Annotated in this window: 42 protein-coding genes (2 of these 42 only partly in view); 14 read left to right on the top strand and 28 right to left on the bottom strand. The window is 63.8% G+C overall.

The features are described from left to right. Window positions 1–1,119 carry the 5' portion of an NCS1 family nucleobase:cation symporter-1 gene (locus SB822_RS05800; protein WP_007586348.1) on the bottom strand. It extends 351 nt beyond the left edge of the window, so only the first 1,119 of its 1,470 coding nucleotides appear in the window; the start codon lies at window positions 1,117–1,119; its stop codon lies off the left edge, out of view. A 478-nt stretch (window positions 1,120–1,597) separates the two neighbouring features. Between SB822_RS05800 and SB822_RS05795 the strand changes: the two genes are divergently transcribed. Next, the gene (locus SB822_RS05795; protein WP_007586346.1) at window positions 1,598–2,071 is read left to right on the top strand and encodes an Lrp/AsnC family transcriptional regulator; all 474 of its coding nucleotides are present in this window, start codon (window positions 1,598–1,600) and stop codon (window positions 2,069–2,071) included. Between the two features lie 12 nt (window positions 2,072–2,083). On the opposite strand, the gene SB822_RS05790 is transcribed toward SB822_RS05795, so the two are convergent. From SB822_RS05790 to SB822_RS05765, 6 genes are all read right to left on the bottom strand, one after another. After that, complete coding sequence (locus SB822_RS05790; protein WP_007586344.1) at window positions 2,084–3,034, bottom strand: GNAT family N-acetyltransferase; 951 nt, start codon at window positions 3,032–3,034, stop codon at window positions 2,084–2,086. Between the two features lie 42 nt (window positions 3,035–3,076). Next, on the bottom strand, window positions 3,077–5,266 hold the full coding sequence (locus SB822_RS05785; RefSeq protein WP_410854267.1) for a TonB-dependent siderophore receptor: 2,190 nt from the start codon (window positions 5,264–5,266) through the stop codon (window positions 3,077–3,079). A 48-nt stretch (window positions 5,267–5,314) separates the two neighbouring features. Continuing rightward, a complete protein-coding gene (locus SB822_RS05780; RefSeq protein ID WP_079487494.1) occupies window positions 5,315–6,700 on the bottom strand; it encodes a lysine N(6)-hydroxylase/L-ornithine N(5)-oxygenase family protein in 1,386 nt (461 codons plus the stop codon). Window positions 6,701–6,764: 64 nt separating this feature from the next. Beyond that, window positions 6,765–7,763: a GNAT family N-acetyltransferase gene (locus SB822_RS05775; protein WP_410854266.1), complete on the bottom strand. Its 999-nt coding sequence runs from the start codon at window positions 7,761–7,763 to the stop codon at window positions 6,765–6,767. A gap of 16 nt (window positions 7,764–7,779) precedes the next feature. After that, on the bottom strand, window positions 7,780–12,762 hold the full coding sequence (locus SB822_RS05770; RefSeq protein ID WP_410854265.1) for an amino acid adenylation domain-containing protein: 4,983 nt from the start codon (window positions 12,760–12,762) through the stop codon (window positions 7,780–7,782). Between the two features lie 11 nt (window positions 12,763–12,773). Beyond that, a complete protein-coding gene (locus SB822_RS05765) occupies window positions 12,774–22,367 on the bottom strand; it encodes an amino acid adenylation domain-containing protein (RefSeq protein ID WP_410854264.1) in 9,594 nt (3,197 codons plus the stop codon). A 255-nt stretch (window positions 22,368–22,622) separates the two neighbouring features. Between SB822_RS05765 and SB822_RS05760 the strand changes: the two genes are divergently transcribed. After that, window positions 22,623–24,422, top strand: a complete 1,800-nt coding sequence (locus SB822_RS05760) for a cyclic peptide export ABC transporter (protein ID WP_410854263.1) — start codon at window positions 22,623–22,625, stop codon at window positions 24,420–24,422. A gap of 847 nt (window positions 24,423–25,269) precedes the next feature. Here SB822_RS05760 and SB822_RS05755 read toward each other — a convergent pair. The 11 genes from SB822_RS05755 to SB822_RS05705 all read right to left on the bottom strand — a co-directional run bounded on the left by SB822_RS05755 (window position 25,270) and on the right by SB822_RS05705 (window position 37,398). After that, complete coding sequence (locus SB822_RS05755; protein ID WP_410854262.1) at window positions 25,270–26,301, bottom strand: ABC transporter substrate-binding protein; 1,032 nt, start codon at window positions 26,299–26,301, stop codon at window positions 25,270–25,272. Beyond that, window positions 26,298–27,095 (bottom strand): siderophore-iron reductase FhuF, encoded by a 798-nt coding sequence (gene fhuF / locus SB822_RS05750; protein WP_410854261.1) that lies wholly within the window; start codon window positions 27,093–27,095, stop codon window positions 26,298–26,300. The genes SB822_RS05755 and fhuF overlap by 4 nt, the downstream gene beginning before the upstream one ends. A 2-nt stretch (window positions 27,096–27,097) precedes the next feature. Further along, window positions 27,098–29,224 (bottom strand): Fe(3+)-hydroxamate ABC transporter permease FhuB, encoded by a 2,127-nt coding sequence (gene fhuB, locus SB822_RS05745; RefSeq protein WP_410854260.1) that lies wholly within the window; start codon window positions 29,222–29,224, stop codon window positions 27,098–27,100. Beyond that, window positions 29,221–30,063 (bottom strand): ABC transporter ATP-binding protein, encoded by an 843-nt coding sequence (locus tag SB822_RS05740; protein WP_007737690.1) that lies wholly within the window; start codon window positions 30,061–30,063, stop codon window positions 29,221–29,223. The genes fhuB and SB822_RS05740 overlap by 4 nt, the downstream gene beginning before the upstream one ends. Window positions 30,064–30,067: 4 nt before the next feature. Beyond that, a complete protein-coding gene (locus tag SB822_RS05735) occupies window positions 30,068–31,093 on the bottom strand; it encodes a TauD/TfdA family dioxygenase (RefSeq protein ID WP_410854259.1) in 1,026 nt (341 codons plus the stop codon). A 140-nt stretch (window positions 31,094–31,233) separates the two neighbouring features. Further along, on the bottom strand, window positions 31,234–31,467 hold the full coding sequence (locus tag SB822_RS05730; protein ID WP_079487502.1) for an MbtH family protein: 234 nt from the start codon (window positions 31,465–31,467) through the stop codon (window positions 31,234–31,236). A 55-nt stretch (window positions 31,468–31,522) separates the two neighbouring features. Next, complete coding sequence (locus SB822_RS05725; RefSeq protein ID WP_079500632.1) at window positions 31,523–32,242, bottom strand: RNA polymerase factor sigma-70; 720 nt, start codon at window positions 32,240–32,242, stop codon at window positions 31,523–31,525. 695 nt (window positions 32,243–32,937) lie between these two features. Further along, on the bottom strand, window positions 32,938–34,269 hold the full coding sequence (locus tag SB822_RS05720) for an MFS transporter (RefSeq protein WP_410854258.1): 1,332 nt from the start codon (window positions 34,267–34,269) through the stop codon (window positions 32,938–32,940). Window positions 34,270–34,383: 114 nt separating this feature from the next. Then, window positions 34,384–34,632 carry a DUF2783 domain-containing protein gene (locus tag SB822_RS05715; protein WP_007577998.1) on the bottom strand — a complete coding sequence of 83 codons (249 nt, stop codon included), beginning with the start codon at window positions 34,630–34,632 and terminating at the stop codon, window positions 34,384–34,386. 42 nt (window positions 34,633–34,674) lie between these two features. Beyond that, the gene (locus SB822_RS05710; protein ID WP_410854257.1) at window positions 34,675–36,396 is read right to left on the bottom strand and encodes an FAD-dependent oxidoreductase; all 1,722 of its coding nucleotides are present in this window, start codon (window positions 36,394–36,396) and stop codon (window positions 34,675–34,677) included. A gap of 42 nt (window positions 36,397–36,438) precedes the next feature. Then, a complete protein-coding gene (locus SB822_RS05705; protein WP_007577995.1) occupies window positions 36,439–37,398 on the bottom strand; it encodes an MBL fold metallo-hydrolase in 960 nt (319 codons plus the stop codon). Between the two features lie 276 nt (window positions 37,399–37,674). Here SB822_RS05705 and SB822_RS05700 point away from each other — a divergent pair, with 276 nt between their 5' ends. After that, window positions 37,675–38,478 carry an IclR family transcriptional regulator gene (locus SB822_RS05700; protein ID WP_410854256.1) on the top strand — a complete coding sequence of 268 codons (804 nt, stop codon included), beginning with the start codon at window positions 37,675–37,677 and terminating at the stop codon, window positions 38,476–38,478. A 2-nt stretch (window positions 38,479–38,480) separates the two neighbouring features. After that, window positions 38,481–39,305 (top strand): IclR family transcriptional regulator, encoded by an 825-nt coding sequence (locus SB822_RS05695; RefSeq protein ID WP_410854255.1) that lies wholly within the window; start codon window positions 38,481–38,483, stop codon window positions 39,303–39,305. A gap of 12 nt (window positions 39,306–39,317) precedes the next feature. On the opposite strand, the gene SB822_RS05690 is transcribed toward SB822_RS05695, so the two are convergent. From SB822_RS05690 to SB822_RS05680, 3 genes are all read right to left on the bottom strand, one after another. Further along, window positions 39,318–40,190, bottom strand: coding sequence for a MurR/RpiR family transcriptional regulator (locus tag SB822_RS05690; RefSeq protein ID WP_079487509.1), 873 nt, complete (start codon window positions 40,188–40,190; stop codon window positions 39,318–39,320). Between the two features lie 62 nt (window positions 40,191–40,252). Further along, the gene (locus SB822_RS05685) at window positions 40,253–41,326 is read right to left on the bottom strand and encodes an ABC transporter ATP-binding protein (protein ID WP_007737679.1); all 1,074 of its coding nucleotides are present in this window, start codon (window positions 41,324–41,326) and stop codon (window positions 40,253–40,255) included. 60 nt (window positions 41,327–41,386) lie between these two features. Beyond that, window positions 41,387–42,160 carry an SDR family oxidoreductase gene (locus SB822_RS05680; protein ID WP_094298090.1) on the bottom strand — a complete coding sequence of 258 codons (774 nt, stop codon included), beginning with the start codon at window positions 42,158–42,160 and terminating at the stop codon, window positions 41,387–41,389. A gap of 308 nt (window positions 42,161–42,468) precedes the next feature. Here SB822_RS05680 and SB822_RS05675 point away from each other — a divergent pair, with 308 nt between their 5' ends. From SB822_RS05675 to SB822_RS05650, 6 genes are all read left to right on the top strand, one after another. Continuing rightward, window positions 42,469–43,701 (top strand): ABC transporter substrate-binding protein, encoded by a 1,233-nt coding sequence (locus SB822_RS05675; protein WP_007577988.1) that lies wholly within the window; start codon window positions 42,469–42,471, stop codon window positions 43,699–43,701. Window positions 43,702–43,878: 177 nt separating this feature from the next. Continuing rightward, complete coding sequence (locus tag SB822_RS05670) at window positions 43,879–44,769, top strand: carbohydrate ABC transporter permease (RefSeq protein ID WP_035538290.1); 891 nt, start codon at window positions 43,879–43,881, stop codon at window positions 44,767–44,769. Next, window positions 44,766–45,611, top strand: a complete 846-nt coding sequence (locus SB822_RS05665; RefSeq protein WP_007577986.1) for a carbohydrate ABC transporter permease — start codon at window positions 44,766–44,768, stop codon at window positions 45,609–45,611. Before SB822_RS05670 ends, SB822_RS05665 begins: the two co-directional genes overlap by 4 nt. Before the next feature lie 204 nt (window positions 45,612–45,815). Beyond that, window positions 45,816–46,253 carry a carboxymuconolactone decarboxylase family protein gene (locus SB822_RS05660; protein ID WP_007577985.1) on the top strand — a complete coding sequence of 146 codons (438 nt, stop codon included), beginning with the start codon at window positions 45,816–45,818 and terminating at the stop codon, window positions 46,251–46,253. Between the two features lie 283 nt (window positions 46,254–46,536). Then, window positions 46,537–46,761: a hypothetical protein gene (locus SB822_RS05655; RefSeq protein ID WP_410854254.1), complete on the top strand. Its 225-nt coding sequence runs from the start codon at window positions 46,537–46,539 to the stop codon at window positions 46,759–46,761. A gap of 141 nt (window positions 46,762–46,902) precedes the next feature. Beyond that, window positions 46,903–47,613 (top strand): dienelactone hydrolase family protein, encoded by a 711-nt coding sequence (locus SB822_RS05650; protein WP_007577983.1) that lies wholly within the window; start codon window positions 46,903–46,905, stop codon window positions 47,611–47,613. A gap of 62 nt (window positions 47,614–47,675) precedes the next feature. Here SB822_RS05650 and SB822_RS05645 read toward each other — a convergent pair whose 3' ends face one another. The 3 genes from SB822_RS05645 to SB822_RS05635 form a co-directional block, all read right to left on the bottom strand. Further along, window positions 47,676–48,434, bottom strand: coding sequence for a YoaK family protein (locus tag SB822_RS05645; RefSeq protein ID WP_410854253.1), 759 nt, complete (start codon window positions 48,432–48,434; stop codon window positions 47,676–47,678). Between the two features lie 183 nt (window positions 48,435–48,617). After that, complete coding sequence (locus SB822_RS05640) at window positions 48,618–49,082, bottom strand: hypothetical protein (protein ID WP_410854252.1); 465 nt, start codon at window positions 49,080–49,082, stop codon at window positions 48,618–48,620. 190 nt (window positions 49,083–49,272) lie between these two features. Continuing rightward, window positions 49,273–50,091 carry a class I SAM-dependent methyltransferase gene (locus SB822_RS05635; protein WP_410854251.1) on the bottom strand — a complete coding sequence of 273 codons (819 nt, stop codon included), beginning with the start codon at window positions 50,089–50,091 and terminating at the stop codon, window positions 49,273–49,275. Between the two features lie 112 nt (window positions 50,092–50,203). Between SB822_RS05635 and SB822_RS05630 the strand changes: the two genes are divergently transcribed. Further along, on the top strand, window positions 50,204–50,572 hold the full coding sequence (locus SB822_RS05630) for an ArsR/SmtB family transcription factor (protein ID WP_410854250.1): 369 nt from the start codon (window positions 50,204–50,206) through the stop codon (window positions 50,570–50,572). After that, a complete protein-coding gene (locus SB822_RS05625; protein WP_410854249.1) occupies window positions 50,544–51,035 on the top strand; it encodes an SRPBCC family protein in 492 nt (163 codons plus the stop codon). Before SB822_RS05630 ends, SB822_RS05625 begins: the two co-directional genes overlap by 29 nt. A 50-nt stretch (window positions 51,036–51,085) precedes the next feature. Here the strand turns inward: SB822_RS05625 and SB822_RS05620 are convergent, their stop codons facing one another. Beyond that, window positions 51,086–52,048 (bottom strand): homocysteine S-methyltransferase family protein, encoded by a 963-nt coding sequence (locus SB822_RS05620; RefSeq protein ID WP_410854248.1) that lies wholly within the window; start codon window positions 52,046–52,048, stop codon window positions 51,086–51,088. 211 nt (window positions 52,049–52,259) lie between these two features. Here SB822_RS05620 and SB822_RS05615 point away from each other — a divergent pair, with 211 nt between their 5' ends. Further along, the gene (locus tag SB822_RS05615; protein WP_410854247.1) at window positions 52,260–53,297 is read left to right on the top strand and encodes a GlxA family transcriptional regulator; all 1,038 of its coding nucleotides are present in this window, start codon (window positions 52,260–52,262) and stop codon (window positions 53,295–53,297) included. A 395-nt stretch (window positions 53,298–53,692) separates the two neighbouring features. On the opposite strand, the gene SB822_RS05610 is transcribed toward SB822_RS05615, so the two are convergent. Further along, window positions 53,693–55,702, bottom strand: coding sequence for a CoA transferase (locus SB822_RS05610; RefSeq protein WP_410854246.1), 2,010 nt, complete (start codon window positions 55,700–55,702; stop codon window positions 53,693–53,695). A gap of 174 nt (window positions 55,703–55,876) precedes the next feature. On the opposite strand from SB822_RS05610, the gene SB822_RS05605 reads away from it, so the two are divergent. Then, the gene (locus SB822_RS05605) at window positions 55,877–56,779 is read left to right on the top strand and encodes a LysR substrate-binding domain-containing protein (RefSeq protein ID WP_410854245.1); all 903 of its coding nucleotides are present in this window, start codon (window positions 55,877–55,879) and stop codon (window positions 56,777–56,779) included. Between the two features lie 14 nt (window positions 56,780–56,793). Here SB822_RS05605 and SB822_RS05600 read toward each other — a convergent pair whose 3' ends face one another. Together SB822_RS05600 and SB822_RS05595 are read right to left on the bottom strand one after the other, a co-directional pair. Next, a complete protein-coding gene (locus SB822_RS05600) occupies window positions 56,794–57,597 on the bottom strand; it encodes an enoyl-CoA hydratase/isomerase family protein (protein WP_410854244.1) in 804 nt (267 codons plus the stop codon). A 10-nt stretch (window positions 57,598–57,607) separates the two neighbouring features. Then, window positions 57,608–57,671, bottom strand: partial view of an SDR family oxidoreductase gene (locus tag SB822_RS05595; protein ID WP_410854243.1) — the 3' portion only. The gene runs 704 nt beyond the window's last position; the window shows 64 of its 768 coding nt (coding positions 705–768); its start codon lies beyond the right edge, outside the window; the stop codon is at window positions 57,608–57,610.

Genomic DNA, 57,671 nt, shown 5'->3' with positions numbered 1-57,671 from the left:
CGGGCACACGAGTACCGCGAGAATGGAAGCGATCAGACCGCCGCGCTTGAAATCGACATGTTTGGGGAAAAGATTCGCGATATCGTAGGCGGGCGAAACGAAATTGGCGACGATATTGATGCCCATTGTCGCCACGATAAACGTGACGCTGCCAATCACCACAGCCACCTTGTTCTGGATGTGCGCGACGATCGCCACCGGGTCCATGATCATCGATCCGAACACGGTTGCGCTACCCGACGTGACGATCACCGTGATGATCGCGAACACGATGAAATTGACGGGCAGCCCCAAAAAATTGCCGACCTTCATTTGATGTTCGCTTTTCGCAAAGCGTGAGAAATCGCCGAAATTCAACAGCAGCGCGGCGAAATAGCTGACGACGAGCAGCACGGCATTGCCCATGCCGGCGAACTGCTCCGCGCCTGTTAGCGTCTTACCGCCAAGCGTCAGATTCAAACTGCCAAGCCCGGCCTGCGAGAGTATCCACGCCATCAACACGAACATCACCACATACACGGCCGGCCCGCAAAAGTCGATGAACTTGCGGATCGTCTCCATGCCGCGTTGAAAGATCACTAACTGGAAGAACCACATGAACAGGAAGCTCACCCACCCCAAACCGTCCAGGCGCAGAAAGCTGAAGCCTTGCAATGCCGTCGATGCAGGAACGAACAAAACCAGTAGCGTCGCGACCGCTTTCGAAGCGAAGTAAGTTTGCACGCCATACCAGACGATGCCGACCACGCCGCGAATCACGGCCGCGAGGTTCGCGCCCATCACGCCCATGCTCACGCGCGCCATGACCGGGAACGGAATGCCGTGCATATAGCTCGGCTTGCCCACCCAGTTCATCAGCATGTAGACGACGAGAATGCCGACCGTCAGCGCAATCAGCACCTGCCAGCCGGAAATGCCGAGCAGAAACAGGCTCGCCGCGAAGGTATAGCCGCCGACGCTATGCACGTCGGACATCCACATCGCGAAGATGCTATAGCCCGTCCACGTGCGCCGGGCGTGCGGCACGGGCGCGAGATCGTGATTGTGCAGACGCGAATCGACCTGTTCGCCGGCATCGCCAAGACCGTGCGGCGCATCGAAAAGCGGTGACGAAGACATGGCTCCCCCCTGCTGGTTGAAGCATGGCCGTCTTCTGAAGACCGCCATGATCTGACGATGCGACGTGGCACGCAGGCACGGTCTACCACAAGCCCGATGGGAACCGCGACTCGCGATGAAGGGTCTTGTTTCTGCAATATAGATTGTTTTACTAATAAAAGCGTCTGTCGATGCTTTCAAAAAGGCGCGGAGAACAGGGGAGGAGAAAAGCGCGGAGGGGTGAATGCTTCCGTGACCGATGAACGCGTCGCACGGCGTGGGTTTCGCCGCTGACCGCCCCTGCCGGCGTCATCTTGCGAATGACGCGGCGCCCGTTGGCGGAGGGTAATCCGTCTGTCGTTGCGGGCAAGGAAGCATGTGGAAGAATATACCGGGTGACACCGTGGATAGGCTTCCTTTTTGCGGGTACTGACCACCCAACCCCGGAAGACTATTCCTGTAGAATCGGCAGAAGCCGAACATTCTTCCAGATCCAATCATGCAAGCCCGCAACCGCCCGCTGGACAACCAGGACCGCGCAATCATGCGCGCGCTGCAGAAGAACGCGCGACTGTCGAATGCGGAACTCGCGGAGATCGTCGGCATGTCGACGACTGCGTGCTGGAACCGCACGCGTCAACTCGAAACTGACGGTTATATCCGCGGCTACGTCGCGCTGCTGGATCAGCAGAAGCTCGGCTTCGCGGACGTCGTGCTGATCGAAGTGACGCTCGACCGGCACGACGACGACGCACTGGCCCGCTTCGGCGACGAGCTGGCGACGCTGCCCGAAGTGCTTGAGGCATATCTCGTGTCAGGCGAGTACGACTATCTGATCAAGGTTGCCGTCGACGGCACCGCCGGCTACGAGCGCTTCCTGCGCGAAAAGCTCTACAAGATCTCGGGCATTCGCCACAGCCGCTCGATGTTCGCGCTGCGCTGCATGAAGAACATTCCGTCGGTGCAGGTCTAGTCGCGCAACACTTCAAGGCCCGAACTGCCCGAAGTATGTCTCGCGCTCGACGATCACGAGCGCCGCACGCTTGTGCGGAAAATCGAACTCCTTCAGCGTGAACGCGCCCAACCGGTGCATCCATGCAATGTGCCGCGTGTGATCGATGCGCGGCTCGCCGACTATGCGTTGCGTGCGCGGATCGTCGAGAAACATGTAATGCAGGATGCCGTTGAACCACGCGCGCAGCTTGCCCGCACTCTGATAGTCGCTGTTGCCGACGAGCAGATGCAGGCCGCGATCGAAATCGTCGGCGTCATAGAATGGCGCGACGCGATCTTCCTTCGCCCAATAGACCTCGAAGTACGCAAACGGCTCGTCATCGAAACAACCGATCAGCGGATGCACATGCGGGTCCGCGCACTGCTCGCCCAGGTACGCCGCATGCTGTTCGCGCGTGCCCTTGAAGTCCCAGAAGTGCGCAACGCGATCCTGGTTCTGCCAATAGTGAAAGAGGTCCGTGTCACGCTCGACGTCGACCGTACGCAGCGTGAACGTCATGCCGACCGTCGGCATGAAGCGGCGATACACGGTGCCCTTCGGCTTCGGCGCGCGCACGGGATGGCGCCGGTTGTGATGAATCGTGTAGCGCATCGGCATGCCTGCCGAAGAAGGCGCCGTGAGCCACAGCGACGGCTGCTGCCAGAAGCTCGCGCGCGACGTCGTGAGCCGCAGTGTCGAGCCTTCGTGTGCCGCGGTATCCACGATGCCTTCGCGGATCGCGCGCGTGACGAACGCGTGCGTCGCGTCGTCGTCGTGTTCGAACGGCACGGTCAGCGACACCTGCTGTCGCTTCGCATCGCGGCAAAAGATCTCAGCGAGCGCGGGCAATAGCTGCACGGGTGCCGCATCGCGCGGCCACGCCGACAATGCAAAGCCGTCCGGCGTCGGAACAAGTTCCTCAAAGGCCACGCGAGCGTTCATGGTGTGTCTTCCTTTCCTCAAATGATCCAATGGTCGTGGCGCTTACCAGTCGTAACGCGCCGTCGCCAGCACCGTGCGCTGGTTGCCGTAGAAGCACGCAAACGCGCTCTGGCAACCGCTCACGTAGCGGCGGTTGAAAATGTTCGTCGCGTTCACTGCGAAGCGCCATTTGCTGATGTTGTAGTGCACGGCCGCGTCATACACGGTGTAGCCCGGCACGTGCAGCGAGTTATCCGCCGCGCCCGCGCTATAGCTCGTGTAACGCAGGCCCGCGCCGAAACCGAGGCCCGTCAGCAGCCCCGTGTGCCATGTCCAGTCGGCCCACAGTGAAGCCGTCTGGTGCGGCAAGGGAATCGCGACTGGCCACTTGTTCAGCGAATCGTCGTTGGCCTTGATGTTCTTCACATCCTGATACGCGTACGAAGCGATGATGCTCAGATCGCGCGTCACGTTGCCGACGGCGCTGAACTCGATGCCGCGTGAACGCACTTCACCCGTCTGCACGCTGAACGTTCCCGTTGGATCGTTTGGATCGGGTGTCGTGACGTTGGTCTGGTTGATCTGATAGATAGCCGCGTTCAACATCAGGTTCTTGTTGAACGGCTGCCAGCGCAAACCGAGTTCGATCTGCTTGCCCTTGGTCGGCTGGAACGGCGTGCCGTCTGCGTTCACACCAATCACGGGATTGAACGAGGTCGCGTAGCTGATATACGGCGACAAACCGTAATCGCCGAGATACACGGCGCCCACGCGATATGTGAACGCGTGATCGTTCTGCCGCTGTTCGGTGTTCGCGACGGTGTCTGTCGTCGTGTTGCGGCTCCAGTCCTGGCGGCCGCCAATCGTGAAGACGATGCGCGGCGTCAGCTTGATCTGGTCCTGCGCGTAGACGCCAAAGCTGTCGAGCTTCGTTTTCGTATCGCTATAGCCGAACGAATTCGGCCCGCTGAAGATATCCGACGTCACGGGAACGTAGACGGGGTTGAACATGTTCAAACTCGGCGCCAGCGCGAGCTGTTCGCTATCCGTCGACAACTGCCGGTTGTATTCGAAGCCGAGTAGCACCGTATGCTCGATCGAGCCGGTGTGGAATTGCGCCTGCGCCTGATTGTCGATGTCGAAGCGCGAGTAGTTCGGCTGGAACAGACCCGCGTAACGCGTCAGCGACGCTTCCGTCGGGTCGGTGGGGTCGAGGCCGCCGCCGTACACCGTCGAATTGTTCAACGACAGATGCATGTAACGCGTGTTCTGGCGGAACGTCCACGTCGGATTCAAGCGCTGCTCGAACTGATAGCCGACCGACCACTGCCGCTTGTCATAACGCGCGAAGTTGCCGTCGCCCGTATAGAGGTCGTTCGAGATCACGCCATTCGGGTTCGGCAGAATCGTGCCGGACGCGGGCAGGAAGTTATCCGACACGTCGGTGTTATCGCGCAGATAGGTCGCATACAGCGTCAACGAGGTATCGGCCGTGGGCTGCCATTTGACCGACGGCGCGAACATCAGTCGTTGATCCGCATTCGGCCCCGTCGGCATGTTGCCGTCGCGCCCCACGCCGACGAAGCGATACGTCAGCGTGCCGTCCTTGTCGATCTTGCCGCCGAGGTCGATACCGATCTGCTTGCGCGCATCCGTGCCGATCTGCAATTCGATTTCGCGGATACGCTCGGCTGTCGGCTGCTTCGTCTGAATGTCGACGAGCGAGCCTGGGTCGCCTTGTCCGTAAAGCACCGACGTCGGCCCACGCAACACCGTGATGCTTTCCACCTGATACGGATCGACGCGCCAGCTCGCGAGGTTCAGCGTATTGGGCACCTGCAGCCCATCGACGAACACACTTGGCGTGAAGCCGCGAATTGCCGTGTACCAGTCGGAGCGCGTGCTCGCGCCGTAAGACGAAAAGCCCGGCACGTAACGCAGCGCCTGATTGATCGAGGTCGCGCCCTGCTCTTCGATTTGCGCCGCCGTCACGATGTTCACCGTCTGCGGCACTTCGTCGAGCGGTGTATCCGTCTTCGTCGCCGTGGCGGTGCGATACGCGACGAAGCCTTCCGTATCGCCCGCGGCCGTGCCTTGCACCTTCACGGCGGGCAACGTCGCGGTCTTGTCTTGCGCGCTGTTCTGATTATCCGGCGCCTGTTGCGCCTGCGCGTAACCCGTTGCCGTGGCGAGAAAAGTCATGCTGGCTGCCGCAGCAATGGCACGCCGCTGCGTGCCTGTGACCCACTCCATCTGATACCTCGGAATATTGATGACGGCGCGTCGCGCCGCTTGTTGTTGTCAAAGAGCGAAAGCCACGCGGCCGCCGCTCACCCCGGTTTGCGCCCCTGTGCGCGTTTGAACTTCGAAACTGTTTTCGTTGTTGCCTGCTTCGAGCGAGCCGGCGATTTCGTCCGCGCGGCGCGCGAGGATCGACAGCAGCGTGTCGCTCAGGCCGTGGCTGTCTTCGCAGCACCCTTGCAGGTAGATGCGCGGCTGGAAATGCGCCGGCGTCGCAAGCATGTAGTCGCGCGCGACTTCGCATTGCTCGACGGGCTTGCCCAAGGCATCGGCGAGCGGGTCGAGCAACGCGTGATGCGCGTCGCGCCGATAGCCCGTCGCGAGCACGACGGCGTCGAAGCGCTCGCCACGCGCATCGCCGTCCATCCGGTCGCGCAGACGCATGTCGATTTCATTCCCTTGCGCGCCTTGCACTTCACGCACGGATTCGATCGCGCAGTTGTTCAGCAGACGATGACGCGCCGTGCCGCTCACGTTTTGCACGTATAGCAGCTCATAGATCTGCTCGATCAATGGCCGGTCCACCACTGAGTAGTTGGTGTCGCGGAACGTATCGAGCAGCGAGCGGCGCGCGTCCTTCGGCTGCGAATAGATGAGATCGGTGAACGACGGGTTGAAGATTTCATTGACGAACGGGCTGTCGTCGGCGGGTTTCAGCGCGGGCGCGCGCATCACGAGCGTCGCGTCGACATGCGGGAAGCGGCGCGTCAGATCGATGAATACTTCGGCCGCGCTCTGACCGCTGCCTACGACAGCAACGCGACGCCGTGCCTCGTCGCCCTTGCCGTCGCCGATTACATTGCCGATCGTCGTCAGATAGTTCGACGAGTGGATCACGGCGGCATCGCGCAAGGCTGCGAACGCTGCCGGAATCTGCGGCACACCGCCCATGCCGACCGACAACGCACGCGTCAGCCGATGTCGCTCCTTGCCTTGCGCATCGCGCGAATGCACACGCAAGTGCGTGACGGTGCGCGGTTCGTTCTCGTCCGTGACGGGCTCGATCTGCGTGACGGATTCGCCGTAATGCACCTGATCGTCGAATGCGCTCGCGACCCAGCGCAGATAGTCATGAAACTCGATCCGTGTCGGATAGAAGTTCTTCAGGTTGACGAAATCCTGCAGACGTCCACGCTCGAACAGATAGTTGATGAACGTGAAGCGGCTCTTCGGATCGCGCATCGTGACGAGATCCTTGAGGAAGGAAATCTGCATGCGGCTGTCGTCGAGCAGCATGCCGCGATGCCAGCCGAACTCCGGCTGCCGTTCGATGAAGCAGTGCGCGCCCGGCGCGCCGCCGTTTTCCGCGAGGCGCACGGCCAGCGCGAGATTCGACGGCCCGAAGCCGACGCCGATCAGATCGTGAATGTATTCTCGTTGACTCATGAATTGTCTCCCTTCTACCAGTGGCGACGAACGTTGTGCGTGTAACGGAAAGCGCAGCGGGACATCACAGATGACGACCGTCGAAAAACGCTTCCCGAACCAAGCGCATCAGCAACGCCCGTTTGTGCGGAAAATCAAAATGCGCGATGCTCGAAAAACCATGCTGCTTCAGGTAATCGATCATGCGAGCGTTGTCGTGACGCGGCTCGCACACGACGGCCTGGGTGCGCGGATCGTCGAGAAAGAGGTAATGGACCAGCGACGGCAGCCATGCCGCCACACACGCGGCGCCGCGCCAGCGCGTATCGCCGACAAGCATGTGCAGACCACGATCGAAATCCATCGATGCCGCGAACGGCGCAATGCGGTCCTCCTTCGCCCAGTACGCTTCGAAGTAACCGAACGGCTCGCCGTCGAACGCACCGATCAACGGATGCACATGCGGCGTCGACAGCACGCGGTCGAGGTACGCGCGATGCGCGTCGAGCGTGCCCGCCTCGCCCCAGAACGCATTGACGCGCGGCTCGTTCATCCACGCATGCAGGTGTTCGAGGTGCTGCGCGACGCAAGCCGTGTGCAACGTAAAGCGATGCCCGAACTCGGGCACATCGCGCGCATACACGACGCCGTCCACATAAGGCGCGCGCCGCGGATGCCGCGCGCCATCCGTCATCGCATAGGACAGCGCCGCGTGCGGCGTCGACGCATCGCGCGTGAGCCACAAATCAGGCTGTTGCGCCCACGCATCGCGCAGGCAAAGGTTCTGCGCGGTCAGCACGCCGCTGTGACGCAGCGCGTCGAACGCCTCGCGATGCAGCTTGTCGATATCGAGCGCGATGGACTTGCTGTCGCGACTCGCGCCGAATGCCGCGCGCAATGCCGCCAGTACCGCGCGGCGTTGCCCCAGCGGCGAAATCCCCTTGCACCATTCGACGATGCGTAGACCCTCTTCACGCGTCCAGCGCGCGTGCAGAACGATGCCTTCGGCGCGGCCATCTTCGGCCACCGTGATCGCGTCGCCTTCCAGATACGCCGCCAGCGACGGCTGCTTGAACGCGTTCATGTCACTCCGTATGAAATCAGCGTGCATCGCGCACCTCCGTAGCCGTTTCGCGTGCTTCCTGTTCGATGTTCGCGTCGAGACGCAGCGCCAGCGCATGGGCCACGCGCGATAGCGTTTGATGGACGAACACGTCGTTGATCGTGATCGCGTAGCCCGCCGCGCTCGCCGCATCGACGAAGCGCACGACGTCGAAAGACGTCGCGCCTGCTTCGAACAGGTTGTCGTCGTGATCGAGCGTGTCGCCGTCGAAGGTATTGGCCCAGATGCGTGCGAGCGCATGCATGAGTCGTGCGGCACGCGGCGAAGGATCGACGGACCCGTGATGCGCCTCCGTCTGCGCGGTGATGGACGGCTCGCCCGAAATGACAATCGCTTCTTCCGGCGCGTCAATAAAGCGCGTGACGGCGGCCAGATAATCGGCGCACAACCGAGCGACGAACTCGCCAGCCACCAGTTCGCGTCCATACGAGAACGCGCCCGTCACGCGGCCATCCGGATGCTCGACGATATCGAGTTCGAGATCGAACACGACGCGATGACGCACATCGTTGAACTCATCGATTTCGACGCCGTGCCACTGGCGCGTATCGCTTTGCGCAGGCCGCAGATAGTTGAACATCACCTGGAAGAGCGGATTGCCGTTCGCGGTGCGCGACGCGCGCACGCTGTCGACAACCTGCGCGAACGGCGCGGCGACGTGCGCATACGCGCCCAGCGCGGCTTCGCGCACGGCGGCAATCACTTCGCGCGGCGATCCCGCTTCGCGCATCGCCGTGCGCACGACGACCGCATTGATGAAGAGACCGATCACGTCGTCGGTGCCGGCATCGCGCGTCGATGCGAGTACGCCGACAGCCTGATCGAGCGCGCCCGTCTGCCGTGCAAGCGCGACGTTCAGCACCGCGTGCAACAGCATCGGCAGCGTGGCGTGCGACGACATCGCCAACGCCTTCGCGCGTTCGGCCGTCTGCGCGTCGAACGCGAACGCGATGCGTCCCGCGCTCCATTCAGGCGAAACGGGGCGCTCATCCGCAGGCTGCGGCAAACGCATCAACGGTATGTCGCGCAATGCGTCGCGCCAGTACTTCAGGTCGGCTTGCCTCGGCTTCGTGCGGGCGGCGAACGCGGGCTTCAGCGGCGACGTGCTCAACGGCTCGCCCGTTGCGGATGCCGCGTAAGCGGTCTGCACGTCGTTGAGCCACACGTCGATCGAATGACCGTCGGCAACGATGTGATGGATCACGACCGACAGCACATGATCGTCGTCGGCGAGGCGGATCAGGCGCGCGCGCCACAGCGGCGCTTTGGCGAGATCGAACGGCGCGAGCGCGTCTTCATCCGTTAGCTTCGTCGCCCGCGCAATACGTTCGTCAATCGACGCAAGCGCTCGCAGATCGACGACGGGCAACGTCACGCGACGATGCGCGTCGATCACCTGACGCGGTTCGGCAGCGCCTTTCGCCGATACCAGGCGCGCGCGCAAAGCGGGATGCTTGTGCGCTGCGTGATCGAATGCGTTTTCTAGCGCGGTCACATCCACGGCGCCACGCAGGCGCAGAGCGATGGGAATGTTGTACGCCGCGCTTTCCGGCTGCGCGCGCCACAGAAACCACAGCGCGCGTTGCGCATCGCTCAACGCGAGGTCGGTCGCGTCTTTCGATTCCGGCTCGTGACGCTCGTTCTCGCGCGCCCCGACGCGCGGCGATTCGGCCACGCGTTGCGCATATGCAGCGAGCGTCGGCGCTTCGAACAGCGTGCGAACGGGCACGTCGTGCGCGAGCCGTTCGCTGACGCGCGTTGCCACGCTCACGGCCGCCAGCGAATGGCCGCCCAGTTCAAAGAAATGATCGGCGCGGCCCACGCGCTCGACGCGCAGCACTTCGCACCAGATCGCCGCGAGCGCCGTTTCGATGCCCGCTGCGGGCGCATCGAACTCACGCTCGACGCGTACCGGTTCCGGCAACGCCGCGCGGTCGATCTTGCGGTTTGCGTTGCGCGGCAGCGCATCGAGCACGACGATATGCGGCGGCACCATATAGTCCGGCAGCGCGCGGCGCAAATGCGCTGCGAGCACATCGCCGTCGACCCGCTCGCTACGCTTGCGCGCCTCGTCGCTGAGTTCGACGTACGCAGCGAGCGCCGCATCCGCGCCGCTGCCGCGCACCACGGCTACCGCGTCGCGCACATCGTCGTGCGCCATCAGGCGCGCTTCGATCTCGCCAAGCTCGATACGCAATCCACGCACCTTCACCTGATGATCGATACGGCCGACGAATTCCAGCACGCCATTCGTGCGCCGCCGGACCAGATCGCCCGTTCGATACAGCCGCGCGCTCGGCGCGCCGAACGGATCGGGCACGAAGCGCTCGGCCGTCAACGCGGCGCGCGCGTGATAGCCGCGTGCGACGCCCGTGCCGCCCAGATACAGTTCGCCCGTCACGCCAATCGGCAACGGCCGCAGGTTCGCATCGAGCACATGCGCGGTGCGCTCGCCGACGGGCGTGCCGATAGGCAGATACGCTGCATCGGCGATATCGCTCGCGTCTTCGTGCGCGTCGATCATCCACAGCAACGGCGTGATCACCGTCTCCGTCGGACCATAGCCGTTCACGATGCGCACATCGGGGAACGCCTGACGTAGCGCGGCGAACGCTTCGCGCGAGGTCGCCTCGCCGCCGACCGTGAGCGAACGCAGCGAACGCGGCGCGCCATGCGCGCGCGCCCATTCGGCCATTTGCAGCGCGTAGCTCGGCGGGAATGCAGCAATCGTGATCCGTTCGCTCGCGATCGTTTCGCAGGTTTGGGCGGGTGGCCACAACGCATCGTCGGTGATGCGGATGTCGACGCCCGCTGTCAGCGGCGCGAGCCAGCATTCATGCGCACCGTCGAAATTGATCGACATGAAGTGCAGCACGCGGTCTTTCTCTCGCATGCCGTAGCGCGCGGCAATCGCCGCGCAGTGCATCGCGATCGATGCGTGGTCGACCACGACGCCTTTAGGCTTGCCCGTCGAGCCCGACGTATAGATCAGATACGCGGCCTGCGTCGGCGCAATGGTCGGTTCGTGATAGGCGACGTCGTCTTGCGCCGATTCGTCTTCCGCGTCGATCAGCCATACGCGCGTGCCGTGCCGCAGCGGAAGCTTCGGCACATGGCGCCGTTCGGTAACGACATGTTCGATCGACGCGTCGTCGACGATATGCGCGAGGCGGTCGCGCGGATGCGTCGGGTCGAGCGGCACGAACGCGCCACCCGACTTGAGAATAGCGAGCAGCCCAATGAACAGATCCGTCGAGCGCCCGACCGCGATGCCGACCCGCGTTTCCGCGCCGACACCCGCTGCCATCATCCGCGCCGCGAGCTGCGCGGCGCGTGCGTCGAGTTCTGCGCGCGTGAGCGTCCTTTCGGCGTCCATCACCGCGCTCGCGTCGGGTTTCTTCTTCGCATGCTGCGCGAGCTTCGCATGCACGGGGACGAACGGCGCATCATCCGGCTCATACCCGTTCCACGCGTTCAGCTGCGCGCGCTCGCTCTGCGTCAGCCATTCGAGGTCCCCCACGGGCGCATGCGACGTCGCAAGCGCGCTGTCGAGCAACTGTGCGTACTCGCCCGCAATCCGCTGCACGGCCTGCGCGTTGAACAGATCGGTCGAATAGACGAAAGCGGCATCGAGCGCGCCATCTTCGCGTTCCTCGAAACCGAGCGTCAGATCGAACTTCGCATACGGCGCGCCGAATGGAAGATCGGTCACGCGCACGTCGTCGAATGCGGGCAATGCGCGGCGCGCCGCATACGACGCCATCACCTGAAACAGCGGATGATGACTCGCGCTGCGCGGCACGCCGAGCGCTTCGACCACCTGTTCGAACGGCACGTCCTGGTGCGATTGACCATTGACGAGCGCGCGCTGCACGTTGTCGATCAACGCATCGAACGGCTTGCGCATATCGACGCGCGCGCCCACTGCCAGCGTATTGACGAAGAAGCCGATCAGCCCCGCCGTTTCCGCGCGCTCGCGATTCGCGGCGGGCACGCCGATCTGCACATGCGACTCGCCGCTCGCCCGCGCCAGCAATGCATGCAAGGCCGCGAGCAACACCGCGAACGGCGTCGCGCGACGCGCTTGCGCGAGCGTGCGCACGCGTTGTGCAGTCGTTGCGTCGACGGTGAAGTAATGACGGCCACCGCGTGCGCTGCGCTGCATCGAGCGCGCGCCGCTGCCGGGCAATGCGATCACGCCCGCGTCCGCTCGCACCTGCTCGCGCCAGAATTGCAGCTGACGTTCAGCCTCGCCCGCATCGAGCCAGCGGCGCTGCCACAGCGAAAAGTCCGCGTACTGAACGGGCAGCGGCGCGAGCGCAACGGTGTCGCCGTTTGCATAGGCGCGGTAAAACGCGGCCAGCTCGTCGAGCAGCACGTCGATCGACCAGCCGTCGGAGACGATGTGGTGCATCGTCAGCACGAGCCAGTGTGTCGAGTCGTCGAGCGCGATCAGATGCACGCGTACGAGTGAATCCTGGACCAGATCGAACGGCTGATCTTCGTCTTTCGCCGCAACGTCCGCGGCGATGCGTTCGCGCTCTTCCCTCGCTGCGCGCGACAGATCGGTAAAGCGCCACGGGCAGCGCGCAGGCGCTTGCACGACCTGTTCGACGCCGCCATCCGCGGATTCGGCAAAGGTGGTGCGCAATGCCTCATGACGCGCAATCAGCGCATCGAATGCGTGCCGCAGCACCGCGCGATTCAGCTCGCCGTCGAGCCGCAGCCGGCTCGTCACGTGATACGCCGCCGGCTCGTCGATCATGCGTGCGTGCAGCCACAGCCGCGTCTGCGCGAACGATGCGGGCACGGCCGACGAACGGTCCACGCGCGCCGGGATCGGCAGCACGCGAAAGTCGATGCCCGCTTCACCGAGCTTCGTGATAAACAGCTTGCGCTGCGCGTCCGGCAATTGTGCGAAACGCGCGGCAAGCGCCAGCAGATCGGGTTTGGATGTCATTCGATCGTTCCTCATTGCGCTTCGAGTTCACCGAGCAGCGCGTCGATCGCGCGCGCTGCATCGTCGAGTGAGTGAGCGCCGCGCGCTTCGAGCGCCGCGTCGATGGCAGCCGCGCAGCGCGACAGCGTGCGGGCATCGAACAGCGTGCGCAGCGGCAGCGCGAGTGACCAGTGCAGATTGATTTGCGCATTCGCCTGCGTCGCCAGCAGCGAATGTCCGCCTAGCGCGAAGAAGTCGGCGTCGCGGCCAATTGCGTGGGTCGCGTCGATGCGCAACACGCGTATCCAGATCGCGGCGAGTTCGCGCTCGGTGTCGGTCTGCGGTTCGGCCACTTCTGCCGTTTGCAGCGACGGCGCGGGCAACGCGTTGCGGTCGCACTTGCCGTTCGGCGTGACAGGCAACGCGTCGAGTTCGATCACATGCGCGGGCACCATGTAGGCAGGCAACTGCGCGTTCAACGCAGCGAACAGCGCGGCGTGATCGAATGCTTCTTCGGCGCGTCGCGCGACATAGCCGATCAACTGCTCATCGCGCACGATCACGACGGCGTCATGCACGCCGGGCGCAGCGCGCAACAGCGCTTCGATCTCGCCCGGCTCGATACGCAGGCCGCGCAATTTGACCTGCTGATCGGCACGGCCGAGATAGTCGAGCACGCCGTCCGCGCGCCGGCACACGAGATCGCCCGTGCGATAGAGGCGCGCGCCCGGCGTGAACGGATTGGGAATGAAGCGCTCCGCCGTCAGCGCGGCGCGCCCCAGGTAACCGCGCGCAAGCCCGACGCCGCCCAGATACAGTTCGCCGATTGCGCCCGCCGGCAACGGATGCAGCGACGCATCGAGCGCATGCAACTGGATGTTCGCAATCGGCTTGCCGATGGGGACCGCGACGGCCTGCGCGTCGGCGTCCGTGCACGTCCAGTGCGACACGTCGATCGCGGCTTCCGTCGGGCCGTACAGGTTGTGCAATTGGGCTTGCGGGAGCAGCGCGCGTGCGCGTGCCACGAGTTCGGGCGACAGCGCCTCGCCGCTCGCCACGATCCGCGCGATGCTCGTGCATTGCGCAGCGGCATCGAAGTCCTTCAGATGGCCGAGGAACGCGCCAAGCATCGACGGCACGAAATGCAATGTCGTTACACCAAATGTGGCGATGGCGGACGCGAGTCGTGCTGGGTCGCGATGATCGCCAGGTGCGGCGATGGCGAGCGTCGCGCCGACCGACAACGGCCACGCGAATTCCCACACGGAAACGTCAAAGCCGAACGGCGTCTTGTGCAGCACGACATCTTGCGGCGTCAGCCGATACGCGTCCTGCATCCACGCGATCCGGTTCGCGAGCGCGCGATGCGTATTGCCCGCGCCCTTCGGCTTGCCTGTCGAACCCGATGTGTAGATCAGGTACGCAAGCTGATCGGGATCGACAGCAACAAGCGTTTCGAGCGCGGCGTTCGCATCGAATTCTTCGACGCACAGCACATGCGCGCTATCGCTGCGGATCGAAGCGACAACGCGCGCATGCAGCGACCGTTGAGTCAGCACGACGGCGGGCTGCGCATCGTCGAGCAGATACGCGATGCGGTCCGCGGGATAGTCGGGATCGACGGGCAGATAGGCGGCACCCGCCTTCAACACGCCGAACAGCGCGACCACCATGTCGACAGAGCGCTCGACGCATAGCGCTACCACGCTGTCCGCCTCGACGCCTGCATTCAGCAACGCAGCGGCCACGCGGCGCGCGTGGTCATCGAGTTCGGCATAGGTGACGCGCGTGCGGTTTCCGTTGGCGTCGATGAAGTCCAGCGCGATTGCGTCCGGCGTCGCAGCAGCATGGCGTTCGAACTGACGATGAAGCGGCAGTTGCTGTTCATCGCGCCACGTGTGCGCGGTATCGTTGAAGCGCACGAGTTGCGTGCAATCGTCGTGTGTCGCGATCGACACGCTTCCGAGCAGTGCATGCGGATCGGCGATAAACGCTTCAATGCTGGCATTGAACGCGCGATGCAGCGTCTGCACGCGCGCTTCATCAATACGCGCCGTGTCGTAGCCGTAGTCGATCGTCAGGGTATCGCCGGCCTGAACAACCAGCGTGACGGCCAGATCGGTCGATTCGACGCTGCGAATGTCCGACAGGCGCAGCGCACGTTCGTGGTTCGCCGACCACGCCGGATCGACGGGATAGTTCTCGAACACGACCAGCGTGTCGAACATTGCGCCACCGCCCTGTCCGGCCCAACGTTGTATGTCGAAGAGCGGCGTATGCGCATGCTCGGCATTCGCCGCGTTGTCGCGTTGCAGGTCCGCGAGCCAGTCGGCGATGCGCCGCTGCGGTGCAGGCGTGGCGATGACGGGCAATGTGTTGATGAAAAGGCCAAGCACGCTGTCGACGTCGGGCAGCGCGTCGGGCCGGCCCGCGACGGTCGCGCCGAATGCAACCGTCGCGTGATGGGTCATGCGCTGCAACGCGAGCGCCCACGCGCCCTGCACCACCGTATTCACGGTCAGCCTGAGGCTGCGTGCGAGCGCGGTCAGCTTCGCGGTCGTGGTCGCGTCGAGCCGCGCGCGCCAGACGTCGCTGGGTGCGGCAGCATCCTCCGGCGACACGTTCGGCGCGACCAGCGTCGGCTCGTCGAAGCGGGCGAGTCGTTCGAGCCAGAACGCCTTGTCGGCGTCGTGATCGCGCGCATCGAGCCACGCGATGAAGTCGCGGTAGCGCAACCGCGCCGCCTGGCCGAACGACAACGCGCGGCGCTCGCTCATATAGTCGCGCAACACGTCGGCGAACATACGCGCCGTGCTCCAGCCGTCGAGCAGCAAGTGGTGACGCGTCCACACGAGGCGCCATTCGTCGTCGGTGAGGCGAACCAGCGTCACGCGCATCAGCGGCGCTTGCGTCAGATCGAAGCCTTGCGCGCGATCTTCCGTCAGCCATTGCTCGAAGTTTGCGTCCTGCGCATCGCGGCCACGCCAGTCGAGCACGGCGAACGGCAGCTTCGCCTGGCGATGCACGATTTGCAGCGGCACGTCGGCGTCATGCCAGAAGCTCGTGCGCAAGATGTCATGCTGCGGCACGACGCGATTGAACGCGTCCGTCACGCGCCCGATATCCGGCGACGTCAGCGTCGCGACGAGTTGATTGACATACGTGGTGCGATCGGGCGCATACAGCGAGTGGAACAGGATGCCCTGCTGCATCGGCGACAGCGGATAGATGTCGTCGACCATGCGCAAATCCAGTTCGAGACGCTCGAGCATCGGCTGCGAGAGGCCCGCGCGCTGCGCAAGCGGAAAGTCAGCGGGGGTGGCGCTCGCGCCGCGCTTCGACACGCATTCGATGCAGCGCGCCGCGATATCGCGCAGCGTGCTTTCGAATGTGCGCGCGAGTTTTTCGACCGTGCCCGCCTCGAACATCGCCGCGCTATAGACCCAATGCACCTTGAGCTTGCGCGCGCCGTCGATATGCGCGTGAATCGCCAGTGCATTCGACATCGGGCCCGCCGGGTCGCGCTCGCAGCCCGCGCCGCCAAAGCGTGCGCTCAGCGCGCGCTCGGTCGATGCTTCGCCGAACTGGCCAAGGTAGTTGAATGTCACGCGCGGACGCGGAAGCGCGGCGAGCGACGCGCGCGTCACATCATCGGCGAGGTAGCGCAGCACACCGAAGCCGACACCCTTATTCGGCACCGCGCGCAATGCGTCCTTGACGGCCGTGAGCGTGTCGGTGCTCGATGCACCGATGGGCAGCGCGACAGGATAGTGGCTCGTCAGCCAGCCGATCGAGCGGCTCGCGTCGAAGTCTTCGAACAGCGCTTCGCGTCCGTGGCCTTCCAGCTCGATCAGCAGTGACTCGGCTTCGACACTTGCGCCCAGCGTCTGAGCGAGCGCGGCGACGAGCAGATCGATCGTCTGCGTCCGCCATGCGGCGTTCGCATCGGTGAGCAGCGTCTGCGTGAGCGTGGCGTCGATCGTCCATTCCACCGTGCACGCGTCGGCATTGGTCGCCGTGCCTTGCGGATTGTCGAACGGCACGGCGGCGCTCGCGTGCTGCATCGAGATCCAGTACGGCAGTTCTTTGCTGAAAAGCGCCGCTGCGTTGCTGGCGAGACGTTGCGCCCAGTCCGACGCATGCGCGCCTTGCGCCGTGAGCCTGATGGCACGCCGCTCGCGTGCCGCGACGTAGGCGGCATCGAGGTCTTCGAGCAGAACGCGCCACGACACGCCATCGACGATCAGATGGTGAACCGCGATCCACACGCGCGGCGTGCCATCGGGCAGCATCGCGACGAGCGCGCCCGCAAGCGGTCCACGCGCGAGATCGAAGCTGCGCTGCAACTCGTCGAATTGCGCGAGCGCGTCGTGTTCGTCGCGCGCTTCAATGGCGACGAGGGGCAGCGTGTCGAACGGCTTGTCGGCGTAGCGCGCAGTCCACGAAGAGGACGCATCTTGCGTGAAGCGCAAACGGAACGCGTCGTGATGTGCGAGCACCGCGTCGAATGCCTGCGCGAATGCGTCGAGATCGAAGCGCTCGCTCGCATGCAGTTCGATCGCCTGATTCCAGTGGTGACGCGCGGGAATCGTCAAGCCGAAAAAGCGCCGCTGCGCGGGCGTCAACGCGACATGCGAGGCGTCCGGTTTTGAAACAGCACGCGTTTCCGCTTTCGGCTCGGCGACGGCAACCGCTTGTGCGACTTGCGCCAGTTGCGCGACGGTCGGCTTGTCGAACAGTTGCTTCGGCGTGAAGCGGACACCGCGTTTGCGCGAACGCGCGATCACCTGCAACGCGAGAATCGAATCGCCGCCCAGTTCGAAAAAGTTGTCGTCGCGGCCCACGCGCTCCGCGCGCAGCACTTCTTTCCATACGTCGGCGAGAATCCGCTCTGCGCCTTCGAGTGGCGCTTCGCTTGCCGATTGCGCGACAGGCTGTTGCGCAAGCTCGCGCAGCTTCGCACGGTCGATCTTGCCGTTCCGCGTGACGGGGAGGGCGTCGCACAGCGTCAACGTCGCGGGCACCATGTAGTCGGGCAGTCGCGCGGCGAGTTGCGCGCGCAGCGATGCTTCATCGCTCGCACCTTGCACGACGACGAACGACGCGAGGCGCGCGCGGCCGTCTTCGTGAATGGCCAGCGTTTCCGCCTGCCTGACGCCGTCGAGCGCGCGCAACGTCGCGCTCACTTCGCCGGGCTCGACGCGATAGCCGCGAATCTTCACCTGATCGTCGAGACGGCCCAGATAGTCGATCGCACCGTCCGCGCGCAGGCGCACGCGGTCGCCCGTTCGATACATACGCGCGCCGCTTGCGTCCGGCACGAAACGCTCCGCAGTCGCGGCGGCGCGGCTCAGGTAGCCTCGCGCAACGCCCGGCCCGCCCAGATGCAGTTCACCGATTCCGCCCACAGGAACGGGCGCGCCGTTCGCATCGAGCACGAACGCGCGCGCGTTCGGCAACGGACGTCCCGTCGGCACACCTGCCGATGCGCTCGCATCGTTCATGTTCGCGGTTGCATCGAACGTGAGCGCGCCGACGGTCGCTTCCGTCGGGCCATAGTGATTGATCACGCGGCACGCGGGCCGCAACGCCGTGATCCGTTCGACGAGCGTCCACGGCAGTGGCTCGCCGCCAAGCACCAGCGCGTGCGACGGCAGCACGTCGGCAGGTTGCTGCGCTTCGAGCAGCGCATGCAGATGGCTCGGCACGATCTTCAGCACGCCGACACCACGCTCGCGCATCGTCGTGGCAAAGCGATCGGGATCGAACGCAGCTTCTTTCGGCAGGAGATGCAGCGTGCGACCCGAGCACAATGCGCCGAACAGCGTGGTATGGCCTAGATCCGCGGCAACTGTCGATACCATCGCCATGCTCGCGCCGGGCGCGAACTTCAGTTCGTCGAGCATGCCCTGCACGTAGTCGGCAAGCGCGCGATGCGAAACGACAACGCCCTTCGGCGTGCCCGTCGAACCCGACGTGTAGATCAGGTAAGCGGCCTGTTCGGGCGCTATCGAAGCGCATGCGGCTTCGCTGTGTGTGTCGATCAACGCATTGAGCGACAGCACGGGCGCGTGGGTTTCGACCTGCGGCGCGTTGGCGGCCACGATCACGCAGCGTGCGTCACATGCGGCGATAGACGCTTCGATACGCTCACGTGGCGCAGCGGGATCAAGCGGTACGGCCATCGCGCCTGACTTCAATATGGCGAGCAGCGCGACGACGAAATCGACAGAGCGGTCGATACACAACGCAACAGCCTGTTCCGCGCCTGCGCCGTGTTCGATCAACGCTCGTGCAGCACGCGACGAAGCGCGGTCGAGTTCCTCGAATGTGAGTTGCCGTTGGGCGTCCGTGACGGCGATCTGCTTTGGCGTTGCATTCGCGTGATGCTTGAACGCTGCAACGACATCGGCGAACTCGTACGTCTGCGCGCGGCCTTGCAGCAGGTTGCTGCGAGACCCGGCACAAGCGAGCGAACTGACAGCCAACGCAGGATTCGCCACGCTATCCGTCAGAAGTGCAACGAAACTGTCGAGCCATGCCCGCGCGGTCGCATCGTCGATGCAATCCGTCGCCCATGCCGCGACGAGTTCGATACCGCGCGCGTCGTCGGTGAAATCCAGCGCGAAGTCGAAGCGCGCCGCGTTATCGGGGCCGGGCGTCAACGTTGCGACGGCGCCCGGCAACGCGACGGGTTCGTCGAAGACGAACTGCTGCGCGAACTTCACGCGCAGCCATTCTTCGCCGCGCCGCACGGGCGGCTTGACGGCATCGATCACCTGATCGAACGGGATGTCCTGGTTCGCGTATGCGCCCAGCGTCGTGTCGCGCACCTGCGCGAGCAACGCATTGAACGGCGCGTGGGGCGACACGCGAGCGCGCAATGCCACGGTGTTGATGAAAAGACCGAGCAGATTCGCCACTTCGGCGCGCTGACGGTTGGCGACAGGCGCGGCAATCACGACATCCGTCGCAGCCGTCAGCCGATGCAGCCATGCATGCAATGCCGTCAGCAGCACGATGAATGTCGATGCGTGCTCGCCGCTTGCGAGATCGCGCACAGCCGCCGATACGTGTTGATCGAGGCGCCGCGAACCGCGCTTGCCGATGAGCGTGCGCTCTGCGGGTACTGTGCGATCGACGGGCAATGCGAGCGGCGCGGGCGAATCCTTCAATGCGTCGCGCCAATAGCCGAGTTGCCGCTCGCGTTCCGCGCCAGCGAGCCATTCGCGCTGCCATTGCGCGAAGTCTGCGTATTGCGCGGTGAGCATGGGCAATGCAGCAGCACGGCTTTCCGACAGCGCGGCATAGGCTTCCGCCAGTTCCGCAAACGCACAACGCGACGACCAGCCGTCGCTGATCGCGTGATGTGCCGTCAGCATCAGGCAATGCTCGTCATCAGCGAGCGTAACGAGCGATGCGCGCAGCAACGGGCCGTGTTGCAGATCGAAAGGCCGCGTCGAATGTTCGTCGGCGAGTTCGTTTGCACGTGCCTTGCGCGACTCGAGCGCGATGCCGCGCAAATCGGTTTGATCGACCGACACGGCGATGCGTGCATGAACGCGCTGCATCACGATGCCATTGTCGTCTTCGTGCAGCGTAGTGCGCCACGCTTCGTGACGCACGATCACTTGCGCGAGCGCCTTTTCCAGCAACGCGTGATCGATCGAACCGCGAATGTTCCAGTGCGCCGCGATGTGATAAGCATCGCCAGCGTCGCGCGTTTGCGCGAGCACCCAGAAACGCTGCTGCGCAAATGATGCGCGATAGTCCGTGTAATCGGTCTCCGTCGTGCTTCGCGCGGCCGCTTTCAATGGAAGCGGCTGCGTAAGGTCTTCCACTTCGCTCGCATCGACGAGCGCCGCGAGTGCTTCGAGCGAACGATCAACGAACAGCGCATCCAGCCGCAGATTCACGCGCAGTTCCGCACGGATCGCGGCCTGCAAGCGCATGATCGCAATCGAGTCGCCGCCGCGCGCATGAAAGCTGTCATCGAGGCCGACAGGCTCATCGCCCAAAATCGCCTGCCAGATCGCCGCGAGCGTGCGCGCCGTTTCGCCTTGCGGTTCACGATACGACACGACTGCCGTTTGCGACGCAACGCGTGCGCGCAGCGATTCGCGATCGAGCTTGCCATTCAGCGTGTAAGGCAGTGCCTCTAACAGCGCGAATCGATGCGGCTGCCAGGCTTCCGGCAAGTGCCGCGACAGGTGCTCGCGCAACGCGCTTTCATCGATTGCGCTTTCGATCACGACGCATGCGGTCAACTGCACGCGCGTTGCACTCTGTTCGACCAGCACAGCCGCATCGCGCACACCAGGATGCGAGCGCAGACATTGCGCGATCTCGCCGGGTTCGACGCGCACGCCACGAATTTGCACCTGATCGTCGATGCGGCCCATGTAGTCATACGCGCCGTCCACGCGCAGACGGGCGAGATCGCCGGTTCGATACACGCGCGAGCCTGGCGCGCCGTGAGCATCGGGGATGAAACGCTCGGCCGTTTGCGCCGCGCGTCCGTGATAGCCGCGCGCGAGGCATGCGCCGCCCAGCAGCAACTCGCCTGTCGAGCCATCGTCGATAGAAGCGCCATCAGCCGATCCGGGCGTGCTCACGCGAGCCGTCCGCAAACCAATCGGCCTGCCGATCGGCAACGATGCGCATGACGTGTCGCTGAAGGCAGCTTGAGCACCGAGCGGCCACAGCATCGGCGAGATCACAGTCTCCGTCGGACCATAGCCGTTGATCAAACGCACTTTGTTAAACGTTTGCCTGATATCGCCGAATACATCGCCGGGCATCGCTTCGCCGCCGAACGCGAGCACGCGCAATGCAGCGGGCACGCCATGACGCCGCGCGACCTGCGCGAATTCACGCAGATAGGCAGGCGGAAACGCGGCGATCGTCACGCGCTCCTGCTCGACCAGCGCACGCGCATCGTCGGGCGCGACCGTGCCGGGCGCGGTGATCGCGATGCTCGCGCCTGCGGCGAGCGGTGCGAGCCAATACTCGTGCGCGAGATCGAAATTCACGGAAGCGAAATGCAGCACGCGGTCCGCGTCCGTCATCGGATACGCATCGATCACGGCATCGCAATGCGCGGCAAGCGGACCATGCTCGACGACCACGGCCTTCGGCGTACCCGTCGAGCCCGACGTGTAGATCATGTACGCAGCCGAGCGCGGATGAACCTGCGCATCGTCGAATGCAACGGCTTGCGTGCTGTCGATCACATCGACTTCGATACAGTGCTCGAACCTCACGCGCATCGTTGCGTCCGCGGCGCGCGTGACGATGCCATGCCTCAAACCTGCGTCGCGTGCCATCCAGTCGAGACGTTGCGCGGGATGACGCGGATCGAGCGGCACGAACACGCCGCCCGCCTTCAGCACGGCGAGCAACGCGACGAACAGATCGCACGACCTGTCGATGCACACGCCCACCCGCACTTCCGCCCCCACGCCACGTGCGCGCAACACCGCCGCGACGTGCGCCGCGCGAGCGTCGAGTTCGCCGCGCGACATGCGCACGGTATGCGGCGAAAACGCGGCGAGCGCGGGTGCGTTGGGTGCACTGCGCGCGAGTTCGCGCAGTCGCTGATGCAAGGCAGTCGGAAAAGTCGTCATTCGTGTGAAGTCCTTCGGCAAGGCCGCTATGCCGCTGTATCGGGGCACGGTTTGTCCCGGTCCCAATTTCAGCGGCTTCACACAGGTGACGAATCGCGCGAAAAAAAATTTACCCCTTTGGTGGAATAAATTCTCCGGAGTCCTTGATTGCTCGCGCTCGCGGCGATTTAACTAAAGTTTTGCGATGCCCAAACGTCTATTCGATTGATGACCCTTCATGCGCTATGCGCGCCTTCACTCTCACGCCCGCTTTCGATGACTGCTTCCAACGCACCGCCCGTGAATGGTTCGGATCGCCCGAACAAACCCGCTACCCGTCTGCTGTTGTCGCTATTACGACGCTCGCGCGGCGCGCTTGCGCTCGCGCTGGTCGCATGCATTGCGAATGGCGTATCGAGCGTGCTGCTGGTTGCGACGCTCAACCGCGCGCTGAGCACGCCCACGGCCGCCGATCTGCCACTCGCGTTGCGTTTCGCCGCGTGCGCGCTGGTCGCGCTGATCGCACGCATCGTTTCGGGCGTGCTGTTCGCGGGGCTTTCGCAGGACACGATGGGCCGCATGCGCGAGCATGTTTCCGCGCGCGTCGCGGCTGCCGAGTTGCGCGACGTCGAGCGTGTCGGCGCAGCGCCCGTGCAATCGATCCTCACCGACGACGCCACCAACGTGTCGATGTTGTTCTTCGCGCTGCCGAACATCGTCATGCATGGCTCGATTGTCGCGGGCTGCCTTGCGTATCTCGCGTGGCTGTCGTGGCCCGTTTGCGTGCTGGCGCTCAGCGCGATCGTCGTCGGCTCGCTGGGCTATCGCTTCGGCGATATTCGTGCGATCGCTTCGCTCGAAGCAGCGGGCAGCGCGCAAGACAGGCTGTTCGATTACCTCGGCTCGCTGTTCGCGGGTGCGAAGGAACTGAAGCTGCATCGCGAGCGCGCGCGGCAATTCGTCGAAGGACAACTCGGCGCTGCGATCAACGAAGTGCGCGATCATCGGCGTCGCGCATTCGTGGCCTATGCGATCGGCGTGGGCTGGATCATCTTTCTGTTCTATGTGTTCCTCGGCGCGGCGACCTTCCTGCCGTCCATCGGCGTGCATGCCGACGCGCAAGCGGCCGCGGGCTATGTGATCGTGTTCCTGTTCATGCTGGTGCCGCTCGATGGCCTGCTGAACAATCTGCCGACCGTGAACGCGGCGCGTGTGTCGCTCGAACGCATCGAACGCGTGCTGGCCGAGTTCGAGGAGCCGCATCATGCGGCGGCCTTGCCAGCAAGCGCTTCCAGCGCTCAGGCCGCCGCGTTCGACACGCTCTCGCTGCGCGGCATCACGCATGCGTATTTCCACGAGCGCGACGAGCGCATGTTCCGCATCGGACCGATCGATCTGACGTTCAAGCCAGGCGAACTGGTGTTCATCGTCGGCGGCAACGGCAGCGGCAAGACGACGCTCGCGAAGGTGCTGACGGGTCTGTATGAGCCGGAAGGCGGCGTCATCGAAGTCGATGGTTCGCCCGTAACGCGGGACACGCGGCCCGCGTATCGCGAGCGCTTCTCGACGGTGTTCAACGACTTCCATCTGTTCGACACGCTGCTCGGCATTGTCGATCCCGACGACACGAACGACGGCGCCCGCGCCGCCGCGGATGGCCGCGCCAATGCGCTGATCGCGAAGCTCGCACTCGATCACAAGGTTAGCGTTGAAAACGGCACGTTCTCGACGCGCGCGCTATCGACGGGGCAGCGCAAGCGCCTCGCGCTGGTCGTCGCGTATCTGGAAGATCGTCCGTTCTATCTGTTCGACGAATGGGCGGCCGATCAGGACCCGTCGTTCAAGGCCGTGTTCTACGAGCAACTGTTGCCGGAGTTGCGCGGTCGCGGCAAGACGGTCGTCGTGATCACGCATGATGATCGTTACTTCCCGCTTGCCGACCGTGTGCTGAAGCTGGATAACGGCGCGATCGTTAATGAAACGCACGGTGTGCCACGTGCGGTTGCTGGAAATGGCACAGTACGTGTGCCGTCCGTTCAGGCGGATGTGCGTCAGACCAGAATTGATGCGGGCTGAAGGCTTTGGGACGTTGTTGGTGGTTTGGTTTTGCTTTTGGTGGCATCCGCGTGGTGTTATTGGTCTGCATGCGTTGCCCCTGTGCGGGGCGGCACCTACTTTGTCTGCGACGCTGGCGGGATTGTCGGGCATTTGCGCTGGCATCCGCGTTATGTCTTCGTGCTTCACGCGTCGCCCCTGTGCGGGGCGGCACCTACTTTTCTTTGCCGCCGCAAAGAAAAGTAGGCAAAAGAAAGCGGCTAACACCGCCAGCTCTTGTGTTTGCCTGAGGGCCCCCAACCGGTCCCACGCTTCACACGGCGACCACGTGACCCACGTTCGTTGCCAGCGCTCTTGCGGTGCGCCTCACCCGCTTCGCGCGCCCGCGTCGCAGCGTGCCGCGCCGGATATTCCTCCGCCGCCCAGGTGGCAAACTGTGTGTAGGCTGTAGCGCTGCACACGCCTCACTTCGGACCAATAGCGCACGCGTCCCACCATGTAAGAGCGCCAAGCTATACGACGCGACAACCTACACACAGTTTGCCACCTAGGCGGCGCAAACCATTCGCTGCCACTAGCCCGTGCACAGGCATTCGAAGCGGGTGAGGCGCTTAGTTCGCGCGTTGGCAACGAACGCGAACAGAAATGCTGCCGTGTGAAGCGTGGGACCGGTTGGGGGCCCTCAGGCAAATACAAGAACTGGCGGTGTTAGCCGCTTTCTTTTGCCTACTTTTCTTTGCGGCGGCAAAGAAAAGTAGGTGCCGCCCCGCACAGGGGCGACGCTTGAAGCACGAAGGCAATGCGCGGATGCCAGCGCAAAGCAAAAGCAGAAGCAAAAAGCAGAAGCAAAACCAAACCACCAACAACATCACCGCGACTTGGAAGCTTCCGATTGCGAAGCAGCCGCCGGCATCGAAAGCAACGCATCCGTCATTGCATGCGACAACTTCAACGCCGACATCGGCCCACCAAAACCCCACACATTACGTTCGACCAACGTCACGCGTCCTTCACGCCGCGCAGGCACAAACCGCCAAACAGGCGAATCGAGCTTCGCGTTCAGCTTCACTTCCGGCCCAGTTGCGCTCGTCAGCAACACACTTGTCTGCGGGTGTTTCAAGAAATCTTCCGACGTCAGATAAGTCGTGCCTTCGCGAGTCGGCTTCGAAGGCCATAGCGTCACACCCAGCTTCCGCGCGACGCCGCCCGCCATGCTGTTGCTCGTATAGGCCCAGTACCGGTCGGGCAAACCCAGTTCCTGCAACAGCGCGAAGTCAGCATGCGTGCGGCCCGCATCGGCGAGACGCTTTGCATCGCGTGCCAACCCTTCGTCGAGCTGCCGTTCGATGGCTTGCGCCTGCACCGTGCGCCCCGTGATGCAGCCGATCGTATCGAAGATCCTGCGCGCCCATTCGAGCTGCGTCGCCTGCGCGCCGTCGAGCTTCATCTCGGGGCTGAACTGGAACAGCACGGTCGGCGCGATCGATTGCAGCGCGCTGAAAATCGGCGCATGCCGGAAACCGACGCCGATGATCAGGTCAGGCTTGAGCGCGGCAATCGCTTCGAGACTCGGCTCCTGGCGCGTGCCGACGTCGGGCACCGACTGCATTCGTTCGACGCCATAGCCGATCCACGACGGGTAATACGCGGTGTCGACCATGCCCGCAGGCGTGACGTCGAGCGAAAGGAGCGCTTCGGCGAACAGGAATTCGAGTACGACGATGCGCTTCGGATGCGCGGGCAGCACGTCGCTCGCCTGTGTCACAGTCGGATTCGCGGACAGCGACGTGCACGCAAGCGTGGCCGTGTCGCGAGGCACGAGTGTCACGCCTGCCGCGCTCGCGGAACACGAGAACGCGAGGCACGCGGCGCATACGGTCGCCCGCAGCGTCTGCTTCATCGTATTGCCTCTTGCCGCGCGAGGTCTTCGTCGCTCATCGTGAGTAGTAGCGGACAACTCGCACACAGTTGATCTTCTCCGGGTATTTCATAGCGCACACAGCAGACACGTCGCGCGCGAAACGGCGCATGCAGCAGCGCCGAGCGCGGCGTGACGTTACGCACGGGCACGCGCAGCGGGTTCGCCTCGTCGCCACCGAACAACGTGCACGATTCGAACATCCACGCGGCGTCGCTGGCCGCACCCGGCATCGCTGCGCATTGCTCGAACAATGTGTCCAGCAGGTTGCCGACGTTGCTCCATAGCACGCGCGGCGCTATCTTCGTCATGCTCGCGAGCAGGTCGATCACGCCGCGCAGATGCTCGTCGATCAACGATGCGTAACGCCGCGCGGGATCGTCAGTTGAGTCGGCGAGCGCATCGTGCTGCAGATACAGCGCTTCAGGCATGCCTTCGCGCAGCAACAGCACGCAGCGCGCGGGGTTCATGTCGAGCGGTTTCTGCAAGGCGAGCGCGGACACCAGCGCGGCGGGCACCGCGAGACCAAAATAGTATTTGCTCCACTGCGATAGCAGCGCGCGCGCATGACGTTCGGGATCGCCGCCGTAGCGCAAGAGCATTGCATCGAGGATCGCTTCGCGCTGCGTCGCGAGTTGCGTGAGCGGCACGCGCACTTGTGTGGCGTCGCTGGTGTCTGAAGTTTCAGCAGGCACGCCGAGCCACACGCGTTCGACATACGCGGCAAACGGCGTATCGGCGGCGAGCGACGCAAACGGTTTTGCAGCAGAGGACATATTCACCGTCCGCGCTTGCGTTCGCGCCTTGCCTGCACAATCAGCAACGCGAGCAGATACGGCGCGCCGATCAGAGCCGTCAACACGCCTGCAGGAATTTCACGCGGCGCGAGCAGCGTGCGCGCGCCGATATCGGCAGCGGCGAGAATCGCAGCGCCACAGGTCGCAGCCAGCCACAAGCGCACGCGATGCGCACGCGCCCCCAACAATGCCGCAAGATGCGGCGCCATCAATCCGACAAAGCCGATCGGCCCGACAGCCGCAACGGCCGCGCAGGCCGCGATGGTCGCAACCGTCAGCGCAAGCGGACGCAGCAACGCGACGGGCAAGCCGAGTGATGCCGCCTGATCGTCGCCGAGTGCGAGCAGATCGAGCGGACGCGCGAGCAGCACGAATGCAGGCAGCGCGACCGCGCACCACGGTAACAGCGCGAGCACATCGCTCCAGCTACGCCCGTAAGTGCCGCCCACCAGCCACACGACGAAGCGCGCGGGCTGCACGCTTTCCTGCACGATTACCCATTGCGCGAGCGTCGTCCACAGCGTGCCGACCACCAGCCCCGTCAACGCGACCGCAAGCGGCGCGTAACGCATGCGCCGGTTCAGCGCGAGAATCGCGACCAGCGTGACGCCGCCGCCGATCAGCGACGACACCGCAATCGTCGCGTGCGCGGCGAGCGGCCAGAACAGCAGCGCGACGAGGGTCGCGAGTGAAGCGCCTTGCGTGACGCCGAGCACTTCCGGCCCGGCAAGCGGATTGCGCACGACGCTTTGCATCAGCACGCCGCTGGCCGCGAGCATCGCGCCCGCAAGCAACGCGCACACCACGCGCGGCAAACGCAGATCGAGCAGCATGCGCGCGACGCTGTCGCTGCCGTTCAATGCCGCGAGCCAGCGCGACGGATCGAGCGACGTCTCGCCTAACGTGCCTGCGGCATAGATCGAAATGGCCGCGACAGTAGCGACGATCAAACCAGTGCCAAGCGGGGAAAGTCCCGTGATCCATGTAGCGAAACGGCCGCGCGCCGATTGGGCGGGAGCGTCCCCGGCTTGCGTGAGCGCCGAGGTCCATGCGCCGCCGTGACGGATCATCGCGAGCATCAGCGGCGTGCCGACGACGGCGATCGCCACGCCCGTCGACAGTGTGCCGTCCAGATCGAGCGCGAGCACGGCGCTATCGGTTGCGAGCACGAGCAGCGCGCCGACCAGCGCGGACAACGGTGCGAGCGCGGCAAGTCGCGTCGAGCGCGAGCCGCGCAGATGACGCAACAGGTTCGGCGCGATCAACCCGACATACGACATCGGCCCTGCGACGCTCACCGCCACGCTCGCGAAGCCGATCGCGACGAGCAGCGCATAAAAGCGCGCTGCATCCACGCGCACGCCGACGGCAAGCGCCGCGTCGTCGCCGAGCGCGATGGGATCGAGCGGACGCACGACGAAGGGCAGCGCCGCGAGCGGCAACAGCAGCCACAGCACCGCGGTAACCAGTCCGTCAGCGCCCGGTTGATAAAGGCTGCCGCTCGCCCACAGCGCGACGCCCGCGATGCTTTGCTCGAAGAACGCGAGCGTGAGCGTCGAAACCGCCGAGAACAGCAGCATGCAGACACTGCCCGCGAGCACCATGCGCAACGGCGTCGCGCGCCAGCCGCCCGCTGCCGCCGCGACGCACGCGGCGGCGAGCAGGCCGCAGCCGAACAGCAGCGGCACGGAAGCAGCGCCCGCCAGCGCGGGTATTAGCATCGCGGCGAGCAGGCCAAGCTGCGCGCCGCCCGTGATGCCGAGCAGATCCGGCGACGCGAGCGGATTGCGCGTCAGCGACTGGAACAGCGCGCCCGACACACCGAGGCATCCACCCGCCACCAGTGCGGCCAGCACGCGCGGCAAATGCAGGTTGAACAGCAGCACGTGCGCGAGCGCGTGTTCGTCGGTGTCATGCGCTGCATTCGACGTTGCGGCGTGCAGCAGCAACGACAGATCGGGGGCGAGGCGCAGCGCGGCGACGATCGCAATCAACGCGAGCAGCGTGAACGTCAGCACGCCGACGCGGCTATGCTGTGCCTCGCGCCAGCGCGGCAGCGCGCGTGTCTGCGCCCGCTGCATGCGTTTTCTTGCGGCTAGCGTGGTCATGCGGCAAGGCCCTTGTCGTCGGACGCGCTTGCCAGTTCGTCGCTTTCCGCATGCGCGGGCACGCACATCGGCGCGCCCGTCTGCGGATGCGCGATGCGCAGCATTGGCACGCCGAAGGTCGCTTCGAGATGCTGCGGGTCGATGATCGCGTCCGGCGTGCCTTGCGCGACGATGCGGCCAGCGCGCATCAACACGATTTCATCGCTGTATGCAGCGGCCTGATTCAGATCGTGCAGCACCCAGACGATCGTCAGACCGCGCTCGCGATTCAGCCGGCGCAGTTCGCTGAGAATGTCGAGCTGATGATGAATGTCGAGATACGTGGTCGGCTCGTCGAGCAACACGATGGGCGCGCGTTGCGCGAGCGCCATCGCGATCCATGCGCGCTGGCGCTCGCCGCCTGAGAGCGCGGCGACATCGCGTGCGGCATCGTCGGCGATGCCGGCTGCCGCGAGCGCGTCGTCAATTGCGGCGCGATCTTCCTTCGACAAGCCACGCATCCAACCGCCGTGCGCGTAGCGTCCGTACGCGACCAGATCTCGCACGGAGAGACCGGCGGGAATCTGGTTGAACTGCGAGAGCATCGTCAGCGTGCGCGCGAGATCGCGCCGCCGATACGACGCGAGCGCCTTGCCCGCGACCGTCACCTCACCCGCCAGTGCAGGCTGCAAGCCGGCGAGCGAGCGCAGCAGCGTGCTCTTGCCGCAACCGTTCGGCCCGCACAGCGCGGTCACGCGATTCGCGCGAATGTCGATATCGAGCGAATCGATCACGACGTGATCGCGATATCCCACCGTCAGCGAACGCGCCGACAATGCCAGGTTGGAACTGCTTTTCATTGGATCATGTAGCGGTGGCGAAGGTTTTGGACCTTTGTGCGTTTGCCGGAACGCTGTAGCTTTCCGCCATCGCGACGACGACCTTGCGCGGGCCTTCGAACGGATCACGCGCATGTGCCGTCAGCATGTTGTCGAGCATCACCACATCGCCGCCCGCCCACGGAAACACGATGCGCTGTTGATCCAGCACGCCGCGAATCTCCGCGAGCGCGTCCGCTTCGAGCGACGCGCCGTCGCCGTAATAGACGTTGCGCGGCACGTTGTCGAGGCCCACTGCATCGACGAGCGCTTCCTGCATGTCTTCATCGAGCGCGGACAGATGGAACAGATGCGCCTGATTGAACCACACACGCTCGCCCGTGCGCGGATGCACGGCAACCGCCTGGCAAAGCTCGCGCGTGCGCAGCAGCGGTTCGCCGTCGTCGTCTTCACGCCATTCGCAATCGATGCCGCGCGCCGCGCACATCGCATCGACGGCGCGCGGGTCGTCGGTGCCGAACGACTGTTGCCACGGCAGATCGAGTCCCTGGCCGAAGTTGCGCACGTACAGCAGTTCGCGTCGCGCGAAGCGTTCGATCAACGCGGGATCGAGGGCGCGATAGATCGCGCGGCTGTCGGCAATCGGCGTCGCGCCGCCGGAACGCGCGGCGAGCGCGCAATGGAACCAGATGCGCATCGGCCACTCGCGCGTGTACGACTGCTCGTTGTGCAGCGGAATCGAGCGATGCGGCGGATATTCCGTCGACATGTACACGGCGCCTTCGACCTGGCTGCGCGGCGTCGACGCAAATTCATAGCCGATCAGCGGCGAGCCGAACGAGGCGGCGAATTGCTGGAACGTGTCGATCGACGGCACGTCGAAGCCCGTGAACAGCACGCCGCCGGCGCGCTCGATGCAGTTGTTCGCGATGTCGCGCAATAGCGGCGCTGCGGCTTCGAGCGTGAATGACCTGTCGATGCGCGGCGAAACGATGGTCGGCAGGCCGGGCTCGATGCGCAGGTCGTCGAGTGTCAGGAGAGACGCTGTCATGACGTGTCCTCAGTGGCAGGCCGCGCCGATCATGCGTTGATAACGCATCGACGCGGCTCGAAGAACGGTCTCGCGCGGCGCGCTCGTGGCGCGCGAGAATCCTGGATGCGCTCTGCTGTTGCAGGGTGGCAGCGCACGGCTCAGCGCGTATTCGGCGCTGCGTCCATATGACGGCGCAGACTCGCGGGACGCATGTCGGTCCACACGCTTTCGATATGTTCGAGGCACGCGGCTTTCGCTCCGCGCACGCCGACTTCGCGCCAGCCCGCGGGCACGTCGCGGAACGTCGGCCAGATCGAATACTGTTCTTCGTCGTTGATGACGACCGTGTATTGAACGTCGTCCTGTGTGTCTTGATGCGTGTTCTGGGTCATGTCTTGTCTGCTTGCGTATCAGGTGAGATGCAGTTGAACGTTTGCCTTCGTGAATTCACAAGGCCGTCATCTGCTTGACGTTCGACGCGCAGCTTTTTTTACTGCGACCCGCCGTCTTTGCATACGCGACGTTTTGCGCCCCGGCGTGCATGCAGTCCGCGCAATGCTTCGCGGCGTCGCGAACCATGAAATGGACGAGCGTCTGCGAAACGTTCAAGGCGCGCGCAGTTTCCTGCAAGGTCTCTTCGCGCAGACGCACGCGCTCGAAGGCACTGCGCGTGCGCTCGGGCAATTGCGCGAGCGCGTCGAACGCGTGGCGCAGTGAGTCGCGTGTGACGAGCGCGGACTCGGGCGACGGTTCGGGCGATGGCACATCGAGCCCATCTTCCTCGCACGCGTGCCACGTGTTTTCGAGCGACTGGCGGCGGCACGCGTCGATCGATGCGTTGCGTACCATACGCGCCACGTAGGCAAGCGGCTGCCGCACGTCGTCCTGGTTCGAAAAGCCCGTGAGCTTGATGAATACGTCATGCACCACATCCTCGGCACGGCTCGAACAACCGACGAACGACCGCGCAAGCTGGATCAGCGAGCGGCGGTTTTCGATCAGCACGTCGAGCAGCAGCCCTTCGCAGCCGCGTTCTTCGCTTGAGCTTGAGTGCGCTTCGCGGGGCGCTTCGGACGGCTCGCATTCGATGTCGTCCAGTGCGCCTTGTGCGAACGCCGCCGGATGACGGTCGATCCGTGCTGCAAACCTCGCCATTGATTCAGCCATCGAATCGTCTCCATGTCGCTATCGGTCAGATGGAAGCGAATCTAACGTAAACGCGAATCATTCTCAATCATATATCGGGCTATTCTTATTATTTTTTGGTGACATTTATGCCTGACGGATGGTTTGTTGCGAAGTCGCGGGATCAGGCGATGCAGGGCGCATAGGCTTGTGGGGATTGGGTTGGGCGGCTGGCGAGCCCTTCCCCGGGCGTGTTGATGAAGTCCGCGTCATTGCCCAAGATGATGCCCAGTAGCTCTCGACCGACGGGGGCATCGTCTTGGCCGAACAGCTTTCCGGTGACTGGAGTGCCTGCCTACGCGTCCATGAAATGAGCAGATATGACGAGTTTTGAGCAGATAGTGAGCTGATTGAGCAGATATCGATCTGATTGAGCAGATTTCCTCGCGCACTGATGGCAATCGTCAATACGTTAAATGATGGGCCAGGAGCCCTCGTGAGCGAGGCATACATCTGTTGGCGTCGCGCCGACGGACGGTTAGTTGCTTGAAATGCACTGAATTGCTGACGCCTGCGGCCAAGATTCCGGTCGCAGATAACGTCGAACGCATGGCGGCAAAGCAGATCGCATCGTGATGACGATGGAGCCAGACCGAGCGTTCGCGCTCGTCGACAGATAACGTCGCGAGCGCGGATGCGGCGAACCGCATGAACGTTGACAAGGAGGCGCCGTGGTTCTACCCCACGACCCGCTTCTCAGGCACCCCGCGCAGCAGCGCAATACCGCTCATGAACAACAAAGCCGTCAGCAGATACAGCGCGTTATCCATGCTGCCCGTATGCGTCTTGATGAGACCAATCACCCAAGGGCTCACGATGCCGCTCGTAATCCCAATGCTGCTGATCAACGCAATGCCCGCCGCCGCAGCCTTGCCCGACAGATAACCGGACGGCACCGTCCAGAAGATCGGCAGCGCAGCGAAGATCAGCACGGCAGCTATCGAAAGAATGCCGAGCATCGCGGCAAAGCTGCTCAAATGCAGCGTCAACAGCGAAAGCGCGATACCGCCGCCGATCGTGCATGCCGCGAAATGCTTGCGCCGCTCGCCGTGACGATCCGAATGTCGCGCGATCAGAATCAGGCCCACTGCGCCGATCGCGTTCGGAATCACCGTGTACAGGCTGATCCACAGCACGTCGTGCACGCCGAAGTCGCGGATCATCAGCGGCATCCAGAAGTTGAGCGTCAACGATGCGCACGTCAGCGAGAAGTAGATGAACGCGAACAGATAGACGCGCGGGTTGCGCAATGCGTCAATGAACGCGCGCGACGAATGCGAGTTCGCGGGCCGATGCTCTGCATCGCGTTGCTCGATCAGATACGCCTTTTCCTGCGGTGTGAGCCACGCTGCATGCTGCGGGCCGTCGACGAGCCAGAACGCCGCGAGCAGCCCAAGCACGACAGCAGGCGCGCCTTCGATGGCGAACATCCATTGCCAGCCGTACAGGCCCATCACGCCAGCCATGTCGCGCATGATCCAGCCGGAGATAAGGCCGCCGAGCACGCCCGCCACCGCGACGCCTGCGAAGAAGATCGACAGGATCACGGCACGCCGCCGCGCCGGATACCAGTACGTCAGATACAGCACGATGCCGGGAAAGAAGCCCGCTTCGAACACGCCGAGCATGAAGCGCAGCAGATAGAAATGCGAAGCCTGCGACACGAACATCATGCACACCGATGCAACGCCCCACAGCAGCATGATCCGCGTGAACGTACGACGCGCGCCGAAACGCGCGAGCAGCAGGTTGCTCGGCACTTCGCACAGCACATAACCGATATAGAAGACGGCCGCGCCGAGTCCGTACATCGCATCGCTGAAGCCGAGGTCGTGCTTCATCTGCAATTGCGCGAAGCCGATGTTGATGCGGTCGAGAAACGAAATGACGTAGCAGAGAAACAGAAACGGCACGATCCGCAACGTGACCTTGCGATACAGCGCGTTGTCGTCCTGATACGCGTCGGCGGGTTCGCCGGGCTCATAGGCATGCGTGATTGACTGACTCATCGAGATCTCCAGGCAATGCGGGTCCATCGGACCCATTGGGTCCGGCGTCTGTTGCGCCGTGTTGTCAGGGAAGACGGCTCGCGCTTCGTTTAATGGGCGAGCCGCATCGAGGGATCAGGCGGCGACGCGCGGCGCGTCGGCCGTGTGCTGCGCAGCGGATGGATTCGGCTGATCGACGCCTTCGCGCGCGTATCGGATCGCTTCCATCAGCGTCGCGTAATCGCCGATATGATTGGCGAGCAGCAGAATCAGCTGCGCGTTCGCGGCCTGGCTTTGCGCTTCGTCGAAATCGCGGTGCATGTCGATCAGCGCTTCGTAGAAGTCGTCGGGCTGCGTCAGATTGAGTTGCGTGATGAGTGCCACGTTTGTCTCCAACTTTTATCGTATCGATGTGCGCTACTGCGTTCAGGCCACGCCTTCCACGCACAACGCCCGCTTGAGCGCCGCGTCGACTTGTGTTGCGTCGAACGTGCGCCAGCGCGCGCACACGTGCTGGTCCGGACGAATCAGATAGAACGTGCCGGGCATGGCGTCGTAACGCGACCATGCGAGACCTTCCGCGTCTTCGAGCACGACGGCATCTTCGAGGTCATGCACGGCATGGCGAATGCCATGCGACGCAACGACAACCAGCCTGAACGGAATCGAACCTGTTTGCAGCGCTTTCAACGCGCGTTGCGTCGCCGCGTCGATACCATCCTTGCCGCAAAAGACGACGCCCGTGAACGCATTGCCGAGTTGCGCAAGCAGCCACGCGGGCGCGCCATTCGATAAAACAGGCGCATCCACGCACGAAGCGCCCGGCACCATCTTGCCTTCGAAGCCGTCGTTATCGGCGGAGTTGAGCGCCGAGTCGCGCAGCACGGCGGGCACCGAAAGCCGCCCGCTGTTAGCGAGCTGACGCGCAAACGGATGCTTTCGCGCAAGCTTCAACACGGCATCGCGGAACGTGCGGCTAACGGGTGACTTGGGCGTGATGAAATCAGTCGAGCGCGTCGAGTTGCGAATGTTCTCGTCGGCGGCGTATTCGCGTTCGCTCGCATACGTGTCGAGCAACGCATCGGGCGCGCGGCCGTCCAGCACCATCGCGAGTTTCCACGCGACGTTCTCCGCATCCTGAAAGCCGCTATTCGCACCGCGTGCGCCAAACGGCGAAACCAGATGCGCGGCATCGCCGACGAACAGCACGTTGCCATGCCGGAAACGCTCCATGCGCAAACACGAGAACGTATAAACGCTGACCCATTCCAGCTCAAACTTGACGTCCGGCCCGAGCAGCGCGCGCACGCGCGGCAGCACGCGTTCGGGCGTTTTCTCAAGCGCAGGGTCCGCGTCCCAGCCAAGCTGGAAGTCGATACGCCACACGTTATCCGGCTGCCGATGCAACAGCACCGATTGATTCGGATGAAACGGCGGATCGAACCAGAACCAGCGCTCGCTCGGAAACTCCGCTTCCATCTTCACATCGGCGATCAGGAAGCGGTCCTTGAACACGCGGCCTTTGCTGTCGAGGCCCATCATGTTGCGGATCGGGCTGCGCGAGCCGTCGGCGGCGACCACGTAGCGGCCGCACAACGCGTACTCGCCTTCGGGCGTCTCGACGGTGAGCGTGACGGATGCATCGGCGGAACCCGGCTCGCCGTGCTGCTGCAAGCCGACCACCTTGCTCTTCCAGCGGATGTCGATATTCGACAGCGACTGCGCGCGCTCGAGCAGAAAACCTTCGACGTAGTACTGCTGCAGATTGATGAACGCGGGCCGATGATGCCCCGCCTCCGGCAGCAGATTGAACGTGTACACCATCTCTTCCTGCAGGAACACCTTGCCGACGTTCCAGCTGATGCCCTTGTCGACCATGCGGTCGCCGCAGCCGAGGCGATCGAAGATATCGAGCGAGCGCTTCGAAAAACAGATTGCGCGCGAACCTGTGGCGAGCGAACAATCGTCGTCGACGAGCACGACGGGGATGCCTTGCTGCGCGAGGTCGATCGCCGTCGCGAGACCGACGGGCCCCGCGCCGACCACGATCACAGGATGCCGCGCGGCGTCTGTCGTCGCTGCAACGGCATCCTGCTCCGCGCAGCGCCGGTATTCGAACGACAAGGTCTGGTAGTTGATGCTGCTCATTCTGCTGTCTCCATGCATCTGCGCTGTGCTATTGCTGCGTCGTCAGGCTTGCAGCGCGTCCCACATGTCCTTGTCGCGCTGTGCGGTCCAGATACGCGGATGCGTGATGCCGCTCGCTTCGTCGTAAGCGCGCGATACATCGAACGGCAAGCAATGCTCATAGATGAAGACATGGCCGAACTTCGGGTCCATCGACTTGCGCGTGTGCGCCATCGCGGCCTTCAGATCAAGCTTGTCGGCGACGGCTTCGCGGCCGCTTTGCAGCAGCGTCGTGACGAAGTCCTTCGTGTAGTCGAGGCCTTTGTTCACGTCTTCCGGCGTGGTCAGCGCGGGGCCGCGGCCCGGCACGAGCTGGTTGGCGTTCAGCGCGCGCAGCGCTTCGAGCGTGGCAGGCCACTGTTCGAGTTGCGCATCGCCGCAATAGCAGGCCGCGTCGTATTCGACCAGGTCGCCGGAGAACAGCACCTTCTGCGACGGCAGCCACACGACGGTATCGCCCTTCGTGTGACCCGCGCCCAGATGCGCGATGCGCACTTCGAGCTTGCCGAGGAACAACGTGATTTCCTTCTCGAACACGAGCGTCGGCCACGTGAGGCCCGGTACCGTTTCGACGCCTGCAAAGAGACGCGGAAAGCGCTCGATCTCCGACTTCATGTCGGCCTCGCCGCGCTCGACGATCATTTCGTACGTGCCGCGGCTCGCGATGATCTGCTGTGCGCCTTCTTCGAAATACGCCGATGCGCCAAGCACGCGCACCGCGTGATAGTGCGACAGCACGACGTATTTGATCGGCTTGTCGGTCACGCTGCGGATCTTCGCGATCAGGTCTTGCGCCATTGCCGGCGTCGCGGTGGTGTCGACGATCAGCACGCCGTCGTCGCCGATCACGACGCCCGAGTTCGGGTCGCCTTCCGCCGTGTACGCATACGCGTTCTCGGACAGCTGCGTCCACGTGACCTTCTTTTCTTCGAGGTCGGCTTGCGATGCGAATGCCTTGGCCATGCTCGTCTCCGTTGATTGAGGGGCGACGGGCGAGACGCGGCGCACGCTGGCGCAGCGGTAGGGAGGTGTCTCGTCCAGTCTGATTGGAATGATGTCCGGCGACTATTAGGCCGGAGTGATTTCATCTTAGACGCTACCGATTATTTGTCAATAGCGAAACGTATCGCTATACGCTAATTTCTCGTATACCCTGGGCGTTTCCCGGATCGAGCGGGGCGAAGGTTGGCGTTCGTTTAACATGGACCTTTTTTCGATAAGACAGGCGACGTGAGCGGCATGGCGAAGACGGCAAAAGACGACGAGACGACGGGCTCGGGCAAGCAGCAGCGCGGCATCCAGAGCGTCGAGGTCGGCGGACGGCTGCTGCATGCGCTCGCGAGAGCACGCGCGCCGCTCGCGCTGTCCGATCTCGCCGCGAGCGCCGACATCGCGCCCGGCCAGGCGCATGCGTATCTGGTGAGCCTCACGCGGCTTGGTCTCATCAAGCGCGACGAACTCTCGGGACGCTACGAGCCGGGGCCGTTGTCGTTGCGGCTCGGCCTGATGCAGCTGGCGAACCAGCCGGCGTTTCGCGCCGCCGTGCCACGCGTCTCGGCGCTCGCCGAAGAAATCGGCTTCAGCGTCGCGATTTGCACCGTGGGACCGCAAGGTCCGACCATCGTCCGGTACGAGCATGCGGGGTTTCCGCTGCATGTGAACCTGCACGTGGGCACCGTGATGTCGTTGCCTGCGACGTCGACGGGACGCGTGTTCTGCGCGCACCTCGCGCCCGAAAAATTGCAAACGATGTGGGCGAATCAGTCGGGCGGCACCAGCGATATCGTTGTCCCTTCAGAACGCAAAGCATTCGACGCGACGCTCGCGGCGATTCGCGATCGCGGCATCGAACGGGGCATCGATGCGCCGAGCCCCGGCATCAGCAGTCTTGCCGCGCCCGTACTCGATGCCGATGGACAGTTATGTCTCGCGCTGACGGTGATCGGGCCGAGCGGCACGATCGATGTGAACTGGGACGGCCCGATCGCGCGCGCGCTTCGACAGGCGGCGCGCGAAATCGGCGCGGATATCGCGGCGGATTGAACATGAAAGAAGCACTCGATAACTCGGTGTCCGCGAACGCCGACACGAAACAGCAGCGCGGCATTCAATCGCTCGACAGCACGGGCGAACTGCTAACCGCTTTGGTCGCGGCCGGCAAGCCGCTGTCGCTGCGCGATCTCGCTGCGGCCGCGGATATGCCACCCGCGAAGGCGTTTCCTCATCTAGTGAGCTTGCAGAAGATCGGCTTGTTGAGCCGAGATGCGTCGGGGTGTTTCGAAGCGGGACCGCTTGCGCTCGAACTCGGTCTGATCGGTTTGCAACGTCTATCACCGACGCGCGAAGCCGAACCGGAGATCGTCGATCTGGCGGTGACGACGGGCATGAGCGTCGCGATGGCCGTGCTCGGTCCGCTCGGGCCGACTGTCGTGCGGCTCGAAGAATCGGCGCGGCCGCTGCATGTGAGCCTGCGTGTGGGTACGGTGATGTCGCTCGTGAATACGGCGATTGGGCGCGTGTTCGCCGCGCATGTTGCCGACGATGTACGGCACGGTCTGCTCGCGCAGGATCATCTACGGTTAGCGGGCGCGGCGGCGGCCGATACGCGCGATGCAAAGCTCGCGCAGCCGTATGCGGAACGTCTCGCGCAAATTCGCGAGCAAGGCATCGACACCGCGCTCAACAAGCCGATCCCCGGCATCAACACGCTGGCCGCGCCCGTGTTCGATCACACCGGCAGCATCGTGCTGGTGATCGCGTTGATGGGCACAGCGGGAAGTTTCGATAGCGATACACAAGGCGGCGCAGCGAAGACCTTGCTTGCAGCGACGCAAAGACTGTCGCGAAGATTTGGCTACGTGCCGGGCTGAGCGCGCCGCAGATTACTGCGTCCCATCCTCCGCCGCCGCATCCGTTTCCTGCGACAGCCGCGCCTTGGCGTGCCGCATCTTCTCCAGCGTATGCGGCTCCAGCCGCAACGCGACGCCAATCGCGAGCGCATCCATCACGCACAGATGCACGAGCCGCGACACGCCCGGCGTGTTGGGATCGATGGGACTCGGCACGCGCAGCAACAATGGAATATCGACGAGCCACGCAAGCCGCGAGCCGACATTGGTCAGCGCGATCGTCGTCGCGCCGCGCTCCTTCGCGATCTGCATGCTCTCGTTCACTTCGACACTGCGCCCCGAATGCGAAATCGCAAACGCGACATCGCCCGGTTCAAGCAGGCCCGCGTAAAGACGCTGCAAATGCGCATCCGTGAAAGCGCTCGCGGCGATGTCGAGCCGCAGGAAACGCAGTGCCGCGTCCTGCGCGACGAGTCCCGAGCCTGAACCAACGCCAAAGAAATACACGCGGCGCGCGCTCGCGAGCGCAGCGAGCGCCGCATTCACCGCAACAGGATCGATCGCGCTGCGCGCCTGCGTGATGCCCTCAACGGCCGCTTCGCCGACCTTGTCGATCAGCGTCTGCGTATCGTCGCCACGCGCCACGGCCGTCGACGCATACGGCATCCCGCCCGCGACGCTCTGCGCGAGCTGCATCTTGAAGTCGCGCAAACCGTGCGCGCCCACCGCGCGACAAAAGCGCGTCACGGAAGGCTCCGACACGTCCGCGCGCTGCGCGAGCTCGGTGATGCTCGCGCGCATCGCGAAGTCGACATCGGACAGCACCATGTCGGCGACCTTGCGCTCGGCGGGCCGCAGCGATTCAAGCGCGCTGCGGATGTGAGGAATCAGGTTCGGTGCGGACACCCGTGCGTTCCTTTGGATGGAGGATGAATCAGCGGCATGTCATTGGTGCCCGTCTGATGCTGTCAGCCCAGTCTGTTGCCGCTCTCCGTGTCGAACAGATGCGTGTGCTGCTCGGGAAAGCGCACCGTGACGCGCTGGCCCGGCTCGATCGACGCGCGCTGGCGCATCGTCACGCACCACGCCGCGCCGCCGATCTTGCCGTACAGATGCGTTTCCGCGCCCGTCGGCTCGACTACCTCGACATCCATCGGAATGCCTTCATTCGACGCTTCGATATGTTCGGGCCGCACGCCTAGCGTGACCTTCGCGCCCGGTTTCGCCACCGCCTGACTCGTGCCCGCAAGCGGAATCAACGCGCCGTCCGCGAGCTTCAATGCGGCACCGTTCGGCGCGCTCACCACTTCGCCAGCGGCGAAATTCATCGAAGGCGAACCGAGAAAGCTCGCGACGAACAGATTCGCCGGCCGGTCGTAAAGCTCCAGCGGACGCCCGATCTGCTCGATGCGCCCCGCGTTCATCACGACGATGCGGTCGGCCATCGTCATGGCTTCGATCTGGTCATGCGTGACGTAGATCACCGTATTCTTCAGCCGCTGATGCAGCGCCTTGATCTCCGTGCGCATCTGCACGCGCAGCTTCGCATCGAGATTGGACAGCGGCTCGTCGAACAGGAACAGCGACGGCTCGCGCACCACCGCGCGGCCCATCGCGACGCGCTGGCGCTGCCCGCCCGACAGCGCGCGCGGCAAGCGGTCCAGATAGCCGCTGAGGTTCAGCATCTTCGCAGCGGCTTCGATGCGCGGCTTGAAACTCGTCGACGCTTCCTTGCGGATGCGCGGACCGAACGCGATGTTGTCGTACACGGACAGATGCGGATACAGCGCGTAGCTCTGGAACACCATCGAGATATTGCGCTGCTGCGGCGCCAGGCCGTTCGCGCGCGTGCCGCCGATCATCAGGTCGCCGCCACTGATTTCCTCGAGGCCCGCGACCATCCGCATCAACGTGCTCTTGCCGCAACCGGACGGGCCGACCAGCACGACGAACTCGCCGTCGTCGATATGCAAGTCGATGCCGTGCACGACCTGCGTGTCGCCGTAACGCTTGTAGATGCCGCTCAGTTGCACTGCTGCCATGCTGTCCTCATCGTCGGTTGCGGTTGTGTCGCGTGTTCCTTTGGGGCGCTTATCCAGGCGCTACAGCGATTCGAGCGTCAGTTCTTCGGCCATCAGCCGGTTGCCCGCCATCAGGCCGCCATCGACGGGCAACACCACGCCCGTGATCACGCGCGCCATCGGCGACGCAAGAAACAGCACGGCGTCGGCGATATCGTCGGGCGTCGCGAAGTCGCGCAGCGGATACCACTTCTTCAGGTCCTCGAAAACTTGCGGGTTCTTGTCGACGCGCGCCTGCCACGCCTGCGTCTTCACCGTGCCCGGGCACACGATATTCGCGCGAATCCCGTAGCGTCCAAGCTCGATCGCCAGCGACTTCGTATAGCTGATCAGCCCCGCTTTCGCCGCGCTGTACGCGGGATGGCCGAGCGCCGCCAGGCCGTTCACGGAGCCGATCAGCACGATCGATCCGTGCTGCCGCTCGATCATCGACGCGCGCACCGCTTCGACCGTGTGATACGTGCCGTTCAGATTCAGATCGACGTCGCGCCGCCAGCTTGCGGCGTCCGTCTTCGCAAGCGTCAGCCCTTGCGCCGCGCCGGCGTTCGCGACGAGCACGTCGACGGGACCGCGTTTATCGACGGCTTGTGCGACGCGTTCGCGCACGGCATCGGCGTCGCACAGATCGACGGCGATGGGCGTCACGCTTTCGGTGCCCAGTTCCGCAGCCAGCTGATCCAGCGCGGCCGCATCGACATCGAGCGCGAGCACTGTCGCGCCGTCCTGCACGAAACGCCGGCACAACACGCTGCCGATCCCGCCGCATGCTCCCGTCACCAGCACGACACGCTTCATGTCCTGTCCTCTTCGCGATTTTCGCAATTGCGGCGGGCGGGCTTCACGTAAGCCAAAAGCCGCACCCATCTTGTAAATTTCCTACATATTGCACATTTTCACGGACTGCGGACCATCCGGACGCTACAAATGGCGAATACCCCGCAGCGCACAAAAAGCCCATCCTTTACAGCATGTTATGCAAAAAACCGCGCGTTAAAAAATATGGTCAGCCCTACGTGACAAGCTTTTTTTTCGTGTGTAGGATTTTTTCAAACAATTTAACCCAAGCAGCCGGCTACGGCCGCGGACCACCCAGGAGAGACGAAATGTCGTTGCATGCACGTGCTTCCCTTACGCTCGGCAAAGTCGCCGCAGCGCTCGCGTTTGCAGGTCTTGCCCTATCGGCGCACGCCGATACGGTGCGTGTGACGGTCGCGCATTACAGTGACGCGACGGCACCGTACTTCGAGAAAATGGCGCGCCAGTTCGAAAAGGCCAATCCCGGCACCACGATCAAGATCGAGGACGTGAACTGGGACACGCTGCAACAGAAGCTGCAAACGGATATTTCGGGCAACGCCAACGCCGACCTCGCGATCGTCGGCACGCGCTGGCTGCTCGACTTCGTGAAGGACGACGTCGCCGAGCCGCTCGACCCGTACATGGACGCGAACTTCAAGAACCGCTTCATTGGCCCGTTCCTCGCGCCCGGCCAGATCAACGGCAAGACGTACGGTCTGCCGATCGCCGCGTCGGCACGCGCGCTGTACTACAACAAGGATCTGCTCGCGAGCGTCGGCTATCCGAATGGCCCGAAGACGTGGAATGACGTGATCGACGCGTCGAAGAAGCTGAAGGCGAAGGGCGTTGCCGGTTTCGGCCTGCAAGGCAAGGAAATCGAAACCGACGTGTACTACTACTACGCGCTGTGGACCAACGGCGGCGACGTGCTGAACAAGCAAGGCAAGGCTGGCTTCGATTCGCCCGCGGGCATCAAGGCAGCGACGCTGTACAAGTCGATGATCGATCAGGGCCTGACGCAGCCGGGCGTCACGGGTTATAGCCGTGAAGACGTGCAGAACCTCTTCAAGCAAGGCCGTGTCGCGATGATGATTTCCGCGCCGTTCCTCGCGAAGCAGATCAAGAAGGAAGCGCCGAACCTGAAGTACGGTATCGATCCGCTGCCCGTCGGCACGAATGGCGCGACGTATGCCGTTACCGACTCGATCGTGATGTTCAAGAACTCGAAGGTGAAGAAGGACGCGTGGAAGTTCCTCGACTATCTGTTCACGAAGGAACCGCGCGTCGAGTTCACGAGCACGGAAGGCTTCCTGCCGACCACCAAGGCCGAGGCCGCCGACCCCGCGTTCAACGATGCGGACACGAAGGCGTTCATCGCGCTGCTGCCGCAAGCGCGCTTCGCGCCGACCGTGTCGGGCTGGGAAGACACAGCGAAGGCCGTGACGAATGCGATGCAGGCCGTGTACCTCGGCAAGTCCAAGCCTGACGATGCGCTGAAACAGGCCGCGAGCCAGGCGAATCAGGCGCTCGGCCAGTAACGCGCAGTTTGTTAGTTCATTAGCGTAGTACCGCAAGCCGCATCGGCTAAATGCCGATGCGGCTTCACATTCGATGAGCGCAAGGCTTTTCATGCGACTCGCCGTATTGCATCCGGCCCATTCCGTCCCGAGGGCTTCATGAGTTCCAACGCCCAAGCATCCGTCGATCAAGCACGCATGAGCCGTTCCATTGCCCCACGCGCCGCCGCGCCCTGGTGGCTGATCGCGCCGAGTCTGATCCTCGCGCTGTTCATCATCAGTTACCCGATCTTCAACATCGTGTATCAGTCGGTGCACGATGTCTCGCGCTTCGGCGCGATTCGCGATTTCACCGGATTGAAGAACTTCTTCACGGTGTTCGCCGACCCCGTGTTTCTCGATTCGCTACGCCGGACCATCGTGTGGACGGCGGCCGTCGTCGGCGGCACGGTGATCATTTCGGTGCCCGTCGCGCTCGTGCTGAATCAGGATTTCCACGGACGCGGCATTGCACGCACGATCATCATGCTGCCGTGGTCCGTGTCGCTGACGATGACGGCCGTCGTCTGGCGCTGGGCTTTCAACGACGACTACGGAATGGTCAACGTAACGTTGCAGCGGCTTGGGTTGATCGGCGGCCCGATTCACTGGCTCGCGACGCCCGAGCTCGCGTTTCCCGTCGAGATCGCGGTCGGTATTCTCGTGTCGATTCCGTTCACGGTGACGATCCTGCTCGGCGGCCTGTCATCCGTGCCCGGCGACATCTACGAAGCCGCGCGTATCGACGGCGCGAGCGCGTGGCAGCAGTTCCGTCAATTGACATTGCCGCTGCTGCGCCCGTTCGTGAACATGGCGATCCTGCTCAACGTGATCTACGTGTTCAACTCGTTTCCGATCATCTGGGTGATGACGCAAGGCGGCCCCGACAACGGCACGCATATTCTCGTCACGTACCTGTACGAACTCGGGTTCAGGCTCGGGCGTCCCGGCCAGGCGGCTGCCGTGTCGCTGGTCATGCTCATCATGCTGTTCGTGTTCTCGGTGCTGTATCTGCGCATTCAGCCGTCGAAAGAAGGAGAGCCCGCATGAATGTGAAGATGAAGCGCACCGTGTGGTGCTGGCTCGCGCTATCGCCGCTCATCGTGGTCGTGCTGTTTCCGTTTGCCGTGATGTTTTTCACAGCGCTCAAGCCCGCGAACGAAGTGTTCGTCTATCCGGCGCGCTGGTTGCCCATGCACTGGCAATGGCAGAACTTCGTTGACATGTGGACGGCCGCGAACTTCGGCGTCGCGTTGCGCAACAGCACCGTCATCAGCCTGCTTTCGACAGCGCTCGCGCTCGCCGTCAGCCTGCCCGCCGCGTATGCGCTGGCGCGCTTTCCGTTTCGCGGGCGCGGGCTGTATCGGCAGTTTCTGCTCGTCACGCAAATGCTTTCGCCGATTCTGCTCGTGGTCGGTCTGTTCCGTCTCGCCGCGATGATTCCGTATGGCGATGGCAACCTTGTCGATTCGAAGATCGGCGTGATCGTCTCGTATGCGGCGTTCAATATCGCGTTCGCCGTGTGGATGCTGTCGTCGTATTTCCAGACTGTGCCGCGCGATCTCGAAGAATCCGCGTGGCTCGAAGGATGCAGCCGCACGCGCGCCGTGTTCAAGGTCTTCCTGCCGCTCGCTGTGCCCGCTATCGTCGTGACGGCTATTTTCACGTTCATCAACGCGTGGAACGAATTCGCCGTCGTCTATACGCTGATCCGCTCGCCCGAGAACAAGACGCTCACCGTGCAGGTGACGGATATGGTGGCGGGCAAGTACGTCGTCGAATGGCATCTGGTGATGGCCGCGACGCTGTGCGCGACATTGCCGGTGTCGATCGTGTTCGCGTGGCTGCAGCGCTATCTCGTGAAGGGCCTCGCGCTCGGCGCGGTCAAGTAAGGTCTTCTTTCTGTCACACAAGGGCCGTCGCGCGGCGGCGGCCCTTCGTCTGCGTCGTTCCCCACAGCCTTGTAAAGTTGTTCCGCAACAGTTCAGAAGTGGTTACCTCAAATTGCTCAAAATTGGCCATTTCCTGCGGCCAGTTTCGCGCCTAATCTTCATGTGTCGCGCAGGCCAATGCGCACTCTCACTGAGGAAACGATCATGGAACAACGTCTCGACTTCTACAAAGCCAACCCGCACGCAATCAAGGCAATGCTCGCGCTCGAAGAGCGCATCGGCAAGAGCGACCTCGAAAAATCGCTGACGGAACTGGTGCGTCTGCGCGCATCGCAGATCAACGGCTGCGCGTTCTGCGTCGACATGCACACCACCGATGCGCGCAAGGGCGGCGAAACGGATCGGCGTCTGGCGACGGTCGTCGTGTGGCGCGAAACGCCGTTCTTTACGGCACGCGAACGCGCAGCGCTGGAGTGGACGGAAGCCGTGACGCTGGTCTCCGAGAATCATGTGCCCGACGCGGTGTGGGAAGCAGTGAAGCCGCATTTCAGCGAGGCCGAGCTGGTCGATCTGACGTTGCTGATTTCGGCGATCAATGCATGGAACCGCTTCGCGATTTCGTTCCGCAAGATGCCGGCGTAAGGCGGCTTTAAAGCGCTTCGGAGGCTTGTGAAGAAAGCGGGCAGCAATGCCCGCTTTTTTTATGGACAGGATTTGCGAGCCATATGCCGCAAATCGCACCACGTCAACAGAACGACGAACAGACTTTGACCTCGCGCCGAAGCTCCGCGAAATCGGAGAATCCTGACGACCGCTGGAAACAGATCTGATTAACGAAGCTCACTACTGTCAATAAAGTCTTCCGTACGGTGACACCTTGATGAACGGTGCATCGTGATCTTCAAATAACAACGGAGCATTTGACATGAAAGTGAAATCTGCGTTAGTTGCGTTGCTCGCTTCATCGATGTTGTCGTGTTTCGCGCAGTCCGCATCGGCAGCGCCGATCGCGCTGGAAGCGCAGCCATTCGCGATGAAGTCGGACGGCCCGAAAAGCGCTTCGGCCGCCGATCAGAAGCTCGCATTCGGCTACTGGATATGCGATCCCAGCTGGAATCCTTCGGATTGCTACTGGCTTCCGGGGGACTAAAGAATCCAGAATTAACGAGTGAAGTGCGACACCCTGCAAGCGCTCAGGCTTGCAGGGTGTTTTCATTTCTGACAAGGCCGTAGGCCTGCACTCGGCCGGCATTGGCGCTATGCTAGTGGCCCATTCAACAGGAACACGCTCATGAACACCACGACGGGATCCACAATCACTTTCAGCCGCCCAGACGGTAAAGAATTGCAAGGTTATCTGGCCACGCCCGAGAAAACGGATGGCGCGCCCGCAGTGGTCGTCATTCAGGAATGGTGGGGCTTGAACGATCAGATTCGCGGCGTCGCGGATCGCCTCGCGGCAGCCGGCTACTTCGCGCTCGTGCCCGATCTGTATCGCGGCAAGTCGACGGTCGAAGAGGAAGAAGCGCATCACCTGATGGACGGTCTCGATTTCGGCGATGCCGCATCGCAAGACGTTCGCGGCGCGGCGCAATATCTGAAGCAGCGTTCGGGCCGCGTTGCCGTGATGGGCTATTGCATGGGCGGTGCGCTAACCTTGCTCACGCTGGGTCAAAGCCCGGAAGTGTCGGCGGGCGTCGTGTTCTACGGCTTCCCTCCGCTCGACTACATCGACGCGTCGAAAATCAAGGTGCCGGTTATCGGGCATTACGCGACGCAGGATGCGTTCTTCCCGATCGCCACGGTCGAAACGCTCGAATCGAAGCTGCGTGACGCCAACGTCGACGTCGAGTTTCATCGCTATCTCGCGCATCATGCGTTCGCCAACGAAACCGCCGTCGGCTTCAGCCGCATCGCCGGCACGCAGTTCGACCCGGTGTGGTCGGAAATGGCGTGGGACCGGACGCTGACGTTCCTGGGACGCAAGCTCTGGGAGAAGTAAAAGTCGCTGCGCGCGATGCGCGCGCGTGAGAAGCGTGTTCGGGTCCGTACGGCGAGCGCAATTCACCGCGCCCGTCGCGGATACCTCAACAGATCATCGGCAACGGGCACGGCCGCCAGCACCAGCAACGACGCCGCAAGCGGCAGCGTCGCGATGAAGCCGACCTGTTTGAACGCAATCGCGCCCGCAAGCCCGCCCGCGAGAAACATGCCAAGCAGCGAAGCGAGCAAACCGAGCCGCCGCATGTCGGCGCCGACGTAAGCCGCTTCCGTCGACGACACGCCCCGGTTCCAGTACAAGCCCTTGCCGATTTCAATGCCGAGATCCGTCACGAGACCCGTGACGTGCGTCGTGCGGATTTCCGCTTTCGATATCGTGGTGATCATCGCGTTCTGCAGCCCCATCACGTAGCAAAGCAGCGTGACGGTGGCGGGCACGAACAGCAGACGGTGCTGCTCCAGGTTCGCGCCGAGCACGCCGAAGCACAACAACAGAAGCCCTTCGAGCACGAGCGGCATCGCGTAGACGCTCTGCGTCCCTTTTCGTCGGCCCCAGTTGATCAGAATGGCCGAACTCGCCGCGCCAGCGAGAAACGCGAAGATCGAACTCGCCGCCGACAGCACGAACGCGAGGTTGCCGAGCGCGAGACTGTCGGCCAGCGACGACACCATGCCGGACATGTGCGACGTGTACTGGCCAATCGCCAGAAAGCCGCCCGCGTTGGCAGCGCCGGCAATCCCGGCGAGTGCGGGGCCAAGCCGCCGGTTGGCGGCGTCAGTGCGAGCGGCCGAGGTAAAGCCGCGAAGATAGTCAACGGGCACGATGACGCCTGCAAAAGAAGGGCATTTCGACAACCCTACCTTCAAATGGCGCTTATCTCGTTTTTGATCCGCGACAATTCCCTGCGATGATTTGTCGCATGGCGATTGCGCCGCCGCGCCGTCGTGCCCGTCCGACCCGCGAGTTCGCCGTTCAGTGAACTCGCAAGGCCGTCAGCTCGCCAATCAGTCGTCGTAGTGACGGTGCTTGTGCTTGCGCTTGTACGAACCGTGCGAACCGTACGAACCGTGCGAACCGTGCGAATAGTCGTCGGCGTACGAGTTGGAACGCGAGATGTTGCCGCCGAGCGCCGAACCGGCGCCGCCGCCCAGCGCCGCGCCGACCAGGCCGCCTCCGCGCCCGCCCATCGCGTTGCCCGCCGCGGTGCCCGCACCGCCGCCGAGCGCGCCGCCGATGATCGCGCCCGTGCGCTCACGGCGGTTCGACGTAACCGCACCGCCCGCGCCGCCGCCCACCGCGCCGCCGATCACGGCGCCCGTGCTGCCGCCCACCGCGCCGCCCACTGCTGCACCGGCGACGCCGCCGAGCGCGCCGCCAAGCGCATTGTTCATATCGCCGGCCATCGCCGGCAACGACGCCGCAGCCGTCAGCGCTGCAATGGCCACCATCTGAATGATTCGCTTCGACATAGTTTGATCAGTAGTTTTTGAGACGGGGCGAGTATAACCAACGTCTGAAAGGCGTTAGTAACACCGGTCATTCCTTCCAGTAAGAGGTGTAACAATTTCCGCCGGGCAAACGCCGTCCGGCCCGTCACATAAGGCGGGAGCGGCTTTCGGAGGGATCGTTGCGCTCAGCGGGACACACTTTTTCGTCGTTTTAACGTTGTGCTGTGACGACGTGCGCTTGAATCCTTCCGTCGATTGCGCTACCGCCAAAACGCTTGCGTAGGGCGGTTGCGCAAGCCGCAGTCGCTTCGTCGAGCGTTGCGCCCGAACGGGCCTCGATTTCGGCCCGGATCGGCGTGCCCTGGCAGAACGCGATCGCGGCAGCCTGCGCCGACCCCGCGCCGCTGCGTTTCGCGATCGTCTCGATGCGCGGCGGCGGCGCATCGAAGCCGCCATTCGCGAGATCGCGCGCAATGATGTTCGTGTCCCAATAACCGTGCGGCACGCGCTGCAAGAAACTCGGCGGGTCCGCCGCATACAGCCTGCCGAGCGCGTCCGAAACGGTGACGGTAAATGCGTTCTCCTCGATTCGATCCCAGACGTTGAATAGCAGCACGCCACCGCTTCGCAGCACGCGCCGCGCCTCGGCAAACGCGCGCGCCTTGTCGGGAAAGAACATCGCGCCGAACTGGCAGACGATCAGATCGAAGCTCGCATCGTCGAATGGCAGATGCATCGCGTCCGCCTGCTGCCATGTCACCGGCCTGTGGGTGCCGAGCGTCGCGGCGCAGTCGAGCATCGCCTGATTGAGGTCCGTCGCGACGATTTCGACATGCTCGGGCAGCGCATCCGCCATCGCACGCGTGACGACGCCCGTGCCCGCCGCGATTTCGAGCACGCGCGACGGCTGGACCGACGCCGCCCTGCTCGCGAGATCGCTCGCGTATGGCTCGAAGATCATCGGCACGAGGTAGCGCTCGTAGATTTCAGGAATCGAGCCGGTGAAGCCCGTGTCGTTGGGTGTGTTCATCGAACGCCTCCGTTTCTTGGGATTGACGCTAAACCCATGCTGATAGCTTAGACGCGCGCCGTCAGTGCGGACGCCTTCGCTGCGCCGCCACTTTTGCACTATACTTAGCCATATGGCTAACTATCATGCCGCAGTAAGCGAAGTGTTCCAGGCGCTGTCCGATCCGACCCGTTGCGCGATCGTCAGCATGCTCGGGCGCGGTGCGCAGACCGTCTCGGCGCTGGCCCAGCCTTTCGACATGGCGCTGCCGTCGTTCATGAAACACGTCGCGGTGCTGGAGCACAGCGGCCTGATCCGCACGCACAAGGTCGGCCGCGCGCGCACCTGCGAGCTGATGCCCGCGAAGCTGACGGAAGTCGAAACATGGCTGGCCGCGCAGCGCGCCGTGTGGGAAGCACGATCCGACCGGATGGTCGAATTCGTCGAACAGCTTCATCAAGAGGAGCAAGCTGATGTCAACAAAACCCGTCGAAAGCGCTGACACGAACGATCTCGTCATCACTCGCGTGCTGCGCGCGCCGGTGGCTGCCTTGTGGCGCGCGTGGACCGAACCGGATTCGCTGAAAGAGTGGTGGTGCCCGAAGCCCTGGACCACTGAAGTCCGCGCGTTCGATCTGCGTCCGGGTGGCGCCTTTCACACCTTCATGCAAGGTCCCGATGGCGGCACGAGCGACAACCCCGGCTGCTTTCTCGAAGTCGTCCCGCAAGCGCGCATCGTGTTCACGTCGATGCTCACGGCGGGCTGGCGCCCCAACACGCCGTGGCTTGGCTTCACCGCCGACATCGCAATGTCCAAAGAAGGCGAAGGCAGCCGCTACATCGCGCGCGTCATGCATCCCGACGTCGCGACGCGCGACCGGCACGAGCAACTCGGCTTTTTCGACGGCTGGAACACCTGCATCACGCAACTCGACGAATTTGCGCTCACGCTGGGCCGGGCGTGAGTATCGGCGCGGAGGCGGCGGCGGCGCGAGCGGCCCTCGCGCGCTGAACGTCAAACAGTATCGGCGGCCAGCGGCGCCTTCATCGCGCGGCAAATCTGCCCGACGTGCCGATGATCCGTACCGCAGCATCCGCCGACTACCGTCATGCATGGCAGCAAATGACGCAGCGCGCGATAGCTGCCGCCGAGTTCGTCCGGATCGCCGTCGTCGAGATCGTCGGCTTCGTCGAGTTCGGCGTGACTGCGCTTCGACGCATTGGCTCGCACGCCGCGAATGCGCTCCCGCCACGCGCCCGCGTCGGCGAGCATCGACGCGAAGTGCGACGGGTGCGCGCAGTTGATCATGAAGTAAGCCGCGTAGCCATGCGTCTCGGCATCGGTGCGCGCGATCGCATCGGCCAGCGACTCACCCGACGGCAACCGTCCATCCGTCTCCAGCGTGAACGCTATCGCGACAGGCATCGCGCACGCCTGCGCCGCCTGGATCACCCCGATTGCTTCGTCCGCATAGTTGATCGTGAAGGCGGCGACCATGTCGGCGTCCGTCGCCGCGAAGGTTTCGATCTGCGGCTGATGATAGGCACGCGCTTCGCTCTGGCTCATGCGCGCATCGGCGCGATAGCCGTCGCCGCGCGGACCGAGGTTGCCGCTGATGACGATCGGTGTCGCCGGCGTTTCATAAGCGGCGCGGACGCGCGCGAGCAATGCAATCGCGCGACGGTTCGCATCGGCAAGCGACGCCGCCGTATAACCGAGCTTGCCCGCCCAATCAGGATTCGCGCGCCAGGTCGGCGATTCCAGCACGAGGCCGACGTTTTCGCTGCGCGCCAGCTCGGCATAGCGCGCGAAATATCGCTCCAGCATCGCCTCGCCCGCTTCATCGCGCAGCAGCGCGAACGCGGCGAAGCACGGCAGGTCGATGCCGTCATGAAAAATCAGCGTGGTTTCGAGGCCGCCGTCCGTGATGAACAGGGAATCGGCGAGTTGCGGGAGGTGCTGGCGATACGGACTCATGGAAGCTCCTTCGAACGATCGCGCCCATCCATCGACGCGGCGAGACAAGCGCGACAAGCGTGACAAACCCGACAAGCGAGATAAGCCAGCCGTCGCCGGTCTGGCATAAATGCGATCCTTACACTTAAATTACATCTACGACGCCGTCACGATACTGCGAACGCGCGCTTCCGACTAAAGCGTTATCGGCCACGAACGGGACGAATCGGCCATGAAAGAGAAGACCCGCACGTCCGTGCGCATCGCCATCCTGGCGATGCCCGAAACCTCGGCTTCCGTGGTGTACGGGATGTACGACATGTTCATGTCGGCGGGAAGGGACTGGAGCCTGATCGTCGAAGGCGCGCCGGGCGTTGCGCCGTTCGCGCCTCAGGTCGTGTCGCGGCACGGCGCTTCGCTGGTCGCCGCGAACAATGTGCGCATCACGCCCGACGCGACGCTCGATGCCTGCGCGCACGCCGACGTGGTTTGCGTGCCCGAGCTGATGGTGGCGCCGGGCGAAGCGCTCGAAGGGCGCTTCGCGCAAGAGATCGATTGCCTGCGAAGCTGCTACGCCGACGGCAAGATTCTCGCGACGGCCTGCTCTGGCGCGATCCTGCTGGCCGAAGCCGGGCTGCTCGACGGTCATGAAGCGACCACGCACTGGGCCTTTTGCGACCTGATGACGCGCCGCTACCCGGCCGTCAAGGTGCGCAGGCATCGGGCGCTCGTCGCGTCGGGCGACGGCCAGCGGCTCATCATGGCGGGTGGCGGAACTTCATGGCTGGACCTCGCGCTGTATCTGATCGCACGGCTCGCGGGCGTGGAAATCGCGATGCAGACGGCGCGCATCAACCTGGTCGTCTGGAACGATGTGGGTCAGCAGCCGTTCGCGCGGCTCGCGCGCACGCGGCAGGTCGAGGACGCCGTGATCGCGCGCTGCCAGGCGTGGATCGCCGGGCACTACGCCGAGGCTTCCCCCGTCGCCGCGATGGTGCAACTGAGCGGCCTGCCCGAGCGCTCGTTCAAGCGGCGCTTCCAGCAGGCGACGGGCATGTCGCCGCTGGTCTACGTGCATACGCTGCGGCTCGAAGAGGCCAAGCAGATGCTCGAATCCAACCAGCAGCCAATCGAAGCGATCGCCAATGAAGTCGGCTACGAAGATGCGAGCTTCTTCAACAGGCTGTTCCGTCGCAGTGTGTGCCTGACGCCGGCGCAATACCGGCGGAAGTTCGGTGCGATGCGTCTCGCGCTCGATGGCGGCGGGTAAGACGTTGACGATGCGCAAACGCATGGACGCGCCTGTTGATGTACGTCAACGCGCGTCTTGCTCTCGCCGCCGCGGTCGCGAGCCGGTTCGGCATCCTGACGATATGCGTTCCGCTGCTGACCCGCATCGGCATCTGCAAGCCATTGCCCCGCGCGCATCAACTTGTGATCGTGGGGCGGCGTCCGTGGTCCTGTGACGCTCACGCTTGCGTTGTGCGTCGCGCGCGAATCGGCGCTGTCGCTCTAAACGCGCCACTTCGCGGCGACGATGGCGACCCGCTTCGCGGTGCTCAATCTGCTGTGCAACGGACTAACGCCTGGACGTCTCGGGCGATGGCTCGGCGTGGTTGGGCCGGCCCGACAGAGGACGACCTACACCGACGCTTTAGCAAGCGCTCAACCCGCCTCGACCATTCCCCATCTCAACGGCGACCCTCGCGAAGTCTCTTCGGCATATCGCGCGGGCGCGCCCGGCACCGCGCGAACGCGTGCAGGCGTGCGCGACAAGCGGTACGGCACCTTCAGAATCGGCCAGAACGCGCCACTCGCGTCGCGCGCGACGCTCAGCACGTCCGCGAGAAAATCGCCGTCTTCGATCAACTCATCGACGCGCGCCACGGGCACCGCACTCACGCCCGCATTCGCAAGCGCGGCAACTGCCGACGCCCGCGAAAGCGCGCCGCACCGTTCGCGCCTGGCGCTTGCCGCGAGCGCAGCCACATCGAAACGCTCATCGCTTTCGAGCCACACATGACCGTCGATACACGCGACCGCGATCCCCTCCCGTTCGGGATTGCCCGACGCGAACAGCGCGCACCACGCAGCCACGTCCTGCATCGATATTTCGACGAAGGTCCCGGCCTGCCGCGCAGGATCGGCGAGAAGCGCAAGGATTGCCAGCAGCGCCGCCTGCCCGCCCAGAATGTCCGCGCCCGACGCGCCGAGTTTCACCGGCTGGCCGTTGCCGCGTGTCAGGTCCATGAGGCCGCCCATCGCCTGAATGACCGTGTCGAACGCGGGCCGCGCTGGGTATGCAGACGCGATGCCGAAGCCCGAGATCGAGCAATAGATCAGACGCGGGTTGATCTCGCCAAGCGCCTCGCGCCCGAAGCCGAGCTTTGCGAGCGCACCCGGCCGCAGGTTTTCGACGAGCACATCGGCATCGGCGAGCAGCGTACGCAGATGCGCGCGGTCGGCCTGCTGCTTCAGATCGAGCGCCAAGGTCTGCTTGTCCGTATTGTTGAGCGCGAAGAAGTAGCTCGTGCCCGCCTGCCCCGGCGTCCACGCGCGCGCGACCTCGCCATCCGGCGGCTCGATCTTCACGACCTCAGCGCCAAGCGCCGCGAGATGCTTGCCGACCAGCGGCGCCGTCGTGTACTGGCCGATCTCGACGACCTTGATGCCGGCGAGCGGCCCGGCATCGCAGGAGCGCACTGTGCTTTCAACGCCTGCACGCTGCTCTAAAGATGCGTCATCAGTCAGACGCGACAGGCTGAAGATCGACATCTGCCGATACGTCTCAGCGTCGATACCGCACGCGTCGATCTGCGCCGCCGCATCCGCGTGGCGCATGCGAAAGTTCGGTTCACTCGACAGTCCCGCGACGGACACGATCGGGCCAGCCGCCACGCCGATCTGTTCGCACAGATGTGAGCATTCATCCGTCGTCAGCGTGGACGTCCACGTTTCGATCAGCGCATCGAGTTCATCGACATTCGACACGCGCGCTCGCAACGTGTCGAAGCGCGAGTCGTCGAGTTGCGGCACGCGGGCCACGCTCTTGATCTTGCGCCACTGTTCTTCTGTGCTGGTGCAAATCAGTATCCAGCCGTCGAGCGTCCGATACGCATTCCACGGCGCGCAAGCAGGATGACGATTGCCGACGCGGCCAGCCGTCCGTTGCGCAAACGCAGCAGGCAGAAACGTCGTGAGCGCGCTCGCCGCGCAGCCGAACAAGGTCACGTCGATAGTCTGCGCGATTCCGTGCAAACGCTTCACGCGTACGGCCGCCGCAATCGACGCGCACGCATACAGCGCCGCCGATATCTCCGTGAACGGCACGCCGATGCGCACCGGCTCGCCATGCGCAAAGCCCGTCGTGTCCATCAGGCCGCTGATCGCCTGGATCTGCGCATCGGAGGCACGCATGCCCGCGCGCGCGCCTTGCGGTCCCGTCGCAGTGATATCGCAGACGATATGCTTGCCCGCCGCCTTCAGCTCCGCGATCGCGTTTCGTTCGCTCGCCGTGCTCACGTCCGATGAAACGACGATCACGTCATACGCGAAGCCGCCCGTTGGCTGCGCGTGCGCAAACGTAACTTGCGCGCCGGCGCGTTCGAGCAGCGTTGCGCCGAGCCTCAGTGCCTGGCGCGAGCCCCAGGCCAGAATTCGCACACCGTCCAGCATGGTTGTCTCCTTCAGTCTCACAGATTGCCTTTGAATCAACGATACGGCGCGCAACAGGCGCACTCAAACGACATTTGCTGCACACTCGATTGAGTTTTGCTGACGCCAACGCAAACGCGCTTCTACGTAGCAATCCCGGCATGCAGCTTGCAAAGCGCGTGCTACCATTTTTCGATGCGAACCCTTCCGTCACTCAACGCGCTGCGCGCCTTCGAGGTCTGCGGCCGCCTGCTGAGCGTGCAGCTCGCCGCGAACGAGCTCAACGTCACGCCCGCTGCCGTCAGCCGGCAGATCAAGCTGCTCGAAGACCAGCTCGGCGTGCTGCTGTTCGAGCGCGGTCATCGCGCGATCGCACTGACGCCGATGGGAGAGCGCTACCTCTCCGACATCGTGCGCGGCTTCGAAACGCTGCGCACCGCGACGATCAATCTCACGGAAGCGCGCCGCCGCCGCACGCTGAAGATTCGGGGCTACACGACGTTCTCGATGAACTGGCTGCTGCCTCGTCTGTCGACGTTTCATCGCGAGCATCCCGATATCGAGGTCAGTCTCACCACCTCGTTGCAGCCCGTCGACTTCAACACCGAAGACGTCGACGCGGCGATCCGCCTCTCGCATGCGCCATCGTCGGACGTCGGTTTCGACCGGCTCGTGCCGAACGAACTGGTGCCCGTGTGCAGCCCCGAGTTCCTGCGCGCGCATCCCGATCTCACCGACGCGACGCCCGAAGCACTGCGCAACGTGCCGCTTCTGCATTCGCTGGCGCGCCGCGAAGACTGGGCCAAATGGCTCGACGCGGCGGGCGTGCGTGGCGTCAATCCGTTAAGCGGCCTCCGCTACGAAAGCTCGATCCTCGCGTACTTCGCGGCGACGCAAGGCGTCGGCATTGCGATGGCGCAGCGCGTGCTCGTCGCAGACCAACTCCGCGACGGTACGCTCGTGATGCCCTTTTCGTTCGTGCTCGATCTGGGCGCGTTCACGTACTACCTGATCTATCCGCGCGAGCATCTGTCGAACGCCGAGTTCGTCGCGTTCCGCAACTGGCTTCTGTCGATTGGCGAAGCGCCCGCCGCCTAGCGCATCTGACGCGTCTAGCGGCCCTTGAACTGCGGCTTGCGCTTTTCGGCGAACGCCTTGCGCCCTTCCATGCGGTCTTCCGAATCGCGCATCGCGCCCCACGCCAGCTCGGTAAATTCGAGCGCCTGCGCAAGCGGTACATTGCTGCTCGTTTCCGCAACCTTCTTGATCATCTGCACGGCAAGCGGACCATTCGACGCGATCACGCGCGCGAGTTGGCGCGCCTTGTCCATCAGCGCTTCGGGCGCGACGACATCAGATATCAGGCCGATCTGCTCCGCGTACGCCGCGTCGATCTTGCAGCCCGTCAGCAGCATCTTCATCGCGATCGCGGACGGCACGGCCTTTTGCAGCGCCTGAATGCCGCACACGGCGGGAATGCTCGCGACGACGGCTTCCGGCAAGCCGAACACGGCGTCCGTCGATGCGATCCGCAAGTCGCATTGCAGCGCGAGTTCGAGTCCGCCGCCGAGGCAATAACCGTTGATCGCGCCGATAACCGGCTTGAAGAGGCGCAGCGAGCTGAGATCCATCAGCCGCACATAGATGCCTTCGGCAGCAGCGCGGTCGATAGAACGCACGAACGACGAACTGAAACTCGTCGAAGGCGGCAGCGTATTTTTCAGGTCCGCGCCGACGCAGAACGATTTGCGCCCCGCGCCGGTGAGCACGATCACGCGCACGTCATCGTCGTCACGCGCTTCGGCGAGTGCCACGCGTAGATCCTTGAGACTATCGAGGTCGAGCGCGTTGAGCGCTTCGGGACGGTCCAGGCTCACCGTCGCCACATGATCCGACACGCTGTAGTGAATCGTCATGATGTGCTCCTCAAACGCTCGGCGACGACAGCGAACGGCCGCCGCATACATAGAGCGTCTGCCCCGTGATGTAC

The sequence above is a fragment of the Paraburkholderia sp. SIMBA_054 genome, from assembly GCF_046534875.1.
Taxonomy (GTDB): domain Bacteria; phylum Pseudomonadota; class Gammaproteobacteria; order Burkholderiales; family Burkholderiaceae; genus Paraburkholderia; species Paraburkholderia hospita.
The sequence above is the reverse complement of the archived record's forward strand: the minus strand, read 5'-3'. Positions and strand labels throughout refer to the sequence as shown.

Excerpts from the sequence above, each read along its gene's own strand:
- SB822_RS05795 (WP_007586346.1), top strand. The coding sequence starts at position 1,598 with ATGCAAGCCCGCAACCGCCCGCTGGACAACCAGGACCGCGCAATCATG.
- SB822_RS05790 (WP_007586344.1), bottom strand. The coding sequence starts at position 3,034 with ATGAACGCTCGCGTGGCCTTTGAGGAACTTGTTCCGACGCCGGACGGC.
- SB822_RS05785 (WP_410854267.1), bottom strand. The coding sequence starts at position 5,266 with ATGGAGTGGGTCACAGGCACGCAGCGGCGTGCCATTGCTGCGGCAGCC.
- SB822_RS05780 (WP_079487494.1), bottom strand. The coding sequence starts at position 6,700 with ATGAGTCAACGAGAATACATTCACGATCTGATCGGCGTCGGCTTCGGG.
- SB822_RS05775 (WP_410854266.1), bottom strand. The coding sequence starts at position 7,763 with ATGAACGCGTTCAAGCAGCCGTCGCTGGCGGCGTATCTGGAAGGCGAC.
- SB822_RS05770 (WP_410854265.1), bottom strand. The coding sequence starts at position 12,762 with ATGACATCCAAACCCGATCTGCTGGCGCTTGCCGCGCGTTTCGCACAA.
- SB822_RS05765 (WP_410854264.1), bottom strand. The coding sequence starts at position 22,367 with ATGACGACTTTTCCGACTGCCTTGCATCAGCGACTGCGCGAACTCGCG.
- SB822_RS05760 (WP_410854263.1), top strand. The coding sequence starts at position 22,623 with ATGACTGCTTCCAACGCACCGCCCGTGAATGGTTCGGATCGCCCGAAC.
- SB822_RS05755 (WP_410854262.1), bottom strand. The coding sequence starts at position 26,301 with ATGAAGCAGACGCTGCGGGCGACCGTATGCGCCGCGTGCCTCGCGTTC.
- fhuF (WP_410854261.1), bottom strand. The coding sequence starts at position 27,095 with ATGTCCTCTGCTGCAAAACCGTTTGCGTCGCTCGCCGCCGATACGCCG.
- fhuB (WP_410854260.1), bottom strand. The coding sequence starts at position 29,224 with ATGACCACGCTAGCCGCAAGAAAACGCATGCAGCGGGCGCAGACACGC.
- SB822_RS05740 (WP_007737690.1), bottom strand. The coding sequence starts at position 30,063 with ATGAAAAGCAGTTCCAACCTGGCATTGTCGGCGCGTTCGCTGACGGTG.
- SB822_RS05735 (WP_410854259.1), bottom strand. The coding sequence starts at position 31,093 with ATGACAGCGTCTCTCCTGACACTCGACGACCTGCGCATCGAGCCCGGC.
- SB822_RS05730 (WP_079487502.1), bottom strand. The coding sequence starts at position 31,467 with ATGACCCAGAACACGCATCAAGACACACAGGACGACGTTCAATACACG.
- SB822_RS05725 (WP_079500632.1), bottom strand. The coding sequence starts at position 32,242 with ATGGCTGAATCAATGGCGAGGTTTGCAGCACGGATCGACCGTCATCCG.
- SB822_RS05720 (WP_410854258.1), bottom strand. The coding sequence starts at position 34,269 with ATGAGTCAGTCAATCACGCATGCCTATGAGCCCGGCGAACCCGCCGAC.
- SB822_RS05710 (WP_410854257.1), bottom strand. The coding sequence starts at position 36,396 with ATGAGCAGCATCAACTACCAGACCTTGTCGTTCGAATACCGGCGCTGC.
- SB822_RS05705 (WP_007577995.1), bottom strand. The coding sequence starts at position 37,398 with ATGGCCAAGGCATTCGCATCGCAAGCCGACCTCGAAGAAAAGAAGGTC.
- SB822_RS05700 (WP_410854256.1), top strand. The coding sequence starts at position 37,675 with ATGGCGAAGACGGCAAAAGACGACGAGACGACGGGCTCGGGCAAGCAG.
- SB822_RS05695 (WP_410854255.1), top strand. The coding sequence starts at position 38,481 with ATGAAAGAAGCACTCGATAACTCGGTGTCCGCGAACGCCGACACGAAA.
- SB822_RS05685 (WP_007737679.1), bottom strand. The coding sequence starts at position 41,326 with ATGGCAGCAGTGCAACTGAGCGGCATCTACAAGCGTTACGGCGACACG.
- SB822_RS05680 (WP_094298090.1), bottom strand. The coding sequence starts at position 42,160 with ATGAAGCGTGTCGTGCTGGTGACGGGAGCATGCGGCGGGATCGGCAGC.
- SB822_RS05675 (WP_007577988.1), top strand. The coding sequence starts at position 42,469 with ATGTCGTTGCATGCACGTGCTTCCCTTACGCTCGGCAAAGTCGCCGCA.
- SB822_RS05670 (WP_035538290.1), top strand. The coding sequence starts at position 43,879 with ATGAGCCGTTCCATTGCCCCACGCGCCGCCGCGCCCTGGTGGCTGATC.
- SB822_RS05665 (WP_007577986.1), top strand. The coding sequence starts at position 44,766 with ATGAATGTGAAGATGAAGCGCACCGTGTGGTGCTGGCTCGCGCTATCG.
- SB822_RS05660 (WP_007577985.1), top strand. The coding sequence starts at position 45,816 with ATGGAACAACGTCTCGACTTCTACAAAGCCAACCCGCACGCAATCAAG.
- SB822_RS05655 (WP_410854254.1), top strand. The coding sequence starts at position 46,537 with ATGAAAGTGAAATCTGCGTTAGTTGCGTTGCTCGCTTCATCGATGTTG.
- SB822_RS05650 (WP_007577983.1), top strand. The coding sequence starts at position 46,903 with ATGAACACCACGACGGGATCCACAATCACTTTCAGCCGCCCAGACGGT.
- SB822_RS05640 (WP_410854252.1), bottom strand. The coding sequence starts at position 49,082 with ATGTCGAAGCGAATCATTCAGATGGTGGCCATTGCAGCGCTGACGGCT.
- SB822_RS05635 (WP_410854251.1), bottom strand. The coding sequence starts at position 50,091 with ATGAACACACCCAACGACACGGGCTTCACCGGCTCGATTCCTGAAATC.
- SB822_RS05630 (WP_410854250.1), top strand. The coding sequence starts at position 50,204 with ATGGCTAACTATCATGCCGCAGTAAGCGAAGTGTTCCAGGCGCTGTCC.
- SB822_RS05625 (WP_410854249.1), top strand. The coding sequence starts at position 50,544 with ATGTCAACAAAACCCGTCGAAAGCGCTGACACGAACGATCTCGTCATC.
- SB822_RS05620 (WP_410854248.1), bottom strand. The coding sequence starts at position 52,048 with ATGAGTCCGTATCGCCAGCACCTCCCGCAACTCGCCGATTCCCTGTTC.
- SB822_RS05615 (WP_410854247.1), top strand. The coding sequence starts at position 52,260 with ATGAAAGAGAAGACCCGCACGTCCGTGCGCATCGCCATCCTGGCGATG.
- SB822_RS05610 (WP_410854246.1), bottom strand. The coding sequence starts at position 55,702 with ATGCTGGACGGTGTGCGAATTCTGGCCTGGGGCTCGCGCCAGGCACTG.
- SB822_RS05605 (WP_410854245.1), top strand. The coding sequence starts at position 55,877 with ATGCGAACCCTTCCGTCACTCAACGCGCTGCGCGCCTTCGAGGTCTGC.
- SB822_RS05600 (WP_410854244.1), bottom strand. The coding sequence starts at position 57,597 with ATGACGATTCACTACAGCGTGTCGGATCATGTGGCGACGGTGAGCCTG.